51 protein-coding genes and 2 pseudogenes are annotated in these 57,392 nt (G+C 64.4%); 27 read left to right on the top strand and 26 right to left on the bottom strand.

The window, feature by feature from the left end:
* Positions 1-147 precede the first annotated feature (147 nt).
* From DN412_RS42985 to DN412_RS09465, 8 genes are all read right to left on the bottom strand, one after another.
* Positions 148-1,203, bottom strand: coding sequence for a glycosyltransferase family protein (locus DN412_RS42985; protein WP_133303037.1), 1,056 nt, complete (start codon positions 1,201-1,203; stop codon positions 148-150).
* Positions 1,204-1,212: 9 nt separating this feature from the next.
* Entirely contained in the window at positions 1,213-2,382 is a 1,170-nt protein-coding gene (locus DN412_RS09495; RefSeq protein ID WP_115014286.1) for a polysaccharide pyruvyl transferase family protein, read from the bottom strand.
* Complete coding sequence (locus DN412_RS09490) at positions 2,379-3,641, bottom strand: hypothetical protein (protein WP_133303036.1); 1,263 nt, start codon at positions 3,639-3,641, stop codon at positions 2,379-2,381. Before DN412_RS09490 ends, DN412_RS09495 begins: the two co-directional genes overlap by 4 nt.
* Positions 3,642-3,707: 66 nt before the next feature.
* Positions 3,708-4,979 (bottom strand): UDP-N-acetyl-D-mannosamine dehydrogenase, encoded by a 1,272-nt coding sequence (gene wecC / locus DN412_RS09485; RefSeq protein WP_115014282.1) that lies wholly within the window; start codon positions 4,977-4,979, stop codon positions 3,708-3,710.
* Between the two features lie 18 nt (positions 4,980-4,997).
* Positions 4,998-6,125 (bottom strand): non-hydrolyzing UDP-N-acetylglucosamine 2-epimerase, encoded by a 1,128-nt coding sequence (gene wecB / locus DN412_RS09480; protein WP_115014280.1) that lies wholly within the window; start codon positions 6,123-6,125, stop codon positions 4,998-5,000.
* Between the two features lie 322 nt (positions 6,126-6,447).
* Positions 6,448-8,733, bottom strand: a complete 2,286-nt coding sequence (locus DN412_RS09475; RefSeq protein WP_115014278.1) for a polysaccharide biosynthesis tyrosine autokinase — start codon at positions 8,731-8,733, stop codon at positions 6,448-6,450.
* Between the two features lie 14 nt (positions 8,734-8,747).
* The gene (locus DN412_RS09470) at positions 8,748-9,185 is read right to left on the bottom strand and encodes a low molecular weight protein-tyrosine-phosphatase (RefSeq protein ID WP_115014275.1); all 438 of its coding nucleotides are present in this window, start codon (positions 9,183-9,185) and stop codon (positions 8,748-8,750) included.
* The gene (locus DN412_RS09465; RefSeq protein ID WP_115014274.1) at positions 9,182-10,321 is read right to left on the bottom strand and encodes a polysaccharide biosynthesis/export family protein; all 1,140 of its coding nucleotides are present in this window, start codon (positions 10,319-10,321) and stop codon (positions 9,182-9,184) included. Before DN412_RS09465 ends, DN412_RS09470 begins: the two co-directional genes overlap by 4 nt.
* A 748-nt stretch (positions 10,322-11,069) precedes the next feature.
* Between DN412_RS09465 and DN412_RS09460 the strand changes: the two genes are divergently transcribed.
* Positions 11,070-12,359 (top strand): MFS transporter, encoded by a 1,290-nt coding sequence (locus DN412_RS09460; protein ID WP_115014272.1) that lies wholly within the window; start codon positions 11,070-11,072, stop codon positions 12,357-12,359.
* A gap of 45 nt (positions 12,360-12,404) precedes the next feature.
* Here the strand turns inward: DN412_RS09460 and DN412_RS09455 are convergent, their stop codons facing one another.
* The 6 genes from DN412_RS09455 to DN412_RS09430 form a co-directional block, all read right to left on the bottom strand.
* Positions 12,405-13,493: an MBL fold metallo-hydrolase gene (locus tag DN412_RS09455; protein WP_115014270.1), complete on the bottom strand. Its 1,089-nt coding sequence runs from the start codon at positions 13,491-13,493 to the stop codon at positions 12,405-12,407.
* 156 nt (positions 13,494-13,649) lie between these two features.
* Complete coding sequence (locus DN412_RS09450; RefSeq protein ID WP_115014268.1) at positions 13,650-15,095, bottom strand: FAD-binding oxidoreductase; 1,446 nt, start codon at positions 15,093-15,095, stop codon at positions 13,650-13,652.
* A 25-nt stretch (positions 15,096-15,120) separates the two neighbouring features.
* A complete protein-coding gene (hpaI, locus tag DN412_RS09445) occupies positions 15,121-15,927 on the bottom strand; it encodes a 4-hydroxy-2-oxoheptanedioate aldolase (protein WP_115014266.1) in 807 nt (268 codons plus the stop codon).
* Between the two features lie 37 nt (positions 15,928-15,964).
* Complete coding sequence (locus DN412_RS09440) at positions 15,965-17,437, bottom strand: NAD-dependent succinate-semialdehyde dehydrogenase (protein WP_115014264.1); 1,473 nt, start codon at positions 17,435-17,437, stop codon at positions 15,965-15,967.
* Positions 17,438-17,469: 32 nt separating this feature from the next.
* The gene (locus DN412_RS09435) at positions 17,470-18,993 is read right to left on the bottom strand and encodes a UxaA family hydrolase (RefSeq protein ID WP_115014262.1); all 1,524 of its coding nucleotides are present in this window, start codon (positions 18,991-18,993) and stop codon (positions 17,470-17,472) included.
* A 35-nt stretch (positions 18,994-19,028) separates the two neighbouring features.
* Positions 19,029-20,045 (bottom strand): tripartite tricarboxylate transporter substrate binding protein, encoded by a 1,017-nt coding sequence (locus DN412_RS09430; protein ID WP_115014260.1) that lies wholly within the window; start codon positions 20,043-20,045, stop codon positions 19,029-19,031.
* 143 nt (positions 20,046-20,188) lie between these two features.
* Here DN412_RS09430 and DN412_RS09425 point away from each other — a divergent pair, with 143 nt between their 5' ends.
* Positions 20,189-21,130, top strand: a complete 942-nt coding sequence (locus DN412_RS09425) for a LysR substrate-binding domain-containing protein (RefSeq protein WP_115014258.1) — start codon at positions 20,189-20,191, stop codon at positions 21,128-21,130.
* On the opposite strand, the gene DN412_RS09420 is transcribed toward DN412_RS09425, so the two are convergent.
* Positions 21,127-21,885 carry a sulfite exporter TauE/SafE family protein gene (locus DN412_RS09420; protein WP_115014257.1) on the bottom strand — a complete coding sequence of 253 codons (759 nt, stop codon included), beginning with the start codon at positions 21,883-21,885 and terminating at the stop codon, positions 21,127-21,129. The genes DN412_RS09425 and DN412_RS09420 overlap by 4 nt on opposite strands.
* 350 nt (positions 21,886-22,235) lie before the next feature.
* Here DN412_RS09420 and DN412_RS09415 point away from each other — a divergent pair.
* The 5 genes and pseudogenes from DN412_RS09415 to DN412_RS09395 all read left to right on the top strand — a co-directional run.
* Positions 22,236-22,427: pseudogene (locus tag DN412_RS09415) on the top strand (IS607 family transposase); the annotation flags it as partial.
* A gap of 32 nt (positions 22,428-22,459) precedes the next feature.
* Entirely contained in the window at positions 22,460-23,851 is a 1,392-nt protein-coding gene (locus DN412_RS09410; RefSeq protein ID WP_115014255.1) for a transposase, read from the top strand.
* Between the two features lie 25 nt (positions 23,852-23,876).
* Positions 23,877-25,310, top strand: a complete 1,434-nt coding sequence (locus tag DN412_RS09405) for a cytochrome ubiquinol oxidase subunit I (RefSeq protein ID WP_115014253.1) — start codon at positions 23,877-23,879, stop codon at positions 25,308-25,310.
* A gap of 4 nt (positions 25,311-25,314) precedes the next feature.
* Positions 25,315-26,322, top strand: coding sequence for a cytochrome d ubiquinol oxidase subunit II (gene cydB / locus DN412_RS09400; protein ID WP_078199970.1), 1,008 nt, complete (start codon positions 25,315-25,317; stop codon positions 26,320-26,322).
* Positions 26,322-26,489 (top strand): DUF2474 domain-containing protein, encoded by a 168-nt coding sequence (locus tag DN412_RS09395; RefSeq protein ID WP_115014252.1) that lies wholly within the window; start codon positions 26,322-26,324, stop codon positions 26,487-26,489. Before cydB ends, DN412_RS09395 begins: the two co-directional genes overlap by 1 nt.
* Before the next feature lie 25 nt (positions 26,490-26,514).
* Here the strand turns inward: DN412_RS09395 and DN412_RS09390 are convergent, their stop codons facing one another.
* The 5 genes from DN412_RS09390 to DN412_RS09370 all read right to left on the bottom strand — a co-directional run bounded on the left by DN412_RS09390 (position 26,515) and on the right by DN412_RS09370 (position 33,194).
* Positions 26,515-27,279 (bottom strand): fumarylacetoacetate hydrolase family protein, encoded by a 765-nt coding sequence (locus tag DN412_RS09390; protein ID WP_115014250.1) that lies wholly within the window; start codon positions 27,277-27,279, stop codon positions 26,515-26,517.
* 91 nt (positions 27,280-27,370) lie between these two features.
* Complete coding sequence (locus tag DN412_RS09385; protein WP_115014248.1) at positions 27,371-28,819, bottom strand: MFS transporter; 1,449 nt, start codon at positions 28,817-28,819, stop codon at positions 27,371-27,373.
* A 108-nt stretch (positions 28,820-28,927) separates the two neighbouring features.
* Entirely contained in the window at positions 28,928-30,454 is a 1,527-nt protein-coding gene (locus tag DN412_RS09380) for an amidase family protein (protein ID WP_115014246.1), read from the bottom strand.
* A 96-nt stretch (positions 30,455-30,550) separates the two neighbouring features.
* Positions 30,551-31,855, bottom strand: a complete 1,305-nt coding sequence (locus DN412_RS09375) for an MFS transporter (protein WP_115014244.1) — start codon at positions 31,853-31,855, stop codon at positions 30,551-30,553.
* Positions 31,856-31,973: 118 nt separating this feature from the next.
* Entirely contained in the window at positions 31,974-33,194 is a 1,221-nt protein-coding gene (locus DN412_RS09370; protein ID WP_115014241.1) for a pyridoxal-phosphate-dependent aminotransferase family protein, read from the bottom strand.
* 191 nt (positions 33,195-33,385) lie between these two features.
* Here DN412_RS09370 and DN412_RS09365 point away from each other — a divergent pair, with 191 nt between their 5' ends.
* The 8 genes from DN412_RS09365 (at position 33,386) to DN412_RS09330 (ending at position 42,505) form a co-directional block, all read left to right on the top strand.
* The gene (locus DN412_RS09365; RefSeq protein WP_115014239.1) at positions 33,386-34,114 is read left to right on the top strand and encodes a GntR family transcriptional regulator; all 729 of its coding nucleotides are present in this window, start codon (positions 33,386-33,388) and stop codon (positions 34,112-34,114) included.
* A 185-nt stretch (positions 34,115-34,299) separates the two neighbouring features.
* Positions 34,300-36,357: a LamG-like jellyroll fold domain-containing protein gene (locus tag DN412_RS09360; protein ID WP_115014237.1), complete on the top strand. Its 2,058-nt coding sequence runs from the start codon at positions 34,300-34,302 to the stop codon at positions 36,355-36,357.
* Between the two features lie 88 nt (positions 36,358-36,445).
* Positions 36,446-36,679, top strand: a complete 234-nt coding sequence (locus DN412_RS09355; RefSeq protein WP_115014234.1) for a hypothetical protein — start codon at positions 36,446-36,448, stop codon at positions 36,677-36,679.
* Between the two features lie 49 nt (positions 36,680-36,728).
* Positions 36,729-38,885 carry a phosphocholine-specific phospholipase C gene (locus tag DN412_RS09350; RefSeq protein WP_115014232.1) on the top strand — a complete coding sequence of 719 codons (2,157 nt, stop codon included), beginning with the start codon at positions 36,729-36,731 and terminating at the stop codon, positions 38,883-38,885.
* Between the two features lie 145 nt (positions 38,886-39,030).
* Entirely contained in the window at positions 39,031-39,918 is an 888-nt protein-coding gene (locus tag DN412_RS09345; RefSeq protein WP_115014486.1) for a LysR substrate-binding domain-containing protein, read from the top strand.
* 112 nt (positions 39,919-40,030) lie between these two features.
* Positions 40,031-40,732: an HAD family hydrolase gene (locus DN412_RS09340; RefSeq protein WP_115014230.1), complete on the top strand. Its 702-nt coding sequence runs from the start codon at positions 40,031-40,033 to the stop codon at positions 40,730-40,732.
* Positions 40,733-40,736: 4 nt separating this feature from the next.
* Entirely contained in the window at positions 40,737-41,756 is a 1,020-nt protein-coding gene (locus DN412_RS09335) for a M14 family zinc carboxypeptidase (RefSeq protein WP_115014229.1), read from the top strand.
* A complete protein-coding gene (locus DN412_RS09330; protein ID WP_115014227.1) occupies positions 41,753-42,505 on the top strand; it encodes an alpha/beta fold hydrolase in 753 nt (250 codons plus the stop codon). The genes DN412_RS09335 and DN412_RS09330 overlap by 4 nt, the downstream gene beginning before the upstream one ends.
* On the opposite strand, the gene DN412_RS09325 is transcribed toward DN412_RS09330, so the two are convergent.
* The 4 genes from DN412_RS09325 to DN412_RS09310 form a co-directional block, all read right to left on the bottom strand.
* A complete protein-coding gene (locus DN412_RS09325) occupies positions 42,491-43,078 on the bottom strand; it encodes a TetR/AcrR family transcriptional regulator (protein ID WP_115014225.1) in 588 nt (195 codons plus the stop codon). The genes DN412_RS09330 and DN412_RS09325 overlap by 15 nt on opposite strands.
* Positions 43,079-43,286: 208 nt before the next feature.
* Positions 43,287-43,721, bottom strand: coding sequence for a copper resistance protein CopQ (locus DN412_RS46225; protein WP_482764214.1), 435 nt, complete (start codon positions 43,719-43,721; stop codon positions 43,287-43,289).
* Positions 43,722-44,625: 904 nt separating this feature from the next.
* Entirely contained in the window at positions 44,626-45,192 is a 567-nt protein-coding gene (locus DN412_RS09315) for a TetR/AcrR family transcriptional regulator (RefSeq protein ID WP_078199954.1), read from the bottom strand.
* Positions 45,193-45,464: 272 nt separating this feature from the next.
* Entirely contained in the window at positions 45,465-45,860 is a 396-nt protein-coding gene (locus DN412_RS09310) for a hypothetical protein (RefSeq protein ID WP_115014223.1), read from the bottom strand.
* Positions 45,861-46,237: 377 nt separating this feature from the next.
* Here DN412_RS09310 and DN412_RS09305 point away from each other — a divergent pair, with 377 nt between their 5' ends.
* From DN412_RS09305 to DN412_RS09285, 5 genes are all read left to right on the top strand, one after another.
* Positions 46,238-47,242 carry an alpha/beta hydrolase gene (locus DN412_RS09305; protein ID WP_115014221.1) on the top strand — a complete coding sequence of 335 codons (1,005 nt, stop codon included), beginning with the start codon at positions 46,238-46,240 and terminating at the stop codon, positions 47,240-47,242.
* A 205-nt stretch (positions 47,243-47,447) separates the two neighbouring features.
* Complete coding sequence (locus DN412_RS09300) at positions 47,448-47,741, top strand: hypothetical protein (RefSeq protein WP_115014219.1); 294 nt, start codon at positions 47,448-47,450, stop codon at positions 47,739-47,741.
* A 110-nt stretch (positions 47,742-47,851) separates the two neighbouring features.
* The gene (locus tag DN412_RS09295) at positions 47,852-48,544 is read left to right on the top strand and encodes an alpha/beta hydrolase (protein ID WP_115014217.1); all 693 of its coding nucleotides are present in this window, start codon (positions 47,852-47,854) and stop codon (positions 48,542-48,544) included.
* 62 nt (positions 48,545-48,606) lie between these two features.
* Positions 48,607-48,975, top strand: coding sequence for a hypothetical protein (locus tag DN412_RS09290; protein WP_115014483.1), 369 nt, complete (start codon positions 48,607-48,609; stop codon positions 48,973-48,975).
* Positions 48,976-49,086: 111 nt separating this feature from the next.
* Entirely contained in the window at positions 49,087-49,317 is a 231-nt protein-coding gene (locus tag DN412_RS09285; protein WP_115014215.1) for a hypothetical protein, read from the top strand.
* 151 nt (positions 49,318-49,468) lie between these two features.
* Here the strand turns inward: DN412_RS09285 and DN412_RS09280 are convergent, their stop codons facing one another.
* Positions 49,469-50,596 carry an AGE family epimerase/isomerase gene (locus DN412_RS09280; RefSeq protein ID WP_115014213.1) on the bottom strand — a complete coding sequence of 376 codons (1,128 nt, stop codon included), beginning with the start codon at positions 50,594-50,596 and terminating at the stop codon, positions 49,469-49,471.
* A gap of 148 nt (positions 50,597-50,744) precedes the next feature.
* Here DN412_RS09280 and DN412_RS09275 point away from each other — a divergent pair, with 148 nt between their 5' ends.
* The 3 genes from DN412_RS09275 to DN412_RS09265 all read left to right on the top strand — a co-directional run bounded on the left by DN412_RS09275 (position 50,745) and on the right by DN412_RS09265 (position 51,809).
* A complete protein-coding gene (locus DN412_RS09275) occupies positions 50,745-50,993 on the top strand; it encodes a hypothetical protein (RefSeq protein WP_115014212.1) in 249 nt (82 codons plus the stop codon).
* 240 nt (positions 50,994-51,233) lie between these two features.
* Positions 51,234-51,512 carry a hypothetical protein gene (locus tag DN412_RS09270; RefSeq protein WP_078199946.1) on the top strand — a complete coding sequence of 93 codons (279 nt, stop codon included), beginning with the start codon at positions 51,234-51,236 and terminating at the stop codon, positions 51,510-51,512.
* A gap of 51 nt (positions 51,513-51,563) precedes the next feature.
* Positions 51,564-51,809 carry a hypothetical protein gene (locus DN412_RS09265; RefSeq protein WP_244222600.1) on the top strand — a complete coding sequence of 82 codons (246 nt, stop codon included), beginning with the start codon at positions 51,564-51,566 and terminating at the stop codon, positions 51,807-51,809.
* Between the two features lie 15 nt (positions 51,810-51,824).
* Here the strand turns inward: DN412_RS09265 and DN412_RS09260 are convergent, their stop codons facing one another.
* Positions 51,825-53,459, bottom strand: coding sequence for an acyl-CoA synthetase (locus DN412_RS09260; RefSeq protein ID WP_115014208.1), 1,635 nt, complete (start codon positions 53,457-53,459; stop codon positions 51,825-51,827).
* Between the two features lie 268 nt (positions 53,460-53,727).
* On the opposite strand from DN412_RS09260, the gene DN412_RS09255 reads away from it, so the two are divergent.
* From DN412_RS09255 to DN412_RS09240, 4 genes and pseudogenes are all read left to right on the top strand, one after another.
* Positions 53,728-54,432: a Crp/Fnr family transcriptional regulator gene (locus tag DN412_RS09255; protein WP_115014481.1), complete on the top strand. Its 705-nt coding sequence runs from the start codon at positions 53,728-53,730 to the stop codon at positions 54,430-54,432.
* A 121-nt stretch (positions 54,433-54,553) separates the two neighbouring features.
* Positions 54,554-55,192, top strand: a complete 639-nt coding sequence (locus tag DN412_RS09250; protein ID WP_115014207.1) for an AraC family transcriptional regulator — start codon at positions 54,554-54,556, stop codon at positions 55,190-55,192.
* 392 nt (positions 55,193-55,584) lie between these two features.
* Positions 55,585-56,217, top strand: a complete 633-nt coding sequence (locus DN412_RS09245; protein WP_115014206.1) for a response regulator transcription factor — start codon at positions 55,585-55,587, stop codon at positions 56,215-56,217.
* Positions 56,214-57,272, top strand: a pseudogene (locus DN412_RS09240) (sensor histidine kinase); the annotation flags it as partial. The gene DN412_RS09245 and the pseudogene DN412_RS09240, both read left to right, overlap by 4 nt.
* Positions 57,273-57,392 lie beyond the last annotated feature (120 nt).

The following is a 57,392-nucleotide window of genomic DNA, read 5'->3' as shown; positions in this document are numbered from 1 at the left end:
CGAGATCCAACCTTGCAGCCTGCCCCTCGCAAGAGCCACACGCGAAAGCATGAGAAAAGTATGCCGCCTGGCCAAAAGGTCCGAGGCGCCCGACTTCCTATCAAATAATAAATCGCTATCGAAGCATAGGTAAGGATCTTCATCCTTTCACCCCTCGATAATACTTTTGTATGTTGAACGGCACGCCTCAGCTGAAAACAGTTGTTTTGCGAGAAGGAGCGCGTCATCGGGTCTGGCCAAAAAATTTTCGCACATAATAGGCTTGCCCTCACTCATAACCGATCGAAAACCCCTATTTCGCAATATCTCAGAATAATCACCAATACCTTCAGAAATGATCGGAGTGACTCCACACGAGATGTACTCTCCAAATTTAATCGGTGAAGATACCGCATTAACCAAGTGCGGATCTCTGAGCAAAAATCCAAATTCGATCCCGGAAAGGAAGTCGCTCAGCTCATCAGCGCCATTCAAGGTAGTTATACAGATACTATGGCTATTAGCCAAACCTGCGCGCTGTAACTCTGAGCGAAACTCGTCCACGTCTCTGGTTACGACAGTCAACGTGCAATCCGGCGCGCATTCCTGGATCTTTTGGAATATCTCCAGCATTTTTCCAATGCACTGCCATGGACTAGCGCCACCGACATAGCAAAATGACATTGGACGACGAACTATTCCTGGAATGATGCCTGTGCGGGGAGCACAGGGCACCACGTACACTTCGCTCTTCCGGCTCAAGCGGCCACGCCAATAGTTGGCCATTTGGGTTGATACTGCCAACACCGCATCAGCTCGAAGTATCGCGTATGTTTCAAGCAAATGCATTGCAAGGATGCGGTGCCAGCGATCTCCAGACAACCTCATTTCCGCAGCAACCACTCCTTGACACCAGTAAATCAGTTTGAAACGTCGGCCCAGTAACAGAGCTACCGGGCCAAACGCCACCGCGTGGCTCACGAACAGCGGAACCTTCCGAAGACCCGAACTGCGCGCCAAATCCCGTAGCGCTGCAAGCTTATGGAGTAGCCCTCGAACGCGTACGAACTCAGATACCAGGCCTGCCTGCTGAACGAAGGCAATGGTTGCATCGTCTGCAACAATGAGTGCCTTTCCGCCCTCGGCGATTACTGACGAGACATGCCGTAACGCCGCGTTAAGGGCGGCAGGACTCTGATGGAATTTATACAGATCAAATATCACCCGCGTCACTTACACACCCGACAATAGAATGGAATTGCTCCCACCAGAGCTTCTGAGACGCTCTTCGACGTCCTTCCACATAGCGTCTGCTCGCTCTCGTTCCACGCAAACAAAGCGCCTAAGACTATTCACAACCTCCGTAGTCTGATCCAGTTTGGCTATGGCCTTACTACACCAATTAGAAGCCGTTTCATCGCCTACAGTACGCTCAAGTAGTGAAATTGCTCCCCCACTCTGCGTAGATAGCTCTGACAACTTTGGCTCAATATCAACAACACAAACCGGAATCCCAAGTAGCGCAGAGAATATCGCACCGTGATAGCGAGCCGAGATGACTAGCTTGGTACGGTAAGTGCTCTTCAAGAACTCAGTAATATCCCAGCCGTCATCCCCCCATTTTCGAAGCGGAAATCCCGCATTTAAGATAAATGATTCAGATACCGAATCTTCCGCGTGGCTGAATAAGCAAAACTCAACGGCAAGCCCTCTAGCCCTAAGTTGCCTACCGAGTTCGATCAATCTACGGGTAACATCGCATTGATCTAATGACCAATCCCGACAGATTATCGTAACCTCTCGCTCAGGGGAAAGGCCCTCCAAGCTTGGCAGGATACCTAACATTTCGGACGAGAAGCAGATATCCGCACCAAACTTAGCTCGCAATCCATTGTCGGCCAGGAAAGACAATGAAGCTTTATCTCTAACCCAAATGTCCTGTGCAGTCGCCAGCTTAGAGATCAGGCTCGCCGCGTAGGACTCAGTTGCGATAGGGCCAACCCCGATGCCGACAAGAATTTTCTCGGAAGGCCCTCTGCGACTAGGATTCACTCTTTCCTTTATCACGCCTGAAAGTTCTTTCCAAGTTGACTTCAGAGAAACTCTCGCCTGACCGCGCCAATATTGAACCTTTTCGCCAAAGGTGGCCTTTTTGAATTGGAAGAATTGTGTACCACCACAATACACAGTGATTCGATTACTTTCCTCGTCTGCCTTAGCGGACGGAGCGATGACACCGAGCTTTACATCTGGCACGAGAACTCGTAAGTACTCCGCAGCGCGTTCAATACATAGCGTATTTCCGGGTAAGGCGCGCCTCACGTGGGTCGCGCTCACTTTAAGGAGAGCATCGTCCCCTATGTTCGCCCGTCCAAAGTAGCCAGCAAGAATCACATTCCTCATCGGAGTATCCAGGTCAATCCACAGAGGGATGCCGCCGCTACATATGCTTTAATCTCAATTTTCGAAATATATGAGCAGTAAGCGAACGACACTACCAGTGATATGGCTGACAAAATGATCATAAGGTAAGGAACATCATTCACACTATCGGCACCGACGAGAAAAATTCCGCACACAATGCCGCAGCACCAGATCCCATTTGAAAACGCCGAGTACCAGAACCTCCTCAGAGCGATCAATTGCCTTCCAACAGCTTCTTTCAAAAGCTGAATGGCGGAAAAGATCATGAGCAAATCTAGTAATCTCAACATCAGAACTTGATTTTGCCCAGAAAGGTGAAATAGATTACCGATGACCTCACCTCCTAGTCGAATGACTACCACTAGAATGGACCACAGGATAATCGGCGCCAATATATTCAATTGACTTGCCCGCGTGGCCAAGCCTTGGCGGCTTACGACGCCAGTTTTGTGAAGGTACTTGATTAGAGGAAGCATTGCCTGCTGACATACCGCCGAAGAGAGAAGCGCAACATTTAGCGCAACGCCGAACACACCGACAGCCGCACGCCCCGAACTTCGCTCAATGCCAACAGATATCAGCCAAAAGCTAACCGGCACAAGCAAACAGGAGATAACCGACGGGAAAATGTCGGCCATAAAATTCGGTTCCTTTTCGACGTCCTGATTGATTGAGTCCCTTCCTTGAATTGACCGATAGAAGTGAGCCATTAGCATCAACTGTATGACGATTGCGGCGGCTGCGCAGGCAAGGAAACCTGGCACCCCCCAAATGGGTGCAAGGAACGCTGTAAGGCCTATTGTCACGCCACCTCGAATTGACGTCGTGAGCGCGTAAAGATGCGTACCATCCTTCTTGATAAACAGCGAAGAAAACAAGCCCTCAGCCACACTCAACGCCAAATAGATGGAAATTATGAGTGCCGACCAAATATTCCCTGTTACATAAAAAGCGGCAATGCATACGACTGGAAGCGAAGCACATGTAAGCATGGCGGACTGCCGGAACAGCATCAATACTGATGCCCTAATCGCAGTGGCCGCTTGAATGTAATTTACAAATGGAACCGTCGCCGCACCTATCGCAATATTTACAAGGTTTATAAGCAAATAGTATTCGCCTAGGGACTTCTCGCCGCCAGTATTTGACAAAATAATCTGTGCAGCGATTGTCCCCGCCCTCAGAAAGAGAAAATTTCCAGCGCCAGATGCTACAGCCAATATCAACTTGTTACTCACGGCACAATCCTGTTTCCTGAGGCTGTCGATTCATTGCATCAAGGACGATCTGACCGGGTTTTTTCTCTAGGCGCGGCCGATCGCTCTGTTTCCACGAGGTTTCGACCAAATTCCCCTGGTATCAATCACAACCCGCTCCTGCAGCCTGTCCAGATCAACAGTCAGGAACTGTTTATGATCCACAAGTAGCACGATAATATCCGCACTTTCCAAAGCCACATCAGCGGTCACCAACTCCGTCTTTCCAGATAAACTGGTCGGCAGCTTAGAGATATTTGGCTCAACGACGAGAATTTTGCCCATTTTCTGCTCTACAGCTTCCTGCACAATATCCAACGCGGGGCTTTCTCTCAGATCATCGATATTAGCCTTAAAGCTCAAGCCAAACATCGCGATAACGGGCTCTTTGAATCTGTTCGCGCTAGCAGTAAGTTTGGCAAGAACGTGCTTGGGCTTACGGTCATTTACTTCCCGTGCCGTTCGAATCAAGTTCGCGTCAGCTGGAACGGAATCAACGATAAACCATGGATCCACAGCGATACAATGCCCACCGACACCTGGCCCAGGTTGCAGGATATTTACACGCGGGTGACGGTTCGCCAAACGAATGAGTTCCCACACATTGATCTTAAGACGGTCAGATATTACCGAAAGCTCATTCGCGAACGCGATATTGACGTCGCGAAAGCTATTCTCAGTAAGCTTGCACAATTCAGCGGTTCTGACATCCGTTACGATGCAGTCGCCACGCACAAAAGTCTCGTAGAGTTCGCGCGCGGCCTCGCTACACCGGTGCGTCATGCCACCAACGATGCGGTCATTCTCGACAAGCTCGCGCAGTACATGGCCAGGCAACACGCGTTCTGGGCAATGCGCTACGCGAATGTCAGAGTGCTCCCCGACATCCTGAGGGAAGGTCAAATCTTGCCGCACGTCGGCGAGCCATCGCGCCAGTTGCTCGGTAGCGCCAACCGGGGAAGTGGACTCAAGAATCACCAAATCGCCCTTCTTGAGGACCGGGGCTATGGACTTGGCCGCCGCCTCAATGTAGGAGAGATCCGGCTTCTTTCCCTCTTTGAAGGGGGTAGGAACCGCAATGAGGAAAGCATCCGCCGGCTCGGGGGTGGTTGTAGCTTTCAGAAATCCTTGCGACACGGCGGCATGCACCAGCATATCGAGATCAGGCTCAACAATGTGAATTCGACCCTGGTTTATCGTATCTACCGCCTTTTCGTTGACATCAACACCAATTACCTGGATCTGGCGCGACGCAAGAACAGTGGCCGTGGGCAACCCAATGTAGCCCAATCCTATTACGGAAATTCTTTTTTTTGACATTGCGATATCCTTTCAACCTTAGCCGAAGTAGGCACGAATCTCTTCAACTATACGAGTAGAGGCACTACCATCGCCGTATGGATTATGCGCACGAGTCATCGCGCGATATGCCGCCTCGTCATCCAGCAGTTCATTCACATTCGCCAGGATTGTCTGGGTGGATGTCCCCACCAGCCTTACAGTACCGGCATCGACAGCTTCTGGCCGCTCGGTGGTATCACGCATGACCAGCACCGGCTTTCCGAGCGAAGGGGCCTCCTCCTGGATACCGCCAGAATCCGTCAAGATCAGATAAGCCTTATCCATGAGATGGACAAATGGGAGGTAATCTAGTGGCTCTATTAGGTGAATATTTGGGATACCCTTGAGCAGGCGGCCCACAGGTTCGCGGACATTTGGATTGAGGTGCACTGGGTAGATAATATCGACATTATCACGCTGACGAGCTATTTGAGCGAGCGCGGTACAGATGCGTTCAAATCCATCCCCAAAGCTCTCGCGCCGGTGCCCGGTAACCAGTAAAATGCGGCGATCGCTGAAATCATAAGGAATTTCGCGAGAAGCCCGTTTGCGGAACTCCCCATCTGATTGGAGTCTTTCCCGCACCGACAACAACGCGTCGATTACGGTGTTGCCAGTCACACTCACGGTTTCCGCGCAGACACCCTCGCTCAGGAGGTTCTGAAGGGATCGCTGCGTCGGAGCAAAATGGAGCGTGGCGAGCGCAGTTGTGACTTTGCGATTCGCCTCTTCGGGCCAGGGGGAGTATATGTTTCCTGTGCGTAACCCGGCTTCGACGTGACCTACAGGAATTTGCTTATAGTACGCGGCCAGGGTTGTCGCCAAGGTTGTACCAGTATCCCCATGCACGAGCACGAGGTCCGGAGAGAACGATTCCAGCACTGGCTTCATGCCACCGAGGATGTTGCTCGTCAGTTCGTACAGGTCCTGCCCTGGCTTCATCACGTTAAGGTCGTAATCGGGCCGGATGTCGAACAGCCTCAGCACTTGGTCAAGCATCTCGCGATGTTGGGCACTAACGCACACACCGCACTGCATCTCCTTGTCGTCCATTAGCTGCTTGACCAACGGCGCCATCTTGATAGCCTCCGGACGCGTTCCAAATACGATCAATATCTTCTTCATGTCGAGGATTCCAGATCTATGTAATGTCTACGCAAAATCAGACCACCCGCCGACAGCGCCCCATGTTAACGCACGCGAGTTCAATCGCCTGTCCCACTATCAAAGAGATATGCCTCGGACGTGAATCGCTTCTCATCATTCGCGCGGAACATGCCGATGCGTACCACTCTCCGGTCGCGCAGGCGAAGTAGCGGCGTGGATATCGGCACACCGGCGCTTCGGGAATTCCACTGGCTGTGGCATGGACCGGGGCATTGGAAAAAAAACCGATCCCACTGCTCACTGAGGTGCGCAGCGCAGTATTCCTCATTAGAACCCAAGTTCACCCTGGCTCGCGGCGAGAGCCAATGGGCTTGCTCAATGCGGGCTGGTCGGCGATTTCGTTCGTATACCCGTAATACGCATAGCGATAACGTCCATACTTCGATCCATATCCGTAGCGATATGCATTCGGATCCAGGCCATTGAACACCACGCCATTCACGTCGGCACTTGCCTGGCGCAGTTGCTTGGCGGATTCCGTTACTTCGCCGATGGCAGTCTTCTCGAAGCGCGTCACCAGGAGCACCGTGCCGCAGCGGGCGGCAAGGATCGCGGTATCGGCGACGGCAAGAACGGGAGGCGTATCGATCAGTACAAGGTCATACTGGTGACCCAACTCATCAAGAAGCTTCACCATGCGCTCGTTGAGCAGCAGTTCGGCCGGATTCGGAGGCAAGTTGCCGGTGCTGAGGAAGTCCAGGTTCTCTAGTACCTCACGATGCACCGCTTCGTCGAAGCTCACTTTGCCAACCAGAACGTCCGACAGACCCTTGCTTCGGGACTTGCCAAAGTACTGGTTCAAATGGCCCTTGCGCATGTCGGCATCGATCAGCAGCACGCGCTTGCCGCCCGAAGCCATCACCGCTGAGAGGTTGGCCGAGATAAATGACTTGCCGACGCCTGGCGTGGGGCCCGTGAGTAGCACACGGTTGTTGTCCGCGTCGAGCATGGCAAACTGTATGGCGGTGCGCAGGCTGCGCAGGCTTTCAATCGCTGGCTCATTGGGGCTACGTTCCGCGAGCACGAATCTGCCGTGCTTGCGCTGGCGGATTTCCTCGGTAAGGAATGACTGGGCCGTCGACAACGGCACGGTCGCATAGACGCTGAGACCCGTATGCTGTTCAATGTCCTGCGAATCGGTGATGCCGCCGTACAGTGCATTGCGCACGAAAGCCACTACCACACCAATCAGCACACCGAGAATTGCCGCCAGCGCCACAATCAGGCTCTTCATGGGCTTGATGGGCTCCTCGGGAACCGGCGCGCCGTCAAGAAGCCGTACATTGCCGACCTTACCGGCCTTGACCAGCTTGAGCTGCTGCATATTGTTCAGCAACCCGACGTAAAGGTCGTTGTTGACTTGCACGTCGCGCATCAACCGCAGTGTGTCCTGCTCCACATTTGGAAAGGTCTTCATGCGGGCAGCCATCACTGCGACCTTCGTATTTAGCGCTGCAATCTGCTGGTCGATGGCCAGCACACCTGGGTGAGAGGCAGCAAAACGAGTCGACAGCTCGGTGCGCTTTTGCTTCAGTTCGAGCAACTGCGTTTCGGCCATCACGTTTTCCTGCAGGAACGTCTTGCCTTCCTCACTCAGGTTGAAGGTATTGCGCTTGTTGCGCATGTCGTTGTACTTTCCCTCGGCCCGTTCCAACTCGCCTTTGAGTTGTGGCAGCAGATCTCCCAGGAAGACTAGCGACTTCTCCGCCTCGGCGGCCTTGCGCTTGATATTCTGCGCTACGTACTCTTCGCCAATTTCGTTCAGGATGCTGGCCGTAAGCTTTGCGTCGGTACCGTCGAGCGAAGCACCGATGATGCCGCTCTGCTTGCCCTTCTCAGCGATCTGGAGCTGATCCTGGAGTTTCTCGACTGTCTTCAGGTGTGAGTTTCGCACCAGGTCGAACGTGATACCTGGCTTTGCCTTCATCTCCGTTACCAGGAGCGTGAATTCGCCAACGCTTTGCACCGCAGTCAGCGATTGGCCTGTTCGCCCCTCAAGCGGCCTATCCAGGCTGGAATTCTCCAAACGGTAGCGACCTTCGCCCAGGGCGGTCAGCTTGAACTTTTCCCCCTCAAGGGACTCAGGGACATCGAACTGCTTGACATTGATCGATTCCTTGGCCCACGCGAAGCCACCAAATCCGAATAGTCCTGGTTCGGATAGGCCCTTGGCGCCGTTAGCGATTCCCGCACCGACAAAAGGAAAATAGCTTGGCTTCGCCGAAATGTAGAGCCGCAGATTGTCCACCGCCCTGCCGACGACCATGCGGGAGCGGAGAATCTCGATCTCTGCCGTAGCCTGGGTCTTGACATCAAACAGGCTCGAGACGTCACCCAACAGGCTATTGGCACTGTTCGGGTTGTCCTCCACCTGCACCAGGATATCGGCCTGATACACCGGCCGGGCCAGGAACGCGTAAGCTACCCCCAGCGCCAGCACGACGCCGGCAATAGCCGCAATCAGCCAACGGCTGGCGAGCAGCACATCTAGGTACCGAACGAGGTCAATCTCGTCCTCAGGAGGCGCAGCGACAATCACTGGCGGGGGAGTCTGGTTCATCTGCATTGCTATGGAATCAGTTATCTGAGCGCCCGGATACGCGGCACCCAAGCTTCTACGCCGCGTTGGAGCAGCTGCAGCACGTTCTCAAAGGCGGGACGAGCCTCCCGATAGGGATCGGGCACGTCGAACTTGGCGAGTTCACCAATGCGGAAAACCCGGCCGGTGGTTGCCGGGTGCAAGTGTTGGATGTCTTGCCGTTGGGCGTTGTCCATCACCAGAATAAGGTCCGCATGCGTCGTCATGCTTCGGGTCAGTGGCTTGGCCCGATGGCCGGTGATATCCACGCCAAGCTCTTGCATGAGGTCGATAGCGTGCGCATCGGCCGGTTTGCCCGTGAGCGCGCCAAGTCCAGCGGACATGACATTAACCTCAGGCAGTGCCTGCTTAAGCAGCCCTTCCGCCATAGGGCTCCTGCAAATATTGCCGATGCACACCACCAGCACAGTCTTGATCATTTGACCGCATTCATTGTGGACGTGAAGAAATTCCCGCTCGGCAGCAATTGGTTAATCACGCGGCTCCAGCGCACCACACCAGCGGCGTCAACATAGACGACATCCCTGGGCTTGAGTTCGAAGGATTCAGCCAGCGCCAGTGCGACAGGGGATTTGCCGTCAAGGTGGAAAACCTCGGCCTCGCCGTCGCCGCTCTTGCGGATGACATACAGTTCCTTGGCGTTGGCCGAGTTGGGATTGACGCCGCCAGCTTCACCGATGGCCTCGTTGAGCGTCAGGCGGCCATTACGCGGCAGAACGCTGACAGGACGCACGACTTCCCCGGTCACGAATACCTTGCTGTCCTCACGTTGCTCCACGCGCACGATGTCGCCATTGCGCAGCAGAATGCGCGCGGGGTCGGTGCCTTGCTGCAACAGCTCTGGCATGTTGACGAAGTAGTTCTTGCCCGCGCGGGAGATGCGGATGCGGCTGTTGTCGCCCGTCAGGACATTGATACCGCCAGCCCGGTTGAGAGCCTCAACCAGGGTCATGGGCACGTCATCGATATTCTGGGGGCCAGGTGTCTTGACTTCGCCGTCCAGGTAGACCCGCTTGCTGCGAAAGGCGAGCACGCGCACGGTGAGCTGGGGCAGGGTGACAACATCCTTGAGTTGAGTACTGAGTTGCCCGCGGATTTGGTCCGGCGTGCGGCCGAGAACCGTGACCACGCCGGCGTATGGAAACTGGATGGTGCCAGCGGGACTTACGACGTACCCCGGCACGTTGGCTGCGCCGCTGTAGTTCGGTATGTCATAAGCCGCGCCGATAGAGTACGTCTGTGTGGGGAACACAAGCTCCGGGTGATCCCACACAACGATGGAAAGGATGTCACCAACGCCAACGGTATAGGGCACCGGCTCTGCAAACAATTCCTCCACGCCAGCGTTGGCGGGCTTCGTGGATGCCTTCAGGCTGCGCACCAGCGCAGGCGTGATCCGGGTGATTTTTGGCACCGATTCCGGATCCTCGGGATCGAGCGGACGCTGCGGATCGAAGCGCATCCCTGGCGCGAGCGCGCAGGATGCCAGCAACGGTACGACCAACAGGCAAATCACTGCCCTGCCCAACGTCAGCATGCTTGAAAACTTTGACACGACTCGATTATTTCCTTGCGATCCAGAAGATCCCGTTGCCCCCCGTCTCCTGATCTGGTTTAACGGCGGTGCTTCCCGTTTGTCCAAACAATGCACACGCTCAGCCTTTCCGCTTGCTTGCTATGTCTGCGGATTCTTAACCTGGCGGTGGCGGCTTCGTGTTCGTCCTGGCAGGCGCGCACTCTTTTGCGCTGCGTCACTGCGCGGACCGGCGAAGTTTATGGCTCCATGGGGTAGATCTTCAAGGCAACAAGGGCGTGTTTAGCGTGTTTTCGATCCCCCCTTAAGAGTGGACCCGACAAAGGGAGGGATGTGCGTGAAGGGAAATTGAGCAAGAATCTGTGGCTCGTCGAACCTGGGAAATTCCGTCGACGATGCGCGGTTCATCGGCTTGGGCCAACCGGTCGTTCCTGCAGTCTGTGTTCCTCGCCGGTGCTCTCAAATCGCCAAATCCTGAACGGCGCCATAGCTGACGCCCGTCTTCCTGCAAATTCCCAAAGTGTCAAAAAAGGAAGGGTGTAGACACGGGGACGGCCTACACCCTAACGGGAAGTAGCAAGTCCTGCTCAACGGGGCTGATTATTGACGGGTGCAGGAGCGGCTCTTACCCCGCTCTAGAGGGACCTACCCTTAGGAGGGGAAAGGTTTTGCAGCAACCCGGCAACTACAGATAAATGACAAGGCACAGCTGACCGCCGACAAGATTTTTTAAGCAGGCCGCGAGCCACTAGATGTGCCCAGTCAACGCATGAATCAAGAACATCCCATCGACGGCTTTGATCGCCGTGAACTCCGAAAGCTTGTTGTCGCAACATCTCTCGTCAGTGGACTGGAAACGTTCGATTTCACCGTATTCGCCTTCTTCGCGGCGATGATCGGCGACCAGTTCTTCCCTGCGGAAGATCCGATGACGTCGTTACTGTTGGCAGTCGGCACGTTCGGTGTTGGCTTTCTCATACGGCCGCTTGGTGCAATGATGATCGGTACCTACGCGGACCGGGTCGGACGTCGCGCGGCAATGACTGCCACCATCACGTTGATGGGCGCGGGGACGGCACTCATTGCGATCTGCCCGCCGTTTGCAATGATAGGAGTGGCTGCGCCACTCATTGTCATCAGCGGTCGGGCGCTGCAAGGTTTTGCCGTCGGGGGTGAACTCGGCGTTGCCGCGACATACGTGATGGAGGCAGGACCCGTATCGCGACGGGGCCGCCTGGTCAGCTGGCAGTCTGTGAGCCAGGGCGCAGCTGCCCTGCTGGGTGCATCCCTGGGCGCACTTCTCACCAGCGTGATGTCGCCGGCCGACCTGGCTTCCTGGGGCTGGCGCGTGCCTTTCCTGGTCGGTCTTCTGATCGTGCCGGTCGGCATCTACGTTCGCCGCCACCTTCGCGAGGCGCCGGTCCTCGACACCAAAGGCAGAGATGCCGCCACGCCACTCGCTGAGCTGTGTCGCGAGCATGGCAGGACGGTCCTGCTCGCGGCCCTGATCAGGATGGGCTCAACGGTTCCGGTCTACATCGTCGTCTACTACATGCCGAGCTATCTGACGCGGGTGATGCACATGCCCGCCACCATAGCGTTTCAGTCATCGACGTTGTCCGCACTGATGCTGACAATCATCCCGCCGCTGTCGGGCCTTCTCATCGATCGACTGCCCCGCCGCCGCAAGCCGTTGGCGCTTTTCACTTCGGGGTGCACTGCGCTGCTGATCTACCCGACTTTCCTGATGATTGTGCGTGCAGACAGCGCGTTGCCAATCCTGTTTGGCGCCGGACTGATCAGCGCATTGGTGGCACTTGGTGCCGCCGTTGGCATCCTGCTTGTACTGGAAGCATTTCCCGCACGGGTGCGCGCCAGCGGCACGGCGATTTCGCACGCTCTGAACGTGGCGCTGTTTGGCGGCACCGCACAGTTCATCGTGACGGGGATCATCAAGTTGACTGGAGATCCTATGTCCGCAGCCTGGTATATGGTATTGACGTGCCTGCTGAGTTTCAGTGCGGTCGTGCTGCTCAAGGAGCAGCCCAGGGAAACCTGAACTTGCCTTCCCTGGGCAGATATCCGCGACTCATCGGATTTGCGCCTATTTCAGCCGATACCAATAGCACCCGTCATTGCCGCGCTCCCTCACAGCCTCCCCGCGCATCAGCAGATAGTTCAGATGGGCAATGCTCTCCCCCGTCGCCATCCCCAGCAGCCCGCCGCTTCCAGTGATGGGGCGAGAAAACAATTCCTCAAACACATCCACCGCCCGCCTCGGCGTCACCAGCGCCCCACGCAGCCGGTCCAGCGCCTGCAGCTGGCTCGCCCGCAAATAGTCAATGCGCGCATGCAACCCACGGAAGGGCTCGTTATGCGCCGGCAGCACCAGCACATCGTCCGGCACGGCGGCGCGGACCTTGTCGAGCGAGGCCAGCCAGTCCTGCATCGGATCGGCATCCGGCTCAGTCGGGAACACCGATACGTTGGAGGAAATGCGCGGCAGCACCTGGTCGCCGGACACCAGCAGCTTCAGCGCCGGGCAGTACAGGCAGGCATGTTCGGGCGAGTGGCCGGTGCCGACGATGACCTGCCAGTCGTGCGAGCCGATGCGCACGGTGTCGCCATCGGACAAGCGGTGGAAGCTCTCGGGCAAGGCGTGCACATATTTGCCGAAGCCGCCGAAGCGGGTGCGGTAGACCTCGATCGCTTCGTCGTCCCAGCCGGCCTTGCGGTAGAACTCGATGGCGTCATCCGGCGCGGCGCGCCCGGTGTCCGCCGCCAGCACGCGGCACATCAGGTATTCCAGCCGCGTCATCCATAGCTGGCAGTCGAACTTGCCGGTCAGCCACCCGGCCATGCCGATATGGTCGGGGTGCATATGGGTCGCGAACAAGCGTGTCAGCCCGCCGGCCAGCGCGCCCCTTTCGCCAAACAGCGCTCGCCAGGCCTGCGCGGTTTCCGGCGTCTGCAGGCCGGCGTCGACCGCTGCCCAGCCGCCACCGTCGCGGATGGCCCACAGGTTGATGTGGTTCAGGCCGAGCGGCATCGGCATGCGCAGCCACAGCACACCGGGCGCGATTTCACGGGCGTGGCCGGGTTCGGGCGCGTCGCCACAGGGGTAGTCAAGCTCGGGCTTTTCGAGGGAGATGGGAGCAGCTGCGAGGGCGATGTCGGGGGATTGGGCGCTCATCGGTGTCTGGGCCGGTGGGCCGGCCGTGCTGTGCGCGGTGGCCTGGGCGGCAATGCCCCGGCTCCGCGCGTTCTGGATAGCTGACACCTTAGCCCAGATGAGCGATTCCTGCTATGTGCGCCCTGCCCTCGTTCCGCGGCGTGGAATCTTGATGCGCTATCGGGCCGGCGCCGGCAGCACCTTGCCCGGATTGAGCAGGTTCAACGGATCCAGCGCCTGCTTCACCTGCCACATCAGTTCCAGTTCCACCTGGGACTTGTAGCGCGTCAGGTCGTCGCGCTTGGCCACGCCGATGCCGTGCTCGGCCGAAATCGAGCCGTTTTCCGCGTGGGCCATGCCGTCGACCAGCACCGAGACCCGTTCATACCATTGCGCCAGGAATGCCTTGGCGGGCTCGTCCCTGGGCCGCAGTGGGTTGAAGTGCACATTGCCGTCGCCCATATGGCCGTAGATCACCATGCGCGCGTCCGGCACCAGCTCCAGCACCCTGGCCGAGGCCTCTTCGACAAACGCGGCGATGCGCGACAGCGGCACCGAGACATCGCACTTGATGCTGCCGCCGGTGCGGGTCTGGGCGTCGGAGATCTCTTCGCGGATACGCCAGAAGGTCTGCGCATCGGACAGGCTGGCGGCCACGGCGGCGTCGAGCACTAGGCCCTGGCTGAAGCCGGATTCGAGGATTTCCATCAGCGTGGCGTTGAGGCTTTCCGCATCGGTGCCGGAGGTCAGTTCGATCAGCACCATCCAGTCGTGCTTGTCCTGCAGCGGGGATGCGACATTGCCAAGATATTCAAGTACCAGATCCAGCGCAGGCCGCGAGATCAGCTCGAACGCGGTCACGGCCTGGCCGGACAGGCGCTTGGCTTCGCCCAGCAGCGCGACTGCGGCTGCAGGGTCCTGCACCGCGACGAAGGCCACGGCGCTGCTGCGCGGCTGCGGCATCAGCTTGAGCACGGCGCCGGTGATGATGCCGAGCGTCCCTTCCGCGCCGACGAACAACTGCTTGAGGTCGTAGCCGGTATTGTCCTTGCGCAGGCCGCGCAGCGACGAGTAGATGCGGCCATCGGGCAACACCACCTCGATGCCGAGCACGAGGTCGCGCATATTGCCGTAGCGCAGCACCGCGGTGCCGCCGGCATTGGTCGACAGGTTGCCGCCGATCTGGCACGAGCCTTCCGAGCCAATGCGCAGCGGGAACAGGCGCTGCTCGGCCTCGGCGGCGCTGCGTGCGGCGCTCAGCGTGACGCCGGCCTGCACGGTCATGGTGTCGTTGATGGTGTCGATGCCCAGCACGCGGTTCATGCGGCTCAGGTTGACGACCACGGCGGTGCCGCTGTCGTCCGGCACGGCGCCGCCCATCAGCGAGGTATTGCCGCCCTGCGGCACCACCGGTACGCGCTGGGCATGGCACCACTGCAGCACCTGGCTGACCTCTTCCGTCGATGACGGCAGCACCACCACCTGGGCCTGGCCGCGGTAGATGCCGCGGTAGTCGGTCACGTAGGCCTGCGTTTCGGCGTCGCCGCTGCGGCAGGCGTTGGCGCCGACGATGGCCTGCATCGCGCGTAGGGTGGTATCTGGGGTCGGGAGGTTGGCGGCCATGTATGTAAGGTGAAGGAGATTCGGGTCAGTACGCGGCGGAGGGCTTGTCGGCGGAGGCGTCCGACGGCAGGTCACGGAACGATGCGGCAAGCCTGCGCGCGGCGTTGGCGTAGATCATAACGTCTACGCCGGTGGCCACGAAGGTGCAGCCCAGGTCGAGGTAGCGGCGTGCCAGCGCCGGGTCCGACGTCAGCGTGCCGGCGGCCTTGCCGCTGGCGACGATGGTGCGCATCGCGCCTTCGATGGCGGCCTGCACCTGCGGATGGCCGGGGCGGCCGCGGTAGCCCATTGACGCTGCCAGGTCGGCCGGGCCGATGAAGACGCCGTCGACGCCGTCCACCGCGCAGATCGCTTCCAGGTTCTGCAATGCGGTGACGGTTTCGGCCTGCACCAGCAGGCAGATCTCGTCGTCGGCCACGTCGAGGTAGTCGGTGCGGGCGCTCCACTGCGAGGCGCGCGCAATCGCGCTGCCCACGCCGCGGATGCCTTGCGGCGGGTAGCGCGTGGCGCTGACCAGCGCGCGGGCCTGTTCCGCGGTATCGACCATCGGCACCAGCAGGCTGCGGGCGCCGATATCGAGCAGCTGCTTGATCAGCGGCACTTCGCCGGCCACGGCGCGCACCACGGGCTGGACCGGGTATGGCGCCACCGCCTGCAGTGCGTGCAGCGTCGAGCGCAGGTCGTTGGGGGCGTGCTCGCCGTCGATCAGCAGCCAGTCAAAGCCTGCGGTGGCCGACACTTCGGCCAGGTACGGCGTCGCCATCGACAGCCACAGGCCGATCTGCGCCTGGCGCGCGGCCAGTGCATTCTTGAAGGGATTGTTTGCGGGCATGGAGTGTTCCGGTTCGAGGATCGATGGGCCCGGCGCTTCAGCCGAGCTGGCCCTGGCAAAGGTACTTGGTATGCATGTAGTCGTCCAACCCGTGGCGCGAACCCTCGCGCCCGTAGCCCGATTCCTTGACGCCGCCGAACGGCGCGGCCTCGGCCGCGATCGCGCCCTCGTTGATGCCGACCATGCCGGTTTCCAGCGCCTGCGCCACGCGCCAGATGCGGCGGATGTCGTTGGAGTAGTAGTAGGCGGCCAGGCCGAACGGGGTGTCGTTGGCGTCGCGGATCACCTCGGCTTCATCGCGGAAGCGAAAGACCGGCGCGACCGGGCCGAAGGTCTCTTCGCACGACAGCTCCATCGCGGGGGTCGCATCGACCAGCACCGTCGGCGCGTAGTAGTGCGGGCCGTCGGCGGTGCGCACGCGCTTGCCGCCGGTGACCACGCGCGCGCCCCTGGCGATGGCGTCTTCCACATGGCGCGCGATCTTGTCGACGGCGCGGGCATTGATCATGGGGCCGATCTGCGCGGCGTCTTCGGTGGCCGGGCCGACGTGGAGCGCGCCGACGCGCTGTGCCAGGCGCTCGACAAAGGCGTCGTGCACGGCGTCATGTACGTAGACCCGGTTCGGGCAGACGCAGGTCTGGCCGCCATTGCGGAACTTGGACGCCATCAGGCCATCGACCGCGGCATCGAGGTCGGCGTCCTCGAAGACGATAAAGGGCGCGTTGCCGCCCAGTTCCAGCGACAGCTTCTTCAGAGTGGCGGCCGATTCCCGCGCCAGGTGCTTGCCCACCGGCGTCGAGCCCGTGAACGTGATCTTGCGCACGCGGCTGTCGGCCAGCCAGGCGTCGACCACGCCCGGCGTGTGCTCGCGTGAGGCGGTGACGATGTTGATGACGCCGGCGGGCATGCCGGCCTGCTGCGCCAGCCACACCAGCGCCAGCGCGGTCAGCGGCGTGTCCTCGGCGGGCTTGGCCACCACCGTGCAGCCAGCGGCCAGCGCGGGGGCGATCTTGCGGGCAATCATCGCCAGCGGGAAGTTCCACGGCGTGATCGCCGCGACTACGCCCACCGGCTCCTTCAGCACCAGCAGTTTGCGGCCCGGCACGGCTTCGGCGACGATATCGCCGCAGATGCGGGTGGCCTCTTCGGCGAACCACTCCACATACGACGCGCCATACTGCACCTCGCCGCGCGCTTCCTTCAAGGGCTTGCCCTGCTCGGTCGAGATGATGCGCGCCAGGTCTTCCTGGTGCGTGAGGATCAGCGCATGCCAGCGCTTGAGCAACTGGGCACGCTCGCGCGCGGGCCGGCGGCTCCAGGCCGGGAACGCAGCCGCGGCGGCATCGACGGCAAGGCGGGCATCGCCGGCATCGCTGTCCGGCACGTTGGCGAAGGTCTCGCCGGTGGCAGGGTCGGTGACCGGCAGGCGGGCGCCAAGGCCGGCATCGCGCCAGCGGTCGTCAATCAGGTTCTGGCTGCGCAGCAGCGCTTGCTCGGAAAGCGTCGGCATAAGTGTAGAGGGAGAGATTTGCAGGAGGCGGCTTAACTGACGATGCCGAGGTGCCACGGCACGAACTCGTTGTCGCCCAGGCCCAGCGCCTCGCTCTTGGTCGGCTCGCCGGAGGCCGCGCGCAGGATATGCTCGAAGATCCGCTGGCCCATCTGCGGCACACTCAGTTCGCCGTCTAGCACCAGGCCGCAGTTGATGTCCATGTCTTCTTCCAAACGGTTGTACATCGCCGAGTTGGAAGCCAGCTTGATTGTCGGCGCCGGCTTGGAGCCGAACATCGAACCGCGGCCGGTGGTAAAGCAGATCAGGTTGGCGCCGCTGGCGATCTGGCCGGTGACGGCCACCGGGTCATAACCGGGCGAGTCCATGAAGACAAAGCCGGCCTGGTCGATCGGCTCGGCGTACTCGTACACCGCCTGCAGCGGCGTGGTGCCGCCCTTCATGGCCGAGCCCAGCGACTTTTCGAAGATATTGGCCAGGCCACCCTGCTGGTTGCCGTGGCCGACCACGCCGTTGAACTGCGCGTTGTGGCCGGCGGTGTAGCGCTCCCACCAGGCCAGGCGGTCCAGCAGTTTCTGGCCGACCTCGGGCGTCACCGCGCGGCGCGTCAGCATGAACTCCACGCCGTGGATCTCCGGCGTCTCGGACAGGATGGCGGTGCCGCCATGGCGCACCAGGATATCCATCGCCGCGCCCAGCGCCGGGTTGGCGCTGATGCCGGAAAAGCCATCCGAGCCCCCGCATTCCAGCCCGATCTTCAAGTGGCTGGCGGATACCGGCTGGCGCACCGCGGCATTGGCCACGGGCAGCATCGATTCGATTGCGCGGATGCCGGCCGCGATGGTGGCGCGCGTGCCGCCGCTGTCCTGCATCACCAGCATATGCACCGCGGGGCCAGGCTCCAGCCCCTGCGATTCCACCAGCGACGCCACCTGGTTGCGCTCGCAGCCCAGGCCGACGATCAGCACGCCGGCCAGGTTGGGATGGCGCGCGTAGCCGGCCAGCGTGCGGCGCAGCACGTCGAAATGCTCGCTCGGCGACGACATGCCGCAGCCGCTGGTCTGCGCGAAGGCCACCACGCCATCGACATTCGGATACGCCGCCAGCCGCTGCGGCGTGAAATGCGCCGCAATCTGGCGGATCACGGTGGACGAGCAATTGACCGACGACAGGATGCCGATGAAATTGCGTGTGCCCACGCGCCCGTCCGGGCGCACAAAGCCGTTGAAGGTGGCGCGTTGGGCCTCGGGCACGTAGTCCACCGGCCGCACGTCCTGGCAGAACGCCGGATCGCGGTAGAAGTCGACCAGCGTCAGGTTGTGCGAATGCACGTGGTCGCCCTGGGCGATATCGCGCGCGGCCACGCCGATGACGGTGTCGAACTTGCGCACCGGCGTGCCGGCCGCGATGGCGCAGGCCGCGATCTTGTGGCCGGCCGGCACCTGCGCGCGCACGCGCACGGCGGGATCGGCCAGCTGCTGGCCAAGGCTGAGGTCGCTGCGGGCGACCAGCACGTTGTCGTTGGCGTGCAGGCGGATAACGGGATTGGGATTCACTTGGATTTGGCCCTGGGCTTAGGCTTAGGCGGCGATCAGCTTTGCTGCAACAGTTCTTTCAGCTTGAGGCGCTGGATCAGCTGGGTTTCCTGGTCATAGACGCTGGCCACGTACTTCTTGTACTCAGGACCGTCCAGGTACATCACGGGCGCATCCAGGCGCGCCGCCACTTGCTTGAATTCGTTGCTTGCCACCGCGACACGGAAGGCGTCGCGCAGCTTCTTTTCCACGGCGGGCGGCAGGCCCTTGGGCGCGCCGATGCCGTTGGGCGCTTCCACCACCACGTTGTAGCCCAGCTCCTTGAGCGTGGGTGTGTCCTTGAAGCGCGTCGCGCGCTGTTCGCCCCAGGTGGCCAGCAGGCGCGCCTTGCCGGCTTCCACGTGCGGCGCCCATGAGCTGGAATCGGCCAGCAGGTCCACCTGCCCGGCCAGCACGTCCTGCAGCGCCTGGGCGCCGCCCTTGTAGGCGATCGCATTGAACTGCACGCCGGCGGCCAGTGCGAACTGCTCCATGCCGACGTGGGTCGCGCCGCCGATGCCGGCGTGCGCATAGGTGATCTTGCCGGGGCTGGCCTTGGCGGCCGCCACCACGTCCTTGAGCGTCTTGAAACGCGAATTGGCCGGCACGGCGATGCCGAAGGTCTGGCCCGAGGTGCGCGCCAGGTAGGTCAGCTCGGTGCGCGGGTCCAGCTGCAGCATGCCGAGCTGCGAAAAGCGCGTGACCGAAATCGGGATCTGGCCGATGGTGTAGCCGTCCGGATTGGCGCGCGCCAGGGCCTTGGTGCCAATCATGCCGGAGGCGCCGGCGCGGTTTTCCACTACGATCGACTGCTTGAGGATGCCGCCGGCCAACTGGCACAGCGCGCGCATCGACTGATCGGCAGTGCCGCCGACCGGCCAGGGGCAAATGAAGGTGATGGGACGCTCGGGATACTCGGCGGCCAGCGCCCGCGCAGCAGGCAACAGCACGCCGGCGGCGCCCGCGGCAGCACCCGCTGCGGCTCCGATGAGCAGGCGGCGGCGCCTGGAATCGATGGGGAATCCTTGGGTCATTTGCGGGTGTCTCCGATGCTTTGATTATCGGCGGGACCGGCGCAGCCAGCCACGTCATGCCCGCATTCTGTCGCCCCTGAACATAACAATCCAATCGATAATCGGCATTGCTTCATAACACTAAGGTTAAGTAGACTGCCGGTATGGTACAGATCGACCGCGCGCTGCGCTCCAATATCAAGCTGCGCCACCTGCAATTGCTGGTGGCGCTGGATGAATTCCGCCACCTGGGGCGCACCGCGGAGTTCCTCTCCGTGAGCCAGCCGGCGGTATCCAAGGTGCTGACCGAAGTCGAGAAGATGCTGGGGCTGGCGCTGTTCACGCGCTCCACCCGTGGCACCGAGCCCACCCCCGCCGGTGAATCGCTGGTGCGTTTTGCGCGCTCGGTGCTGGCCCAGTACGAGCAGACCCGCGACGAGATCGCCGCGGTGCAGAGTGGCGCCTCCGGCCGCATCCGCGTGGGCTCGATGGGCGCGGCGCTGCCGGTGCTGCTGGCACAGGCCGTTGGCGCGCTCAAGGAGCGCCACGCGCGCGCCACCGTGCTGGTGGAGGAAGGCGACCTGACCCACCTGCTGCCCAAGTTGCGCCTGCGCGAACTCGACCTGATCGTGGGCCGGCTGGAGCCCGGCTATGCCGCACCGGATCTGCTGACCGAGGCGCTCTACGATGAACCGATGGTAGTGGTGGTCCGGCGCGGCCACAAGCTGGCGCGCAAAGCCCGGCCCAACTGGGCCGACCTGGCCGCGATGCCGTGCGTGCTGCCGCCGCCGTGGGCATCGTTGCGGGTGAAGATCGAACAGGCGTTCTATCGCCACGGCCTGCATCCGCCGCAGGATGTGATCGAGACCTCGTCCTACCTGGCCCAGGCCACCTTTATCGGCCAGCGTGGGGCGGCCGCCTTCATGGCTGAGTCGGTGGCCCTGTCGTTGCAGGAGGAAGGCCAGTTGCACGTGCTGAAGATGGCCGTGCCGGTCGACCTGCCGCCGGTCGGCATCATCACATTGCGAGAGCGGGCGCCGTCGCTCAGCACCGACCAGCTGGTGGAATGCCTGCGCGAGGCCGCGGCGCGGATCAGGACCGTCTAACCGGCGGCACGCCCCATCAACACCGGCACCGATGTGGCCAGCAGCGCCACGCCGGAGACGGTCAGCAGCGTCAGCACGATCTTGCGGAAGGTGGCCTCGCTGATCCCCAGATAGAGCCGCGTGCCCAGCAGCGTGGGCACCAGCATCGCGGGCGCCACCACCAGGAACATCGGCAGCATCTCGCGCGTGACGATGCCCTTGCCGACATAGGCGGCCATGGTCATGGCCAGCGTAGCAAGGTTGAAGTTCTGGATCACCGCGCGCTGCTCGTCCTTGTCGAAGCCGCGCAGCGTGCACCACAGCGTGGGAATCACGCCGGTAAAGCCGCCGATCCCGCCCATCATGCCGCCGGCCGCACCGGCCACGCCATCGGCCACGCGCCCGCCCACGCCGATATGCGGCAGCCGCCGCGCCATCAGCATCACCGGGCACCACAGCGTCAGGAAGCCGCCGAGCACGGCCTTCATCCACTGCGCATCGAGCATCGGCAGGACCGCCACGCCCAGCGGAATACCGGCCACGCCGCCGGCCACGAACGGCCACAGCCGCCGCCACGACAGCCCGCGCCGGACCGACGCCGCCGCCAGCAGTTGGCCCGTCAGCGCGCCGAACACGGTCATGGCCGCGGCCAGCCGCGGCTCGATCGCCCAGGCCCAGAACGACATTGCCACCATGCCGAAGGCAAAGCCCGAAAGCCCCTGGACAAAGCCGGCCACGGCGGCGCCGGCAATCACGATCATCAAGGTGGAATCCATGGCAAGCGGGGCCGCGTCAGGCAGTGGCGGACGCGATGTTCGAGGGCTTCGGGGAAGCGCATGACTATGCACTTCTTTGCCCGGTTTGTCAGCCACTGCCTCTGCTGCGCCGCGCAAAACTGATACGGTATTTTATCAATGATGTGATGCTGTTACGTTCGTCGCGGCTCCGTTAGCATGATGACCATCGACAAAGGCATCGGGCTGCGTAAAGCGGCGTCGGCGGCACAGGGTGCGGCGATATGTCACCCGTGCGCCACCGGCAGCAACGCCACCCTTTGCTGCGTGCGCGGCGTACACTACGCTTTACCGCACGCGCCCACGGCCCGCGCCCCGGCGCGCTTTGCCTTAGGCTCGTTCGCTTCGGATTCGACCTGCTCGACCATCTTGCGCGCGGGAACGGTTGCGAGATCATCGTGGTCAATCAGGAATCGCTGTCGCCAGAGCAGGAAATGGTTGAGGACCTGCTTGCCATCGTCCAGACGTTCTCATGCCGCCTGGACGGCCTGCGCAAGTACAAAAAGCAGATCAAGGAAGACTAACCGGGTAGCAAGGAACCGAAGGAAATTCTGGAATGACAACCGTCACCCGCACTCTCTATGCGACGTCGTCGTGCGCGTCTGCGCTTCGCGCGGTGTGCAGGGCGATGGCGTTCGTCCGAGCGGACCTCTGGCGTCGCTACGGTGCGCTGGGGAACGTCGGCAAGAGTGCGGCCGACATCCGCAAGGAAGTGACTGCTGGCGGCTGGTATGCGTCGCTCGCGGTGGATGGCACGATCCGAGCCGAGACCACGAAGGACGCCGTCAACGACATCCTGACATACAAGGCGGCCGCATGCGCGAAGGTGCGACAAGCCATCGCGAAGCGGACCTCCGACGAGGCAGAGCGAAAGCGGCTCTATACCCTGCTCAAACGTGACAAATGGCTCGAAGACAAGTACCTGCACCGGATGATGCGCAAGCACTTTCGGCACGGCGTTTCGAGTTGCGGCAATCAGTTCATCGTCCGCTCGGACAAGCATGAGAGCCGCGTCAGAGACGGGCACCTGGTCATCACCATACACATCGCCAGGCAGTATGGCCCTTCGATCGAGCTCCTGACAAACAACAACGGCAAGAACGTGGACCTCACGGGTTGCAACCTGCGTGTGATCGTGAAGGGTGACGCGGTCGAAATCCACTACGCTACTGCGAAGGCCGAAGGGCGCCCCTGCGGTACAGGGGAAATTGGCGTCGACAAAGGCTATACCGAGGCCTTCGCTGACTCCGATGGCGAGCATCATGGTCAGACCTTCGGCGCCGTGCTGAGCGCTTACAGCGACCAGGTTTCGAAGACCGGGAAAGCACGGAACCGGCTGCATGCCCTCGAAAAAGCCCATCGCAAAGCCGGGCGCATCGCCAAGGCCGAGCGCATCAGGAAGTGCAACCTCGGACGCGTGAAACTGCAGGCGCGCAGGGACCGCACGCAGCAGCAGTTGCGCACGATTGCCTACCAGTGCGCCCATACCATCGTGGACAAGGCGGCAGTGGTCGGTTCGGAAGATCTCACATCGCCCATCAAGGGGAGGAGTCAGTGGCGGAACTACAACCGCCGCATGAGCGCATGGGCTAAGGGGGTACTGGCTCAAGCGCTCGATGAAGTTTGCACGCAGCGTGGAGCGACACACGTCGTCGTCAACGCCGCCTACACGTCGCAAATGGACTCGTTCACGCGCTTGCTCGAAGGCAAGCGCAGGGGCGACAAGTTTTACCGTACCAACGGGGACGTTCTTCAGGCGGATACCAATGCTGCGCGGAACGTGCGGAACAGGATCCACGACCGGGAGATCACCCGGTATATGCCTCACCTCCAGGTGAAGCAGATTCTGCTCGCGCGTTCCTCCGGCGCAACTGAGCGTCAAGCGGCTTCAGTTGGGCGGCGCAAGCCGCGTCAACGAAGTGCGGATAAATCCAATGCTCAACTTTGAGCAGATTTTATGGAACAGAACAACAATGTTTGGTTTGACCGCGCTAGACCTCGCCCGCACCCAGTTTGCCTTCACGATTTCCTTCCACATCATTTTTCCGGCGATCACCATCGGCCTGGCCGCCTACCTGGCGGTGCTGGAAGGCTGCTGGCTGCGCACGCAGCGCCCGCATTACCGCGACCTCTATCACTTCTGGTCCAAGATCTTTGCCGTCAATTTCGGCATGGGGGTGGTGTCCGGGCTGGTGATGGCCTACCAGTTCGGCACCAACTGGAGCTTTTTCTCGGAGTTCGCGGGCAGCATCACCGGGCCGCTGCTGACCTATGAAGTGCTGACCGCCTTCTTCCTGGAAGCGGGCTTCCTGGGCGTGATGCTGTTCGGCTGGAACCGCGTCGGTCCGGGGCTGCATTTCTTTGCCACGGTGATGGTGGCGCTCGGCACGCTGATCTCGGCCACGTGGATCCTGGCCTCCAACAGCTGGATGCAGACGCCGGCGGGGTTCGAGATCATCAACGGCCGCGTGGTGCCGACCAACTGGTTCGAAGTCATCTTCAACCCGTCGTTCCCCTACCGCCTGGTGCATATGAGCGTGGCCGCATTCCTGGCCACGGCGCTGTTCGTCGGCGCGTCCGCCGCCTGGCATCTGCTGCGCGGGCGCGACAACCCCGCCATCCGCAAGATGCTGTCGATGGCAATGTGGATGCTGCTGATCGTCGCGCCGATCCAGGCCGTCATCGGCGACATGCACGGCCTGAACACGCTCAAGCACCAGCCCGCCAAGATCGCCGCGCTGGAGGGCCACTGGGAAAACCAGGGCAATGAAGGCTTGCCGCTGCTGCTGTTCGGCTGGCCCGACATGAAGCGCGAAGAAACGCGCTTCGCGGTTGAGGTGCCGCGCCTGGGCAGCCTGATCCTGACCCATACCTGGGACGGGCAGATCAAGGGCCTGAAAGAGTTCGCGCCGCAGGACCGGCCCAATTCCACCATCCTGTTCTGGTCGTTCCGCGTCATGGTGGGGCTGGGTCTGCTGATGATCCTGCTGGGCCTGTGGAGCCTGCTGCTGCGCCGGGGCGAGCGCATCTACCAGTCCCGCGGCTTCCTGCGCATGGCGCTATGGATGGGACCCACGGGCCTGATCGCCATCCTGGCAGGCTGGTTCACGACCGAGATCGGGCGCCAGCCATGGGTGGTCTACGGACTGCAGCGCACCGCCGACGCGGTGTCGCCGCACGGCATGCCCGAGCTGGCGGTGACGCTGGGGATCTTCGTGGTGGCGTACGTCTTTGTGTTTGGCGTGGGCATCGCCTACATGATGCGGCTGGTGCGCAAGGGTCCGGCCATGGAAGCGCCCAGGCAGGAAGGCGGCCCCGGCCGCGAGCATACGCCGGCGCGGCCATTGTCAGCGGTGGATGACGATGAAGTACTCGCCCCCGCCACCACTGCACGCACCCGGAGCTGACACCATGGGCATCGACCTTTCGCTTCTCTGGATCGTCATCATCTTCTTTGGCGTGATGATGTACGTGGTGATGGACGGCTTCGACCTGGGCATCGGCATGCTCTATCCGTTCGTGCCGGACCGGCATGACCGCGACGTGATGATGAACACGGTGGCGCCGGTCTGGGACGGCAACGAGACCTGGCTGGTGCTGGGCGGCGCCGGACTGCTGGCGGCGTTCCCGCTGGCGTATTCGGTGGTGCTGAGCGCGCTCTACCTGCCGCTGATGCTGATGCTCCTGGGCCTGATCTTCCGCGGCGTGGCGTTCGAATTCCGCTTCAAGGCCAACGACCGCGAACGCCCGGTGTGGGACGCCTCCTTCATCCTGGGCTCGGCCACGGCCGCGTTCTTCCAGGGCGTGGCGCTGGGCGCCTATATCGACGGCATCAAGCTGGATGGCCACCGCTTTGCCGGCGGGCCGCTGGACTGGCTCACGCCGTTCCCGCTGTTCTGCGGCGTCGGGCTGATGGTGGCCTACACGGTGCTGGGCAGCACCTGGCTCATCATGAAGACCGAGGGCGACCTGCAGCAGCGCATGATCAGGCTCACCGGCACGCTGGCGTGGCTGCTGCTGGCGGTGATCGCCGTGATCAGCCTGTGGACGCCGCTGACACACCCCGAGATTGCCGAGCGCTGGTTCAGCCTGCCCAATCTGTTCTGGTTCTCACCGGTGCCGATCCTGGTGGCGCTGTGCATGTTCATGCTGATGCGCGCGCTGCGGCGCGAGCCCGATATCTCGCCGTTCATGTACGCACTGGGGCTGGTGTTCCTGGGCTACAGCGGGCTGGCGATCAGCGTCTGGCCCAACATCATCCCGCCGGGGATCTCGATCTGGGACGCCGCGGCGCCGCCGCAAAGCCAGGGCTTTGCGCTGGTGGGGGCGCTGTTCATCATCCCCTTCATCCTGATGTACACGGTGTGGGCCTACTACGTGTTCCGCGGCAAGGTTCGCCACGGCGAGGGCTACCACTGATGGATACCCAGCGCTCAGGTCCGGGGACTGGCAAGAGCGCCGGCAACGACAGCTGGCTGCGCCGCGTCGGCTGGCTGGTGCTGATCTGGGCCGCCAGCGTGGCGGCACTCGGCGTGGCCGCGTGGGTGCTGCGGCTCATCATGCAGGGCGTCGGCTTCCGTAGCTGACGCCCCGCGCTCCGCTCAGTTGTCCTCAGAGCTGGAACGAGGCCTGGCCGATGCCATCGAACTCCGCGGTCACCAGGTCGCCCGCGGATGCGTCCAGGATGCCGACCCAGGTGCCCGTGGTGACGACCGTGCCGGCCTCCACGCGCTGCCCTTCGCGCGTGGCGTGGCGCAGCCAGGCGACCAGTCCATAGGCCGGATCGCCCAGCGCATGGGTGCCGCGGCGCTCGATCGTTTCCGCGCCGATCTGCACCCGGCAATGCTGTGTTGCCCAGTCCCGCGCGGCATAGTCGCGCCACGCTCCCAGCACCAGCGCACCATGGGCCTGCAAGTCGGCCAGCTTCAGCAGTGCGGGCGCGGCCACGTACTGCTGCCAGCGCGAATCGACGACTTCAATGGACACGGCCATCGCCTCGACCAGCGCGGCCGCGCCGGCATAATCCAGGCTGGCCGCTTGCTCGGCGTCGACGCCCTGCCCTAGCCGCAACGCAATCTCGGCCTCGATGCCGCGCCATGTGAAGGGCCAGTCGCCGGCGTGCGCGGGGCTGCTCCACACGCCGGCTGACGGAAGCTGCGCATGGGTCAGCGTGGCCTCGCGTGACGCCCCGCCGGATTTCCAGTAGCCGGCGCCGGCCTCTTGCCAGCCCAGCGAACGCGCTACGATGGACTGCACGGCGTAGGCCTGGTCTGCGTTCTCAAGCGCGGTGGCGAACGGCTCCGCATCGGCGCAGCGATGTTCACGCCGCGCGCTGAGCAGGGCCTGCGCGACGCGGTCAATATTGGATGCTGTCATGCCTTGGGTATTTCCTTGAATGAGGGATGAATATCACCCGGTGAACCGCTCCCGGCAAGCGCGCGCGCACGCCGCCGGGCGCGGACCGGTCTCAGGAGCCGCTTGCGCTGGCGGTACTGCCGTTGACCGCCGGCACGGCGTCGTCGTCGGCAGCGGTCTCGCCCATGGCGCGTCCGAAGGTTTCCGGCGCGAACTGCACGCTCAGCGCAAACACGGCGTACATGGCCGCGAGCATGCTGAACATCCCGCCAACGCCGTAGGTTTCGAACACGCGCCCACTGACCAGCGGCGTCAGCGCCCCCGCCAGCGTGCCGAGCGCCAGGATCAGCGACGTGCCGAACGCACGCACGTGGGTAGGATACTGCTCCGGCGCGAAGATCCAGATCGAGGTGTTCAGCAACACCACGCAGAACGTAAAGGCCGCGCCGAACAGCAGCACCAGCGCCACGTTAAACGTCAGGAAACCGAAGCACAGCCCGGCCGCGCAGGCCAGCCCCGCGCCCACGGTCAGCACCCGCTTGCGCGGAATGTGATAGCCGCAGTACGAGGCCGCGAGCGCGCCGAACAAGCTGCCACTCTGCATCACCATGGTGAAGAGGAAGCTCTTGGAGATGGTGTAGCCCTGCGACATCAGGATGGTCGGCATCAACGTCAGCACCGAGATCTGCGCGCCATAGGTCATGGACACCGCGATGCCCAGCGCGATCGTGCGTCGTCCCAGCCGGCCCTTGAAGATATCACTCAACCGAACCTTGGCGCGCGGGGCCTCATCCTGCATTGCAGCCTTGATATACGGCGTCGGCTCGCCATCGAGCTTGCCCAGGCGGCCCGATGCAAGCACCGACAGCACCCGGTTGGCCTCGTCCACGCGACCCTTGGACAACAGGAAGCGCGGCGTCTCCGGGATGAAGCGCCGGTAGAACACGACGAAGAATGCCGGCAGCACCAGGCAGGCAAAGAGCCAGCGCCAGCTGTCCGGGCCCGGGAACATGGCGAAGACCGCCAGGCCAAAGGCCGGCGCCAGCATATTCCCGAATCCGCCGCTGCCCACGCTGACCAGGCCCACCGCGGTACCGCGGAAGCGGGTCGAGCAAAGTTCAGCCAGCATGGTGACGGCGATCGAGATCTCCCCGCCCAGGCCGATGCCGACGATAAAGCGGCCCGCCGCCAGTACCCCGTAGTTCGGCGCCAGCGCGCAAATGACGGCGCCCAGCGTGAACAGCAGCAGGTTGGCGCTGAGCATCGTGCGCCTGCCGTAGCGGTCCGCGATATAGCCGGAGCCGATGCGTCCCAGCGCGGCAGCACTGAAGGTCAGCGTATTGAGAAAGCCGATCTGCGCGACCGAAATTCCCCACTGCTCGCGCAACATGGGGCCGATCAGGCCAACGGCGTTCTGCTCGAACACATCGAACATCACGCCGAGCATGATCATGAAGATGATCTTCTTGTGCGAGGCCGTCACACCGATGCCGTCCATGGCCCGGTCGAGTTCGTGCTGCTGTGGGGAATTTGGCGATTGAACTACGGTTTCTGCGCCCATCTTTGTCTCCTCCTCGTTTCGAGGTTGTCGCGGCATGTCCGCGACCTTGTCGCCGCCGTAATCAGCTGGCGTTTGTAGAGCAGCAATAAAACTTCGTCCGGTGCGCGCTTATTCCAGCGCCGGCGTCGAGTGCGGCGGACGGCGCGCGCGCAGGACCTGCTCGGCCGCATACGCCAGCCGTATCAGCACGGGTTCCGTGAAAGGCAGGCCGAAGAACTCCAGACCGACTGGCACGCCCTGGGGCGCATTGCCGTCCGGCGCCGAAAATCCGGCCGGAATGACGATGGCCGGAAAGCCTGTTGCCGACGCAAGCACGCCGTTGCGGTCTGCCTGCGTCTCGCCGACCGGCACCACCAGGCGCCGCTGGTGCGGAAATGCCAGCGCGTCAAGCCGGTGCCGTGCCATCAGGTCCCGTAGCCGCTGGCGCAAGGCCTGCTGGCGCTGCAGGCGCTCGCGGTACTCCCCGTCCTGCCCGCTCAGGGCCACTGCGGTGGTCAGCGTTCCCGCCACGCTGGGATGCACCCCGCCTGCTGCGATGATGTCCTGCATCGATCGCACCGGCACGCCGGGGGGCAGCCCCGCCAGATAGGCATCGAGATCGCGTTCCATCTCGTAGTGGTGCACAAGCGTGGACGCCAGCAGCTCGTCCGGGCTGATGGCATCTTCGATCGCGATCAGCTCGGCGCCTTGCGCAGCGATGACGGCCAGCGCTTCCTGCATCACGGCGTTGACGGGGCGGTGCACATCCTGGTCGCCGAAGAAATGGCGCAGCACGCCGATGCGCGCGCCCTTGAGCCCGTCGCGGTCAAGGCTGGCGGCATAGCTCGCCGGGATATGGGGCGCGCCCTCGCTGGTGACCGGGTCGGCCGGGTCATAGCCGGCGATGACATCGAGCAGCAGCGCCGTATCGGCGACGGTGCGGGTGATCGGGCCGATGGTGTCCTGCGTCAGCCCGCAGGGGACCAGCCCGGCCCGGCTGATGAGGCCCATGGTCGGGCGCAGGCCGACCAGGTTGTTGGCCGAGGCCGGCGAGCGGATCGAATTGACACCGTCGGTGCCGATGCCAAGCAGGCCGAAGCTGGCGGCAATGCCGGCGCCAGTCCCGCCGCTGGAACCGCCGGGCGTGCGCGTCAGGTCATAGGGATTCAGGGTCTGGCCAGACAAGGTACTGACGGTTTCGCCACCAGAGGCAAGTTCGTGCAGGTTGGTCTTGGCCAGGACGATGGCGCCCGCTTCGCGCAGACGGCGGACAATGAAGGCATCGTCCGCGGACCGGTTGCCGCGCAGGCAGGCTGCGCCGGCGGTGGTCTCCATGCCGACGCACTCGATGTTGTCCTTGACCAGCACCGGAATGCCATGCAGCGGCGCCAATGGCTGCGCGGGATTGCGCTCGGCCATGGCGTCGAGGCGCGCGGCCTCTTCCAGCGCCTTTGGATTGCGCTGAAGGATGCTGCGCAGGGCGGGACCGTTCTGGTCATAGGCCGCGATACGGTCCAGGCATGCGCCGGCCAGCTGGCGCGCCGTCAGCATGCCGTCGCGCATCGCGGCATGCGCGCTGGCCACGGTGGCTTCCACCACGCTGAACGGCGCGTGATGGTCCGGGTCGTCCGGCACCGGTTCGTATGAGTTTGTCATGAGGATCTTCCATGCGCCGGCAAGGGCGCGCGAAGTGTTGGCTAAATTATGGGCAGGCGGGGCCGCGGCACAGTGCCGGCGCCCCGCCTTGTCTTGCTATCGGTTGACCAGCTTGGCTGGCAGCGTCCAGATCGCGAAGGCGCCAAGGACCAGCATCCCGGCGATCATGAAGTAGGCGCTGTTGCCGCTCTGGGTCACGTCCCGCAGGTAGCCGATCATGTAGCCGCTGGTAAAGCCCGCGAGGTTGCCGATCGAGTTGCTCATGGCGATGGCCGTGGCCGCCGCCGCGCCGCTCAGGAAAGCCGTCGGCAGCGACCAGAACAACGGCGTGCAGGTCAGGATGCCGGCTGCGGCAATCGACAGGAACACCAGCGACAGCACGGTGCTGTGCATGACCCAGGGCAAGGCCAGGAAACCGATCGCCCCCATCATGCACGGGATGATCAGGTGCCAGCGCCGCTCGCGATGCTTGTCCGCACTGCGGCCGAAGAAGTACATCGCGACAATGGCCGCCATATACGGAATCGCGCTCAGCAGGCCGATATGGAACGGGTCGCTGACACCGGTCGACTTGATGAACGTAGGCAGCCAGAGCGTGATGCCGTACTGGCCCGTGACGTAGCAGAAGCAGATCAGGCTGATCAGCCAGACGCGCGGATCGGTAAAGACCTTGCCGACGCGTGCCTGCGGGTCCGCCGCCTTGACGTCTTCCGTCTTGGCCAGCTCAAGGACCTGCTTCTCTTCGCTGGTCAGCCACTTGGCCTTGGCAATGGAGTTGTCCAGGTAGTAGAAGCAGAAGCACCCCAGCAACACCGCCGGCACCGCCTCGATGAAGAACATCCATTGCCAGCCGCCCAGCCCACCCACGCCGGCCATGCTGCCCATCAGGTAGCCGGACAGCGGGTTGCCGATGATGCCGGACAGCGGCGAGCCCATGCAGTAGATGGCCATGATCTTGGCGCGCCGGTGCGACGGGTACCAGCACGACAGGTAGTACACGATGCCTGGCGTGAAGCCGGCCTCAGCCAGGCCCAGCAGGAACCGCAGCGTGTAGAACTGGGTTGGCGTCTGCACGAACGCAAAGCACGCGGAGAGTAATCCCCATGTGATCATGATCCGGCCGATCCAGATCTTGGCGCCGAACTTGTGCAATGCCAGGTTGCTCGGCACTTCGAACAGGAAGTAGCCGATAAAGAAAATCCCGGCGCCCAGCCCGTAGACGGTCTCGCTGAAGCCCAGTTGCTGCGACATCTGGAGCTTGGCAAAACCTACGTTGACACGGTCGAGATAAGCGATCAGGAAGCAGACCATCAGGAATGGCACCAGCCGCCAGCTCACCTTGCGATAGGTCGCATCCTCGAACGTCCTGATCTTTGTTCCTGCCTGCAGGGTCGTATCCACAGCGTCTCCTCTGTTTTTTGTCAGGTACGGCAGTGCTGCGCTGATCCGTTGCGATCAGTCCGGCGGGGGCATTGCGCGCGCGAGGCGCCTGCCCCCGTCTCTGATGGAAGTGGCTGCGTCAGGCGGCAGCCTTGAGCGACAGCGGCGTGGCGTGCGCGGCCAGATAGTCCATGGCGGCAACGGTGCCGCTTGCGGCGACCGGCACGCCCGAGATCTTCAGGCCCATTTCACAGCCGGCCAGCGTGGCCATCAGCGTGAGGTCGTTGCAGTCGCCCAGATGGCCGATGCGGAACATGCGGCCCTTGACCTTGCCCAGGCCGGCGCCGAGCGACATGTTGAAGCGGTCATAGATGTGCCTGCGGACCACGTCTGCATCGACGCCCTCGGGCATCATCACGCCGGTCAGCACCGGACTGTAGACCGCCGGGTCTGCACACTGGATCTCCAGGCCCCAGGCACTGACCGCGCGGCGGCAGGCTTCGGCCAGGCGCTGGTGGCGGGCAAACACGTTGTCCAGCCCTTCCTCCAGGATCATGTCGAGGGCTTCAGACAGGCCATAAAGCAGGTTCGTGCTGGGGGTATAGGGCCAGTAGCCGGTCCGGTTCATCTCGATGATCTCGTTCCAGCCCCAGAAGCTGCGCGGCAGCCGGGCCGAGCGGGACGCTTCGATGGCCTTGGGCGACACCGCGTTGAAGCTGATGCCCGGCGGCAGCATCAAGCCCTTCTGCGAGCCCGACACGGTCACGTCCACGCCCCACTCGTCATGGCGGTAATCGGCGGACGCCAGTCCGGAGATGGTGTCGACCAGCAGCAGCGCCGGGTGTCCGGCCGCATCGATGGCGCGGCGCACGGCGGCGATATCCGAGGTCACGCCGGTCGAGGTCTCGTTGTGCACCACGCACACGGCCTTGATCGCATGCGCGGTATCGGCGCGCAGGCGGGCCTCGATCATGTCGGCCCGCACCCCGTGGCGCCAACCCTCCACGCCCGGCAGGCCGAGGAACTCGGGACGGATACCCAGGTTCTCGGCCATCTTCTTCCACAGCGTGGCGAAGTGGCCGGTCTCGAACATCAGCACCGTGTCGCCGGGGCTCAGCGTGTTCGACAACGCCGCTTCCCAGGCACCCGTGCCGGAAGCCGGATAGATCACTACCGGGTGTTCGGTCTTGAAGATCTTCTTGATGCCGTCCAGCACCTTCAGGCCCAGCGCGCCGAATTCCGGGCCGCGATGGTCGATGGTCGGGTAGCTGATGGCGCGCAGGATGCGGTCGGGGACGGGGCTCGGCCCGGGGATCTGCAGGAAGTGGCGGCCGGCGGGGTGGAAATTGAGATTCAGCATGGAACTCCTCCTGTTGAGTTTTGAATGCAAAATACTTTACCAAAGGCGTGCTCGAAAAGCAGGGGAAATTTCATGGAATCTCCCTAGCGTTTACCCCGCTGTTCCGCGTTCCATAAGGGTTTACTTGTGTTTTTGAGTTTCTGTTAAGCGTCTGCTAAAATTGCATTCAATCAAGCCATAGGAAGTTTTGAATGCAAACCCAAGCCAATTCCGACACGGATTCGCCGGCCCGGGTACTCCCCAAGGTCGAACGGCAACGCTTGCACGACACCGTGGTCGCCCACCTGCGCACATTGATCGTCGAGGGTGCGCTGGAGCCTGGGCGCAAGCTCAACGAACGCGAACTGTCCGAGACCCTGGGCATCTCCCGCACCCCGCTGCGCGAGGCCCTGAAGGTGCTGGCGGCAGAAGGCCTGATCGATATCTCGCCCAATCGTGGGGCGAGCGTCTCGCGCCTGTCCGCGACGGAGATCCGGGACACCTTCGAACTGTTGAGCAACCTGGAAGCTTTCTCCGGCGAACTGGCCTGCGAGCGCATCACGGCCGTCGAACTGGCCGAAATCAAGGCACTGCACTATGCGATGCTGGCCTGCCGCGCCAACGAAGACCTGCCGGGCTACTACCGCCTGAACCACCAGATCCATGACCGCATCAACCTGGCGGCCCGCAATGCGGCGCTGCGCCAGACTTACCAGTCGGTGAACCGGCGGCTGCAGGCGCTGCGCTTCCGCTCCAACTACCGGAAGCCGAAATGGGACAGCGCCATCCACGACCATGAAGAGATGCTGATCGCACTTGAAGCGCGTGATGGCAAGCGGCTTGCCGCGATCCTGCGCCAGCACCTGCTGGACAAGCGCGACGCGGTGCTGTTGATGCAGGCGGGCGAGGCGGGTGAAGCCGACGGCACGCCGCAGGCATAGGACGCAAACGTCTTAGTCACCCAGTCACCTCAAGAATCCGAATAGCCCCATCAGCATTCTTTGCCCCGCTGTCACCACGGTGACAACCCCGGTTCTTACTCTGCGAACGCATTGCGGCAAACGCAATCCGCCAGGCTGCACTTGCCGCCGGCACACAACAACGCAGATGAACAGGGGAATGAAAAATGGCAGGGAACCTTGCACCGGGCAGGCTGGCGGGGATGGCGCGCGGCCGTGTGCTGGCCGGCACCGTAATCGCCACATTGGCCGCAACGCTGGCCGGCTGCGGCGGCGGCGATGACACCGCGACGACGGTCTCGCCGAACGATACCAACACCGCCAGGCCGTCCCCCGCGCCGGACCGTCCCAGCGGCCCGCGCGTGCTGCTGGTCGGCGTGGACGGCGCCACCTATGCGCAGGTGCAAGGCGCGATCTTGCGGCGCGAACTGCCCAACCTGGCCAGCCTGAACCTGGTGCCGAGCGCCACCGGCGGCATGCCCGGCACGATCACCGCCCAGCCGCCGCTGGACGCGCCCAGCTGGGCCTCGGTGCTGACCGGCGCGTGGGCCAACCGCCATGGCATCGAGGACGATACCGGCAGCGCCACGCTGCAGGCGCCCACCCTGTTCCGCTACCTGCGCGCGGCCGGCAAGCCCGGGCTGCAGCAAGGCGCGTCCACCAGTTCGCCGACACTGCCGGGCCTGCTCAAGGCCGAGCAGCAAGCGGGCATGCTCGATACGCTGGTCGACTGCGCCGGCGTGGATAGCTGCGTCACCCAGAATGCCTTGCAACAGGTGCGCTCCGGCTATGGCGTGGTGTTCGCGCAGTACAGCGCACCGGCGCAGGCGGCACAAGACAGCGGCTTCGGCAACGGCGCCTATGCCACGGCGCTCAGCGCCATTGACAAGGCGCTGGGCGAACTGCTCGCCGCCGTGGCCGCGCGCCGCCAGGGGCAGGCAGGCGAAGACTGGCTGGTGATGGTCACCACCAGCCACGGCCTGGATGCCACCGGCGCCACCACCACGGTGCCCACCGTGGAGAACCGTACCGCCTTCCTCGCCACCAACAAGACCCTCAACAGCGCGCTGGCCAAGTCCGGCGCCGCGGCACCGGATACGCCGGCGGACCTGTCCGCGCTGCCGACCGAAGCCGATATCGTGCCCACCGTGCTGGCCCATGCCGGCGTGGCAATCGACCCGGCCACCACGCGCCTGGATGGTTCGGCACTGACCACCGCCACCGCAGGCGTGCGGGCTATCGGCGCCACCATCGGCCAGTACAACGATACGATCACGCTGACCTGGCAGAATCCGACCGCTGCTACCGGCGTCACGCGCGTGCTGCGCGACGGCGTGGAGATCGCCACGCTGGGGCCGGACGTGCGTCAGTTCACCGACAAGGCCTTCAACATGGCCACGGGCATGTACCAGTTCAACTACACACTGGTGCGCAACAACGTGCCGGTGTCGTACCTGGCGCAGATCCACTACGTCAAGCCGGTCACGCTGGCGCCCACGCTGCTCAACGGGCTGGCCACGTACTTCAGCCTCGACAGCAAGCCGTTCACCGACGCGAAGAACGCCGCCACGCTCGGCCCGTGGGTGGCCAGCCTTGACGGTGGCACGCTGGCTGCCGACAACTTCAGCGGCCAGTCGCTGCAGCTGGATTCGCGTGTCGACAGCTACAAGCTGGTGCAAAACGCCGCCGATATCGCGCAAAGCCCGCAGTTCACCATCGGCTTCTGGTTCCGCACCGACTGCACCCAGGGCAACGGCACCGGCGAGCCCATCCTCTCCAACAAGAACTACATCTCGGGCGGCAACCCCGGCATTGCCATCGCGCTGTTCGGCAGCTGCGAGATCCGCTTCAACCTGGGCAGCGGCGGCGGCAAGCGCGACGACATCAACGGCATGAAGGTATCGGCCAACCAGTGGGCCTACCTGGCACTGTCGGTCGACGCGGCGGCCAAGCGCTTCAGCGCCTATGTCATCGATCCGGTGCTGGGCGTGCAGAAGACCGAGAACAAGGCCATTGCCAACACCGACGTCACCAAGCTGGCCGGCCTCGGCACCGGCTGGGGCGTGAACGACGATGCCACGCACAACTACGTGGGCAACAACCCTGGCTCGCTCAAGGGCGTGATGGGCTTCAACGACCTGGCGATGTGGACACGCGTGCTGTCGCTGGACGAGCTGAACACCATCACCGGCGCACGCCAGCCGCTGTCCACCCTGAACCCTTAAATCCGGGCGCGAACCCGTTTCGTCATGGAACGGGTTCCTCACCGGCCATGACCCTCCCCCGCCCGATCCCCTGCAGGAGATTGACACCATGACTTTCCGACCTTCCACCCTGGCACGGCCGCACTGGCTTGCCGCCCTGCTGCTGTGCGCCACGCTCACCGCCTGCGGCGGCGACTCCGGCGAGAGCCCGAGCGCCTCGCCCACCGCGGCGCCGACCACCCCGGGCGCCCCTGGCACCGGCGGCAACCCCGGCCAGGGGAACGGCAGCGACCGGCCTGGCGAAACGCCTGCCACCAAGCCGCAGCTGCGCTGCGCGCCCTGAAGCCGGGCCCGGCCTGTCTTCCCTCCCGAAACCACCCGGCACAGAATCCATGAATCCGCAAAGCAGACGCAACTTCCTCAAGCTCGCCGGCGGCAGCGCCGCCGCCACGGCCGCGCTGGCGGCCTTCCCGCCGTCCATCCGCCGCGCGCTGGCGATCCCGGCCAACAATGCCACGGGCACCATCCGCGACGTCGAGCACGTGGTCATCCTGATGCAGGAAAACCGCTCGTTCGACAACTACTTCGGCACGCTGCGCGGCGTGCGCGGTTTTGGCGACCGCTTCCCGATCCCGCTGGCGGGCGGCCTGAACGTCTGGCAGCAGACCTATACCAACGGCAGCACCACCCGCACCGTGCTGCCCTACCACCTGGACAGCAGCGCCGGCAACGCGCAGCGCGTCAGCGGCACGCCGCACTCGTACCCGGATGCGCAGAACGCGTGGGACCTGGGCCGCATGAACAAGTGGCCGACCTACAAGCAGACCCAGTCGATGGGCTACTACACCGAGGCCGAGCTGGACTTCCAGACGGCCCTGGCCAATGCCTTTACGCTGTGCGACGCCTACCATTGCGGCTTCCACGGCGGCACCAACACCAACCGGCTGTTCCACTGGACGGGCACCAATGACCCTAGCGGGGACAACGGCGGCCCGGTGATCGACAACAGCGGCGACTCGTTCACGGGCTCGAACAAGCCCTATACCTGGACGACCTACCCGGAGCGCCTGGAAGCTGCCGGCGTGAGCTGGAAGCTCTACCAGAACATGCCGGACAACTTCACCGACAACCCGCTCGCGGGCTTCAAGCAATACCGCGCCGCCAATGCCGCGCGCGGCAACCAGGCTAACGGCAGCCCCTACCCGGCCTACACCAGCGCCGACGACGCCATCAGCCCGCTGCTCAAGGGCGTGGCCAACACCATGCCCGACGGTGGCTTCCTGCAGTCGCTGCGCGACGATATCGCCGCGGGCCAGCTGCCGCAGGTGTCGTGGATCGTGGCCCCGGCCACGTACTCGGAGCACCCCGGGCCTTCCAGCCCGGTGCAGGGTGCCTGGTATACGCAAGAGGTGCTCAACGCCCTGACGGCAAACCCCGCGGTCTGGAGCAAGACCGTGCTGCTGATCAACTTCGACGAGAACGACGGCTTCTTCGACCACGTGCCGCCGCCGTGCGCACCCGCCTACGACGGCGACACGCTGGCCGGGGCGACCACGCTCGACCCGCTGGCAATGAGGCCGGAATACCACGTCGACAAGCATCCCTATGGCCCCGGCCCGCGCGTGCCGATGTACGTGGTGTCGCCGTGGAGCCGCGGCGGCTGGGTCAACTCGCAGGTGTCCGACCACACCTCGGTGCTGCGCTTCCTGGAAGCCCGCTTTGGCGTGGCCGAGACTAATATCAGCGGCTTCCGCCGCGCGGTGGCGGGCGACCTGACCTCGGCCTTCAACTTTGTCAGCCCAAACACCAACCCGTTGCCCGCTCTGCCCAACCGCGACAAGGCCGGCGCCGACGCCATCCGCGCCGCGCAGGGCGTGCTGCCGCAAGTGCCGCTGCCCGCGGCCGGCAGCCAGCAGATGCCGCAGCAGGACACCGGCACGCGCCCGTCGCGCGCCCTGCCCTATGAGCTGCACGTCAGCGCCCGCGAAGACGCCCGCGACCAGCGCGCGGTGTGGCTGCTGTTCAGCAACACCGGCACGGCGGCGGCGGTGTTCCACGTCTACGACCGCCTGCACCTGGACCGCGTGCCGCGCCGGTATATGGTCGAGCCGGGCAAGGAGCTGCATGGCAGCTGGGATGTCTTTGCCACCGACAGCGGCAAGTACGACCTGTGGGTGCTCGGCCCCAACGGCTTTCACCGCGCCTTCCGCGGCAACGTGGCGGCCGTGACGGCGGCGGGTGCCTGCGCGCCGGAGATCCGGGTCTGCTATGACATCGCCAACGCCGCGGTGTATGTGGACATGATCAACACCGGCAGCGCCCCCTGCACCTTCACCGTGGCGGCCAATGCCTACCGCACGGACGGTCCGTGGACCTATGAGGTGCCGGCCGGCATGCAGCTGCAGCAGCACTGGCCTGTGGCCCGCCAGGGCAACTGGTACGACTTCACCGTCACCACCGCGCAAGGCGGCTTCACGCGGCGCTTTGCCGGGCGCATCGAGACCGGCAAGGACAGCGTGTCCGATCCGGCAATGAGCCTCGCCGGCTGACGCACCAGCCGCCTGACGGGCATCACTGCGCCCGCCCCGGCCGATGGCCGCGGGCGGGCGTAGCCGTTTTGTCATATTGGCCCGCTAGACTGCGCGGTCTTCCGGACCTGTCCGGTCCGTTCCCCCAATTTCCCTGCGGATGACCATGCTCGGCGACCTGCTGATGACCTTTTTCGAAGTGGCGCGCCAGGGCAGCATCACCATGGCGGCCCGGCAGTTGCGCATCAGCCAGCCCACCGTCACCGGCCGCATCCGCCAGCTGGAAGAGACCTACGGCGTGGAACTGTTCCACCGTCGCGCCAGCCGCGTCGACCTGAGCGACGTGGGCGTGGCGCTGATGCCGGTGGTCGAGCAGCTGATGCAGCAGGAAGGCAACGCCGACTACCTGCTGCGCAATGCCGGCAACCTGCGCTTTGGCAATCTGCGCATCGGCGCCACCGGCCCCTACTACATCCTGCGCGCGGTGGCAGCGTTCCGGCAGCGCTACCCGGCGATCGACGTGAGCCTGGACATCGGCAACTCGCAGCAGATGCTGGAGGCGCTGTTCGAATACCGCATCGACGCCGCGGTGTCGTCGCACCCGGTGGACGACGACCGGCTCGCCTGCGTCCGGCTGGCGTCGGACGCGATGGTGCTGGTGGTCCATCCGGACCATGCGCTGGCGCGGCTGCCGCAGGTTGCACTGCCGCAACTGCGCGACAGCCACCTGCTGGTGCGCGAGCACGGCTCGATGACGCGCAAGGCCACCGAGACGGCGCTGGCCGCGTGCGGGCTGGAGCTGCCGCCGCACACCGTGATCGGCAGCCGCGAGGCCATCTACGAGGCCATCCGCCAGGGCCTGGGCGCCAGCGTGGTGCCGCTGGGCGAGGTGCCGCGCGACCCGCTGCTGCGCGTGGTGCCGTTCGCACAGGGCGCGCCGGTGCTGCACGAATACCTATACTGCCTGAAGAGCCGTCGCGAGACGCGGCTGGTCGGCGCCTTCCTGGAATGCGTGGCGCCCGAAGCGTCGGCTGCCGCGGCCCACGCCGCCTGAAGCCCGCATCCATAAAGCGCCGATGCCGGTATCGAAAAACTTGGGTCCTTCATCACCGCGCGGTCACCACGCCGCGCCAAGCTTGCCGGTTTCGCCAACGGAGCCATCCTGCATGCCCGCCGCACCCCGCCTTGCCCTGTTTGACCTGGACCACACCCTGCTGCCGCTGGACAGCGAGTATGAATGGGCACGCTACCTCGTCGCCGTGGGCGGCGCCGATGCGGCCGAGATCGATGCGCACAACACGCGCTGGCTGGCCGCCTACCAGGCGGGGCGCCTCGATTTTTCCGCCCATGCGCGCTTTGCCCTGGGCCTGCTGGCGCGCCACCCGCGCCAGCGCCTGACGCAATGGCGCGCGGACTTCATGCGCGAGGTGATCGTGCCCGCCATCCAGCCGGCCGCGCTGGACCTGCTGGCCCGCCACGTCACCGCCGGCGACCTGTGCTGCATCGTCACCGCAACCTGCCGCTTTGTCACCGAACCGATCGCACGGCAGCTGGGCGTACCCCACCTGCTGGCGGTGGAGGCGGAACACGACGCGCACGGCGAGTTCACCGGCGCGCTGGCGGGCGTGCCGGCCTTTGGGCCGGGCAAGGTGCTGCGCGTGATGGCGTGGCTCGATACGCTGGGCATTGCGCACACGGCGCTGGCGCAGGCTACGTTCTACAGCGATTCGCGCAACGACCTGCCGCTGCTCGAAAGCGTCGGCCATCCGGTCGCCGTCAATCCTGACGCCGCCCTGCGGGACACGGCCAAGGCACGCGGCTGGCCGGTCCTGCAGCTGTTCGACACGGCTGGCGTGCCGGCCGCCTGATCCCATGCACCCGCGCGCCCGCTTCCCCGAGTATGACCAGCTGCTGACCTTGCTGGATACGGGCAGCCACGTGCTGGATACGCGGGTGGTGTGCGAGACCACCGTGCAGGGCCGCCGCTTTGCCGTGCATGTCGCCGCGCTCGGCAGCCGCGACCCGGGCGCCCCGGCGATCGGCATTTTCGGCGGCATCCATGGGCTGGAGCGCATCGGCACGCAACTGGTGCTGGACTACCTGCGCTCGGTGCTGTGCCGCCTTGCCTGGGATGAGTTGCTGCACCGCGAACTGCAGGCAGTGCGGCTGGTGTTCATGCCGATCGTCAACCCCGGCGGCATGTGGGCCGGCACGCGTGCCAACCCCAACGGCGTGGACCTGATGCGCAACGGCCCGCAGGATGCCGATGCGCACGTGCCCTTCCTGGCCGGCGGCCAGCGCATCGGCGCCTGGCTGCCCTGGTACCGTGGGCCGGCGGGCGCACCGATGGAAGTCGAAAGCCGCGCGCTGCTGCGCGTGGTGCAGGAAGAGCTGTTGCCGCGCCCGCTCAGCTTTGCGGTGGACTGCCATTCCGGCTACGGCTGGCGTGACAGCATCTGGTTCCCTTACGCGCGCACGCACCGGCCGATGGCGCACCTGCCCGAGATGTACCTGCTCAAGACGCTGTTCGAGCAGGCCCACCCGCACCACGGCTATACCTTCGAGCCGCAAAGCCACCAGTACCTGCTGCACGGCGACCTGTGGGACCACGCCTATGACCTCGCGCCGCACGGCAACCTGTTCCTGCCGATGACGCTGGAACTGGGCTCCTGGCTGTGGATCAAGAAAAACCCGCGCCAGCTGTTCTCGCGCGAGGGCATCTTCAACCCGATCAAGGCGCACCGCACCGCGCGCGTGCTGCGCCGTCACGTCAGCCTGTTCGACTTCCTGGGCCGCGTCGCCTTTGCGCCGGACCGTTGGCTGCCGCGCGGCGCGCAACGCGATGAGCTGCTGCAGCAGGCGCGCGCGCACTGGACGGAGCCCAAGCCATGAGCCGATGGGTATTCTTGCGGGGATTGACGCGGGAATCGCGCCACTGGGGAACATTGCCGGCGCAATGGGAGGCTGCCGGGCTGGGACGTCCGCTGCTGCCGGACCTGCCGGGCAACGGCGCGCTGTCCGCGCAGCCGGCGCCCTGGAGCGTGCGGGAGATGGTCACGGCGGTGCGGCGGCAGTTGTCGGCCGCCGGTGTGCCAGGACCGTACCGCGTGCTGGCCATGTCGCTTGGCGCCATGGCCGCGACCGAGTGGGCCAGCGCGTATCCGGAAGAGATCGACAGGCTGGTGCTGGTCAACACCAGCATGCGGCCCTTCTGTTCGCCGGCGCAGCGGCTGCGTCCGCGCAACTGGGGCAAGCTGCTGCGCGTGGCGCAGCGCTGGCACGATCGCGCGTACTGCGAACGGACCATCCATGCCATCACGTGTGCGCGCGCCGATACGCTGGCAAGCGATATCGCACGCTGGCAGGCGATTGCCGCCGACGCGCCGGTGTCCCGCCAGTCAGCGCTGGCACAACTGCTGGCCGCGGCCCGCTATCGGGCACCTGCCGGCGCGCCGCACTGCCCGGTACTGCTGCTTGCGTCGGCAGCCGACCGCCTGGTCAACCCGGCATGTTCGGCACACATCGCGCATGCCTGGGGTGCGCGATTGCTGACGCACCACTGGGCGGGGCATGACCTGCCCCATGACGATCCGCAATGGCTATGCGACGCTGTCGCACGCACTGTGTCAGGCCTCGACTAGCGCTTCCTCGACCGGCATGGCGCTGGTCAGCAGCGCCGCCGCGGCGTCGAGCCGGTCCGGCGTGCCGAACAGCCGTGCACTAATCAAGCCGTTCTGCAACCCGCCATACACCACCTGCGCCAGTTGCTGCGGGGGCACCGGATATGGCACCTTGCGCTGCGCGGCGGCGCGCTCGAACAAATGGGCCAGCCATTGCTCATTGAGGCGGATAAAGTCCTGCATCGCGGCACGCACGGTGTCTGGCAGCATCAGCACGTCGGCCGACAGCATGCCCACCAGGCAGGCCTGATCGGTACCGGCGCCCGTGCGCAATGGCTCGAGGTATTGCCGCGCCTGCTCGGCGGGTGGCAGGCTGGCGTCGATCGCCCGCAGGCGGGCCTGCCTGCGGGCGCTGTATTCGTGCACCGCTTCCAGCACCAGGTCGTCCTTGGACGGGAAGTAGTAATGGATGCTCGAGGTCTTGACCCCGACCAGTTCGGCCAGGTCACGGTAGCTGAAGCCGTTGAACCCACTGCGGCGGATCAGCACCAGCGCATGTTCGACCAGTTGCTCGCGTACGGATCGGGTGTTCATGGCAACAGCTCCTCGTCTTGCCGCCGTGCCGTTCAGGCCGGCAGCGTTTGTGCGATCACGGTGATGAGGGACCCGCTCACAAGGCAAAGTCCTACCCATCCACCAAGGATCACCGCAGTGTCACGCCAACGCATGATCAACTCCTGAGGCCGGGGCGCAAGCTTGCGCCCCGGCGGTTTTCAATGGCCGGCGTGAAGCCGGCCGGCTATCAGGCGATGGCGCCGTCGGTATAGGGGTCAGCCTTGCCTACGCGCGCACCGTCGGTGTACGGGTCGAAGCTGCGCGACGGCTGGGCCGACACGCCGCTGCGGTCCAGGCCGGCTACCGTACGGGCACCGTCCGTGTACGGGTCAGCCTTGCCAACGCGCGCACCGTCGGTGTACTGGTCAAAGCTGCGCGACGGTTGGGCCGACACGCCGCTGCGATCCAGGCCGGCTACGGTGCGGGCACCGTCCGTGTACGGGTCGGTCTTGCCAACGCGCAAGCCGTCGGTGTACGGGTCAAAGCTGCGCGACGGTTGGGCCGACACGCCGCTGCGATCCAGGCCGGCTACGGTGCGGGCACCGTCCGTGTACGGGTCGGTCTTGCCAACGCGCAAGCCGTCGGTGTACGGGTCAAAGCTGCGCGACGGTTGGGCCGACACGCCGCTGCGATCCAGGCCGGCTACGGTGCGGGCACCGTCCGTGTACGGGTCGGTCTTGCCAACGCGCAAGCCGTCGGTGTACGGGTCAAAGCTGCGCGACGGCTGGGCCGACACGCCGCTGCGATCCAGGCCGGCTACGGTGCGGGCACCGTCCGTGTACGGGTCGGTCTTGCCAACGCGCAAGCCGTCGGTGTACGGGTCAAAGCTGCGCGACGGCTGGGCCGACACGCCGCTGCGATCCAGGCCGGCTACGGTGCGGGCACCGTCCGTGTACGGGTCGGTCTTGCCAACGCGCGCGCCTTCCGTGAACGGATCGAACTTGCCGGTGCGGGCGCCATCCGTGAAGGTGTCGAACTTGCCGGCGCGGAAGGTGTAGCCGTACTTGTCGCCGGTGAAGGTGCTGTCCTGCACGCCGGCGGCTTGCGCCACGCCGCCAGCAAGCGCAGCGGCTAGGGTGGCGGCGGTAATCAGGGTCTTGGTGATCTTGGTCATGATGGGCTCCTGGGTGCGATATTTCGGGATCGCGTCAATTCGGTATCAGTGGCTGTTGCAGTCGTTCTTCCGATCCCGCATCTACTAGTAGATAGATAACCAGTTTCGAAAAAATGACCGCTTCCGGTCATGCAATGGGATCGCCACGTTTCCACCTTGTCTTGCCTTGTTGCTGGCGGTGCAGCGCTTCCATGGGTCTTATACTATCTACTACTAGGTAGATAGTCAAGGAAAAACATTTCTATCGGCCCGATAGCCTTTCCATTTCTGGCGCTATGCCATTGTTTTAAAATGGCTTTCTGCAATTGCCAAGTAGCCTGCGACGCATCGGCAGCCCGCCATGAGAAAAGCCGCCATGCAGCTTGCGCCACATGACGGCTTCAAACGCGCCACTGATATCGCGCGAGGAAACTCAGCCGGCGACAGCGGCCATCAGCGTGTCGGCCGCGGCCTCGACCCGGTCGGACGTCCCGAACAGGCGCGCAGCAATCAGCCCGCTCTGCAGCGAGCCGAACACCACCTGCGCCAGCCGCGCCGGCGGCACCGGGAACGGCGTACTGCGATGGGGCTGGGCGCGCTCCAGCAAGCCGGCCAGCCATTGTTCGTTCAGCAGGAAGAAGCCCTGCAGCATCTTGTGCACCGACTCAGGCAGGCACAGGGTCTCGGTCGACAGCATGCCGCACAGGCAGATCTGGTCCGAGCCGCAACTGGCGCGGAACGGCGCCAGGTAGATGGCGGCCTGCTCAGTGACCGGCAGGCTGGTGTCGATGGACCGGATGCGCTCGGCCAGGCGGGCGCTGTATTCCTTCACCGCCTCCTGGACCAGGTCCTCCTTGGCCGGAAAGTAATAGTGGATGCTGGAGGTCTTGACCCCTACCAGTTCCGCCAGGTCGCGATAGCTGAAGCCGTTAAAGCCACGGCGTCGGATCAGGACAAGGGTGTGCTCGAGCAGTTGCTCGCGTACGGATTGCGTTTTCATGAAAGCAGTGTATCTACGCGAAGATAGACGCTCAAGTTGAAATGCCCCGGGGCTGGGGTAATTCCCTAGCCACGGGGCATGTGCTTCATACAGCTTAACCAGGCAGGACCTGCGCGGCGAAGGTGATCATCGAGCCACTCGTCACGCAAAGCACAGCCCATCCGCCAAGCAACAGGATGCTGTCACGCAAACTCATGATGGACTCCATCGGACGGCAGTCGCCAGGACCGCCGCCGTAAGGTTATTGGCCGCCGGCCTGTCGCCGGCAGCAATCAGGCCAGGGCGCCGTCGGTATAGGGGTCGGCCTTGCCGACGCGCGCGCCGTCCGTGTACGTGTCGAAGCTGCGGGCCGGCTCGGACGAGACACTGCTTCGGTCCAGGCCAGCCACGGTGCGGTAGCCATCCGTGTAGGGATCGGACTTGCCCACCCGTGCGCCATCGGTGTACGGGTCGAACTTGCCGACGCGCGCGCCTTCCGTGAACGGGTCGAACTTGCCGGTACGTGCGCCTTCCGTGAAGGTGTCGAACTTGCCGGTGCGGAAGGTGTAGCCGTACTTGTCGCCGGCGGCGGTGCTGTCCTGCACGCCGGCGGCTTGCGCCACGCCACCGGCCAGTGCTGCAGCAAGGGTGGCGGCGGTAATCAGGGTCTTGGCGAACTTGGCATTCATGATGGGCTCCTTGGTGGCGATATTTCGTCAGTCGGTATCAGTGGCTTCCAGCCGGTCGCTTCACAGGCTCACATCTATCTACTAGTAGATAGATTTCCGGGCCTGAAAAAATGACCGCTCAGGTCATGCAATGGAATCGCCACGATTCCGCCCATTGTTGCTGGTCTGCGGCGGTGCAGCGGTGCCATGGACTGAATGCTATCTACTACTAGGTAGATAGTCAAGGCAAAAATTTTCTATCGCCGCTATAGTGACGCCCGGTTCGCTCCATGGGCGCACCGCACATCACAGTGATGGCTGGCAGTAAATGAACATTTCTTCACTTGAATGCCATGGCCTGCTAGCCTGAAGAGGACATCCCGACCGACACTGCGCCCATGCCTTCCGGCCCCCGCCCCGCTCATCCGCCGGCCCGCTACCGCTGGCTCGCCGCCGCCGTAGGGCTTGGGCTCGCCGCCGGTGTTGCGCGGCATCTGCTGTTTCGTGCGGTGGAGCGCAAAGCCTTTGTCACCCCGATGGATGAAACAAGCGACGCCGCGCCACCGGACAATTCAACCCCTACGGTGCGCCATGCCACGTTCGCCAGCGGCGACCGGATCCTGCACGCCGCGTCCATGCCGGCTGCCGACCCCGAAGCGCCGGCATTGATGGTGTGCCATGGCGACAACGAATGCCTGTCTGACTGGGCACCGGTGCAGGCCATGCTGGCCAGCGCGGGCATTGCCTCCTACGTGTTCGATTACAGCGGCTACGGGCACAGCACCGGCCGGCCCAGCGTGCGCCGTCTGCGCCAGGACACGCTGGCCGCATACCGTGATTTCATTGGGGTCACGCCGCAAGCGGAACGGCGCGTGGTGCTCGGGCATTCACTGGGCTCCGGCATCCTGCTGGACGTGGCGCGGCGTTTCGATCCGCAGCCCGATGGCTATGTCATTGCCGCAGGATTCAGCTCGGCGCGCCTGGCCGCGGTGCAGACCGGGCGTGTGCCCGCGTGGGCCGCGTGGGCCGCGTGGCTGCTGCCGGATCCGTGGGACAACGCCGCGCGCGCCAGCAAGCTGGAACGGCCGCTGCTGGTGGTGCACAGCCGTGACGATGCGGTCATCGTCCCGCCCCACGCCGAACGCGTGGCCAACTCTGCCAGGCATCTGCATGCATTGATCATGCACGATGCGATGCCGCACAACGCGGCCATCCTTCCCGAGCATATCGCAGCGTTCTGGCCGCCGATCATGCGCTTCGTGCGCGCGCAGGACGGCAATGCCGCGCAAGCGGTGTTGGCGGGAGACGACACCAGGCAGGATGCAAGACAGGAAGGCAATTGGCGCGAGGCCGGGAATGGTGCTGACACGCTGGCCACTGCAGGCGGCAAGCGCAGGCAATAAGGCCGCAGCGTCGTCACTGCGTAAATACAACACGGCCGGGCCCTGGCCGATTAATCTACCTCAGACTGTCGCAATCGGCAATCATCCTTGTGGGCGAGGCGCGACGACGAGGTGTCGGAGGGACTTTTTGCCGATTTCTTGTCTATATTGGTCCTCATGGCAAAAACATCGCAATTTCGCTGTTGACAGCACTGGAGGTACTGCCATGCGTTGGCTTGCAAACTTGTTCAGTCCGCCGACCCCGGAAAAAATCGCCGAAAGGGAACTGCAAGACATGAGGCTGACGCTATTCCAGGCCGAGCGGCGCTTGCTTGAGGCGCAAATGCAGGTCGCCTACTACCGCGACATGGTGGCATTCCTGGAGGATGTCTCGTCCCAGGGCGTGGAAGACGTGGTCGACAAGCGCCGCGCCACCACGTCGCCCACGCCGCCCATGCAGGACGTGCCGGCACGCACGCCCGGCCTCACCACGGTCCCGATCGTTCCGTCCGCAGCCTGACGCGGACCGGCCCGCGCCGGGGCATGCGGCAGGGCTGGCCCTGACCTGTGCGATACTCGCGCTGCCTGACGCCCATAGGGCGCAGGCGCACTGTCCACAGGAACCGGCCCATGAGCGAACTGCTGCCCGCGATCGAAATTGAAACCGCACCCAACCCGGGCTGCGCCGTCATCTGGATGCATGGGTTGGGCGCCGACGGCGGCGACTTCGCCCCGGTCGTGCCTGAGCTGCGGCTGCCGCCCGCGCCCGGCGTGCGCTTTATCTTCCCGCACGCGCCTGCCATCCCCGTGACCTGCAACGGTGGCTATGTCATGCCGGCCTGGTATGACATCTACTCCCTGGATGAAGCGGGCCGCCGCGCCGATGAAGCCGGCATCCGCACTTCGTGTGAAGCGATCCGCGCGTTGATTGCGCGCGAGAACGCACGCGGCATCCCGACCGATCGCATTGTGCTGGCCGGGTTCTCGCAAGGCGGCGCCATCGCCTACACCGCCGGGCTGGCGCACGCCGAGCCGCTGGCCGGCATCGTCGCGCTGTCCACCTATATCCCCGCGCCCGCGACGCTGGCTGCCGAAGCCAACGCCGCCAACGCCACCACGCCCGTGTTTGCCGCCCATGGCACGCAGGACGAGGTGGTGCCGCTGCAATTGGGTGTGGCCGCACGCGATTTCGTGCGGGCGCGGCAAAATCCGCTCTTGTGGCACACCTACCCGATGGGACATTCGGTCTGCCTGGAAGAGATCGCCGACATCGGCGCATGGCTGGCAGCGCGTTTTGCGCAGGCCGGCAGCGCGCAGTCCTGAGCCGCCCCCCTGACCAGATGATCGCCGGCCGCTGCGCCGCGCATCGCACCCAAGCCGTAAGCATGACCCTCGCCCCGCCGCACAGGATCGATTTCAATACCCGCAAGGCGCTGCTGTTCGCGCTGGCCGCCGAACGGCTGTCAGCCTTCTACGAGCATCGGCAATGGATGACCGACGCCCAGGGCGCCACCCTGGCTGGCGAGTGGCTGTCGCGCTCTAAGCTGCAGCTGCCGCTGTCCGAGCGGCGTCTGCTGTCTGAATTGAGCGACCAGTTTGCGCGCCAGCTGGCCGAGACGCTGTCACGCGAGGCCGGCCTGTATGCCGCGCACGAGATGATGGAAGCGCTCGATCCGAACTACCAGTCGGCATTTGCGTACGACATGCTGGAAGAATGCGAGCGGCTGCTGCGCGAGCATGGCGTGACTGAATAAGGGCGCTCCGCACGGGTCGGCACACAGCGGCAGCGTTTGCAAAGGTTGACAATCGCCTGACGCACGGGCGCGTAAACTCCGCGCACTGATGACGCCCCCTTCCCGCCTACCATGGAACGCAAGCACTGCCTGGCCTGGATTGCGCTGAGCATGATCGCAGCAGCCTTGCTGACGCTGCTGTGCCTGATCCTGAATGACCACGCCCAAACGCAGGCCGCCAGACGGGTCGAGCAAATGGCCACCCGCGTAAAACCCGCGGGTGCTGGCCTGATCCGCGCGAATGCCCCGTCCCAGCCCCAGCCATCCGAGCGGCCTTCCCCGGCCGTCAGCGCCCGGCACTGAGCAGCTCCGGGCGCGTCCCGGCCCGCAACCTCAGAACGACGACCAGGTAGTTAAGAAGGAAAGCGATGCGGGCCGGAGCGCGGGCTTGAGTGTAGACGCGCGCTCCGGCCGCAACTGCAAAGAATTGACAACGGCTTCGGGCCGCGATGCTTCAGCCGCCCTGCTTCGGCCACGCCATGCCTGCCAACGCAGCCAGTGCCTGGTAGGACGTTGCCAGGTGATAGGGCGAGGTCGATGGCATCTCGGCACGAACCACGTCGCCGGACGGCGCCAGGCATTCATGCCAGCCCTGTGCATGCAGGAAACGGCTGCGGAACTGGCCGGCCCACTCGGCAAGCGTAGCCAGTGACTGCGCCTCGCCATGCACGGCCAGCGCGCGGGCAAATTCGGTCTGCGCCCAGATGCGCTCAGTGCCGTCCAGCAGCGCGCCGTTCGCCTCCAGCGCGGCGCTGACACCCAGCGTGCCGGCAGCCACGCCATGCTGCTGCGCGAACGCGAAGGCCCGGCGCAAGGCATCGGCCAGCGGCAGGTCGCCAAACAGATCGGGCTTGCCCATCACCAGCGAAAACCACTCGAACTGGTGGCCAGGCTCGATGCGATTGTCCGCGCTGCCTTGCGGCAGCTCAGCGACACAGCCGCTGGCGGGATCGACAAAGCGTTCGTGCACGGCCATCGCGATCTCGCGCAGGCGTTCCGCGTACCACTCGTCCCCGGTCGCCTCCAGCGCCGCCAGGTAAGCCTCGGTCAGGTGCATGATGGGGTTCTGCAGCACGCCGGCGCCCTTGGGCCGGAAATGCTCGGTGAGCGCGGCGTAGTACAGGCCTTGTTCGTCAGCGAAGCGGTCCTCGACGATATCGACGGTTTCATCGAGCACGTCGAGCGCATCCGGGTTGCCGCACCGCGCGTGGTAAGTGGCGCAGGCAAAGATCACGAAGGCGTGGGTGTACAGGTCGCGCGTGGCATCGAGCGGTGAGCCGGCCGGGTCGACGCTGTAGATCCACGCGCCCTCGCCGTTGCCGAAGTAGGCCTGCAGCGAGCCGAACAGTGTGTCGGCATGCGCCTGCTTGCCGGCCAGCGAGAACACATAGAGCTGGCGCGCGCAGGCCATGGCGCGATAGCGGGACGGCGACAGCGGCGCGGCGCTGGCGCCGTCCAGCGCCTCATACGGCAGCAGCAGGTCGGCGTTCCAGCCGCTGGCGGTCCACAGCGGCAGCACGGCGGCATCGTAATGTGCCGTCAGGGCGGCGATCCGTTGGTTGAGCTCAGGCGAGATGGGCATGTTCGGGCGACGAAATCCGGGCGCGGCGAAAGCCGCAAAGGCCGTATCTTGCCATGCCGCGGCCGCAAGACAGTCATGGCATTTACGGCGTCCAGTTGCTAGCATCAATGCTCCCCACCCGCGAATGGGCGACTCCCGGGAGATTCCCATGTCGACTTTGCCCCTCACGCTGACTGACGATCACCGCACTCTGGTGCTCCACATCCTCGAAGATGCACCTGGCCAGTTCACCTGGCGCATCTTCATGGAAGAACGCTGTGGCGCCGCAGACGAGGATTGCACGGTCGCGGCACCTGCCAGCTACCACTCCTACGCAGAGGCCGAGGCCGCCTGCTGGGCTGCCGGCAACGGCATGCTGAACGGTCCGCGCGCCGCAGGCGAACTCCGCGCCACCTGATCTGTCCGCGGCATCGCGTAACCCTTGCACCAGGCGCCACGCGTGTCCTAGTCTGGAAGCGTGGCAGTGGCAACGCGGGGTATGCATTACCCGCGATTTTCCGTTCCGGCCACGCCCGGGCACCGTATGCTGCCCGGGGCGCTTCCTGCCACCTGCCTGTCATATTCCTGGCCTTAACTGACCTGGTCGCCATGCCGCCACTAGAAACGGGCACGGTGGGCAAGGCCGCAGGAGCATGCAATGGATAAGCCGGTCGTCACTCCGCAGCGCTTCGTTGAGCTGATGAACGAGCGCCTCACCAAGCATCCCCTCTTCCGCGAGGGCATGCGCGTCTATGCCATTCCGCAGCACACCGACCATCCGCGCAGCCTGGTCTGCGTGGGGCCGCGCGGCACCGAGTGCGTATGCGCCACCATTGAAAACATCGTACGGGGCGAATGTGAGGTATTCCCCGACATCGACCAGGACTGGCACCGCCCGCCCAAGGCTGGTTCCCACACCGAGATGCGCGCGCGCTGAGTTGTCCCGGCGCGCCTTACGCGTATGCCCAGCGGATGGCATGACCAGAACGTGACGTACCGCGGCCACCGCATCCATGTCGCGTCGCTGCGCTATGGCGGCCAGCATGACGGCTGGTGGACGCTGCGTGCGGAAGTCTGGCAGCACGGCACCAGGCTGGCGCTGCCCTGCCCGGCCGCGCAGATGCACTTCGGCTGCGCGGCCGACGCCACGCGCGCCGGCATCGCCTGGGGTCGCGAGGCCATCGACGCGCGCATCGCGGGCCTGCACGATGCCGAGGACGCGGCGCTGCAATAGCGCCGCTTCAGCCCGTCACACGTCAATCGCGGTATCGGACTTCACCTTGCGGCGCAGCTCGAACTTCTGGATCTTGCCGGTGGAAGTCTTTGGCAGGGGCCCGAAGTAGACCGCCTTGGGCACCTTGAAGCCCGCCAGCAGCGTGCGGCAATGCGCGATCAGCTCCTCCGCGGTGACGCTGGCACCGTCCTTCAACTCGACAAAGGCGCACGGCGTCTCGCCCCATTTGGCATCGGGCTGGGCCACCACGGCCGCGGCCAGTACTGCGGGATGCCGGTAGAGCGCGTCTTCCACCTCGACGCTGGAGATGTTCTCGCCGCCGGAGATGATGATGTCCTTGCTGCGGTCCTTGATCTTGATATAGCCGTCGGGCATGCATACGCCCAGGTCGCCGGTATGGAACCAGCCGCCGGCAAAGGCCTCGCGCGTGGCCTTCTCGTTCTTGAGGTAGCCCTTCATGCAGATATTGCCGCGGAACATGATCTCGCCGATGGTCTCGCCATCGGCCGGCACGGGCTGCATGGAATCGGGATCGAGCACCGCCACCTGCGACTGCAGGTGGTAACGCACGCCCTGGCGCGCCTTCTTGACCGCGCGGTCCTGCTCGGACAGCGTGCTCCAGTCGTCCTGCTCGGCGCAGACCGCGGCCGGACCGTAGACCTCGGTCAGGCCGTAGACATGGGTCAGCTCGAACCCCATCGCCTCCATCTGCGCCAGCACCGCCGCCGGCGGCGGCGCGCCGGCCACCATGCCGCGCACCGGGCCGCGCACGCCTTCGCGCCACGCGGCGGGCGCATTGACCAGCGCGGTATGCACGATCGGCGCGGCGCAGTAGTGGGTCACGCCCTCTTCGCGCATCAGGTCGAACACCAGCTTGGGCTCGAACTTGCGCAGGCACACATTGACGCCGGCACGCGCCGCGACAGTCCACGGGAAGCACCAGCCGTTGCAGTGGAACATCGGCAGCGTCCACAGGTAGACCGGATGCTTGGGCAGGTCCCACTCGAGGATATTCGACACCGCATTGATGGCCGCGCCGCGGTGGTGGTAGACCACGCCCTTGGGGTCGCCGGTGGTGCCGGAGGTGTAGTTCAGCGCGACGGCCTCCCACTCGTCGGCCGGCATTTGCCATGCGTATTCCGGGTCGCCTCCAGCCAGGAACGCTTCGTAGTCGGTGTCGCCGAACGGCGCCTCCTGCGGGCCCAGCGCGTCATGCACGGCGATGACCTTCAGGCCGGGGATTTCCAGTGCCATCTGGCGCGCCAGGTCGGCAAACTCGGTATCGGCAAGCAGCACGCGCGCCTCGCCATGGCGCAGCATGAAGACCAGGTTGGCGGCATCGAGACGGATGTTCAGCGCATTGAGCACGGCACCCGCCATCGGCACGCCGAAATGCGCCTCCACCATGGCCGGCGTATTGGGCAGCAGCGCGGCCACGGTGTCGCCCTTGCCGATGCCGGCACGCGCCAGCGCGCTGGCCAGGCGGCGTGCGCGCGCATAGGTGTCGCGCCAGTTCTGGCGCAGCGGGCCGTGCACGATGGCCAGGCGCTCGCCGTACACCTCGGCGGTGCGGACCAGGAAGTCAATGGGAGTAAGCGGCACGAAGTTGGCCGCGTTGCGGGCCAGGCCGCTGTCGAAATCGGTGGGCATTGCTTGTGTCTCCGCGTGTCTGGCACCGTTGGCGGCGGGGCCGCGCAACAGGCCGCGTGATGCTGTCGTTACGCTGCCAGGATGCAGCGATGGCCGGGGCGAGGTGACCATTGTCCGCGCCATCCGGCGCTGTCACTTTTTCTGGCACAAGGCTATCATCGCACACGCTGACGCACTGTCGTCCAGACGACAAACCTGCCGCAAACCCGCGCCAGGCAAGGCTTACATGATTCTTACAGGGATGCCGCCAGTCGCGTGCGCCCATGCCATGAGCGAACCCGCAGACCCGATTTCCGCCCCTGCCGCAGTGCTTCCCGGTCACGCCTGGTTCTGTGCGCTCGCGCCCGAACACCAGGCGCTGGCCGCGCGCGAAACGCTGCTACAGTCCTTTGCCGCGGGCGCCCTGATCGCCCGGCGCGGCGAGCCCTCGCGCCACTGGATCGGCGTGGACAGCGGCCTGATCAAGCTGGCGGTGTACACCCCCGACGGCCGCGGCTGCACCTTCTCGGGCGTGCCCGCCGGCGGCTGGTGCGGCGAAGGCAGCGTGATCAAGCGCGAAGACCGCCGCTATGACGTGATCGCGATCCGCGATTCGCAGGTGCTGCTGGTGCCCGAGCCGGTCTTCAACACGCTGCTGGCGCAGAGCCTGCCGTTCGCCAGCTTTGTCGTGCGCCAGCTCAACGAGCGCATGGGCCAGTTCATCGCCACCGTGCAGAACGATCGCCTGCTGGGCGCGGATGCGCGCGTGGCACAGGCGATCGCGCAACTGTTCCACCCGGACCTGTATCCGCGCACCAGCCCCGTGCTGGAACTGTCGCAGGAAGAAATCGGCCTGCTCACCGGGCTGTCGCGCCAGCGCGTCAACCAGGCGCTGCGCCGGCTGGCCGATGACGGCATGGTCCACCTGTCCTACCAGAGCATCCGCGTGACCGACCTGCCACGGCTGCGCCACTTCGGGCTGTCCGAGCTGTAACGCCGCCGTCACCAGACGCCGCCTGCGATCAGCCGGACCCACTCCGCAGCCTTGCGCGGCCCGTGGAATCCTGCGACAGTTACCGGCCGCACCCCCGCCTAGCTTCCGGGTTGTTCTTCGCATGCCGCTTGTCAGCCGTCACCACTTCCGCTTTGCCCGCCTGCGCTTCCCCTTTGCCGTGCATGTACAAGCCCTGCACGGCCTAGCCAGCCTGCGCGACGCCAATGCGCGGCGCGAGGTACGGCCCGGCGACCCGTTCGTGGTGCACGCCTTCGCCCACTTCGACTGCGACCTGCCGGGTACCTGGCAGCAACCCTGCGCCATCGTCCTGACGGCCGTCCCGGACAGCGAATGCCCCCGGCTCGCCGGCAAGCCCGCCGACAGGCCCTGGTCGCGCCAACTTGCCAGCCTGGTCTTTTCCCGCCCCGACACCGACTGGAACGCCGAGCGCCTGGCGGCGCAATGGCAGGTGCCGGCACGCGTGGTGCGCGCCCGGCTCTTTGCCGAGGGCGAGGCGCTGCATCCCTTGCTGCGCGAGCAACGAGCCGCCCATGCGCTGCACGCACTGGCCAGCGCCGCCGGCCCGGTGCCCTCGCTGGACCTGCTCGCCGCGCATGCCGGCCTGCGCTCGGCCAGCGCGCTGGCGCGCGGCTGGCAGAACTGGTTCGGCATCGATGCCGCGCGGCTGATGGAGGATTGCGGGGCTGGCAGCCGCACGCCCCCGGCAACCTGGCCCGGCTTCGTACCGGCGGCTGCCTGACAATCTGCGCTCCGACAGCTACCCCTTCGCCACACGACCTTCAGCCTGGACGCCGCATGGTGACGGGTTCACGATGGCCACCAGGCAGATCGCGCGTGCACTGCCTGCCGTGGGCACGACCAATGCGTTCTGGGACATGACCGTTTTTCCGGTGGACAGACCCGCACCAGCCGTGCGCAGGGAAGAGGCAAAAAAATACCCACAGCCGGGTGGTAGTGGGTAACGAAAGTGACGCGGGCACGTCGCGGAACAGCCCACGGCTCGAATCTTCGCACTGCGGTTCCGTGCGGCCAATAATCTTTCCGGACTAGTCGCACCCCCGCCCCGGGTGCATGGACAAGCGCCCGGGATTCTTGTCCAATGGCTTTCGCCCGCTGCCCCTCCTCTTGCCAATGCCCCACGCCCGACTGCTGCTGATCGACGACCATACCCTGTTCCGCACCGGCCTGCGCCTGGTATTGGCCGACAGCCCCAGCGTGGCGCAGATCATCGAAGCCGGCTCGGTCATGCATGCGGTGCAGGACCATGGCGGCGCGGCGGTCGATATCCTGCTGCTCGATATCCAGATGCCCGGACTGAACGGCATCGAGGGCGTCAAGGTGCTGCGCCGGCATTTCCCGGCTGCGCGCATCCTGATCGTCTCGGGCACATCGGGCCTGGAGATCATCCCGGCTCAGGTGCGGCGCGAGATTGCGGGCTTCCTGCCCAAGTCCGCCGATGCGCGCGAGATCGAGGAAGCCATTGCCTGCTGCCTGGCTGGCGGCACCCATTTTTCCGGCGAGACCGATGCCGGGGCTCCGCCCCCCGCGCCCTATGCCGCCAGCACGCTCACGCCACGACAGCTGGAGGTGCTGCACCAGCTCACGCTGGGCCGATCGAACAAGGTCATTGCCTACCATATGGGCCTGTCCGAAAACACCGTGCGCGTCCATGTCGCCGCCATCCTTGGCCATCTTGGCGTGGTCAGCCGCCTGGAGGCCATCCTCGAGGCCCAGCGCCGCGGCCTGGTGCAGGCGGCGCGATGACGGCGGACCCGGCCACACCAGTACGCAAGCGTCTGCGCTGGCTGCCCCGCTACGATGAACCGCGGCTGCTGGCCGCCCAGATGACCCTGATCGACCAGAGCTTCAGCAGCGCCATGCTGGGCTGCTCGCTGGCGGCGTTGATCCTGGCCGCGGGCCTGACCCTGACCGGCAACCGGCCCGGCGCCCTACCCTGGGCTTGCGCAATGGCCGTGGCTTGCGCCATCGCATACTTCGGACGGCTGCGGCTGCCGGGGCGGCTGACCGAGGCCGGCGCGGCGCGCTATGCGCGCGGCATGACCGCCATGCTGACGCTGATCGGCGCGCTGTGGGGCCTGGTCGCGTGGCTCTACCTGGACGTGCGCATGCCGGCGGTGGTGATCTGCATCCTGTCGCTGATCGCCGGCATGAGCGCGGCCGCGCTCGCGGTGTTCTCGGCATGCCTGCCGGTGGCGATCGGCTTCTTTGTTCCGGCGATCGTGCCGGTGTGGATGGTGTTCCTCGCCACCGGAGATCTCGAATACCTGCCGATGTTCCTTGGCACGCCGCTGTACCTGTGCGTGCTGCTTGTCTTCGCGCGCAACTATTCGCGCGTGGCGCGGCACGCAATCGCGCTGCGCTTCGAGAACGTGGAACTGATCTCGCAGCTGCGCGAGCAAACCGCGCGCGCCGAGGCCGCGCAGCACGCGGCCGAAGAAGCCAGCCGGGCCAAGTCGGTGTTCCTGGCATCGGCCAGCCATGACCTGCGCCAGCCGCTGCATGCGATGGGGCTGTTCCTGGTATCGCTCGGGCGTACCGGGCTGGATGAACGGCAGCGCCAGCTGGTGGCGCATATCGAAGCCTCTTCCGGCGCGGCACGCGAGATGCTGAACTCGCTGCTGGACTTCTCCAAGCTGGAAGCCGGCGTGATCACGCCCCGCGCGCGGCCGTTCCGCCTGCAGCCGCTGCTGCACAAGCTGGAAAACGAGTTCGCGCCACAGGCCGATGCGCGCGGGCTGGTGTACCGCACCCGCGATACCACCGCCACGCTCTACGGCGACCCCACGCTGGTCGAGCTAGGAGGCTGCGCGGCAGAAGCCAAATCGGCGAAAGATCGAGGACAATACGGGCATGGCTGCCAGTTACCTTCCTTATCAACCCGACCAATCCTATCTGCTGCCCCCTTCTCTGGAAGAGTG

The organism is Cupriavidus lacunae, from assembly GCF_003353055.1.
GTDB lineage: Bacteria > Pseudomonadota > Gammaproteobacteria > Burkholderiales > Burkholderiaceae > Cupriavidus > Cupriavidus lacunae.
This window is presented reverse-complemented; position numbering and strand designations above follow the sequence as displayed.

What these genes read in the sequence shown, in the direction of transcription:
- DN412_RS09370 (WP_115014241.1), bottom strand. Translation starts at nt 33,194, where the DNA reads ATGCTGAATCTCAATTTCCACCCCGCCGGCCGCCACTTCCTGCAGATC.
- DN412_RS09450 (WP_115014268.1), bottom strand. Translation starts at nt 15,095, where the DNA reads ATGGCCGCCAACCTCCCGACCCCAGATACCACCCTACGCGCGATGCAG.
- DN412_RS09280 (WP_115014213.1), bottom strand. Translation starts at nt 50,596, where the DNA reads ATGCCCATCTCGCCTGAGCTCAACCAACGGATCGCCGCCCTGACGGCA.
- wecB (WP_115014280.1), bottom strand. Translation starts at nt 6,125, where the DNA reads ATGAAGAAGATATTGATCGTATTTGGAACGCGTCCGGAGGCTATCAAG.
- DN412_RS09330 (WP_115014227.1), top strand. Translation starts at nt 41,753, where the DNA reads ATGAGCCGATGGGTATTCTTGCGGGGATTGACGCGGGAATCGCGCCAC.
- DN412_RS09250 (WP_115014207.1), top strand. Translation starts at nt 54,554, where the DNA reads ATGCCGCTTGTCAGCCGTCACCACTTCCGCTTTGCCCGCCTGCGCTTC.
- DN412_RS09300 (WP_115014219.1), top strand. Translation starts at nt 47,448, where the DNA reads ATGCGTTGGCTTGCAAACTTGTTCAGTCCGCCGACCCCGGAAAAAATC.
- DN412_RS09285 (WP_115014215.1), top strand. Translation starts at nt 49,087, where the DNA reads ATGGAACGCAAGCACTGCCTGGCCTGGATTGCGCTGAGCATGATCGCA.
- DN412_RS09455 (WP_115014270.1), bottom strand. Translation starts at nt 13,493, where the DNA reads ATGAGCGCCCAATCCCCCGACATCGCCCTCGCAGCTGCTCCCATCTCC.
- DN412_RS09380 (WP_115014246.1), bottom strand. Translation starts at nt 30,454, where the DNA reads ATGACAAACTCATACGAACCGGTGCCGGACGACCCGGACCATCACGCG.
- DN412_RS09290 (WP_115014483.1), top strand. Translation starts at nt 48,607, where the DNA reads ATGACCCTCGCCCCGCCGCACAGGATCGATTTCAATACCCGCAAGGCG.
- DN412_RS09255 (WP_115014481.1), top strand. Translation starts at nt 53,728, where the DNA reads ATGAGCGAACCCGCAGACCCGATTTCCGCCCCTGCCGCAGTGCTTCCC.
- DN412_RS09310 (WP_115014223.1), bottom strand. Translation starts at nt 45,860, where the DNA reads ATGAATGCCAAGTTCGCCAAGACCCTGATTACCGCCGCCACCCTTGCT.
- cydB (WP_078199970.1), top strand. Translation starts at nt 25,315, where the DNA reads ATGGGCATCGACCTTTCGCTTCTCTGGATCGTCATCATCTTCTTTGGC.
- DN412_RS09410 (WP_115014255.1), top strand. Translation starts at nt 22,460, where the DNA reads ATGACAACCGTCACCCGCACTCTCTATGCGACGTCGTCGTGCGCGTCT.
- DN412_RS09355 (WP_115014234.1), top strand. Translation starts at nt 36,446, where the DNA reads ATGACTTTCCGACCTTCCACCCTGGCACGGCCGCACTGGCTTGCCGCC.
- DN412_RS09365 (WP_115014239.1), top strand. Translation starts at nt 33,386, where the DNA reads ATGCAAACCCAAGCCAATTCCGACACGGATTCGCCGGCCCGGGTACTC.
- DN412_RS09315 (WP_078199954.1), bottom strand. Translation starts at nt 45,192, where the DNA reads ATGAAAACGCAATCCGTACGCGAGCAACTGCTCGAGCACACCCTTGTC.
- DN412_RS09345 (WP_115014486.1), top strand. Translation starts at nt 39,031, where the DNA reads ATGCTCGGCGACCTGCTGATGACCTTTTTCGAAGTGGCGCGCCAGGGC.
- DN412_RS09405 (WP_115014253.1), top strand. Translation starts at nt 23,877, where the DNA reads ATGTTTGGTTTGACCGCGCTAGACCTCGCCCGCACCCAGTTTGCCTTC.
- DN412_RS09420 (WP_115014257.1), bottom strand. Translation starts at nt 21,885, where the DNA reads ATGGATTCCACCTTGATGATCGTGATTGCCGGCGCCGCCGTGGCCGGC.
- DN412_RS09340 (WP_115014230.1), top strand. Translation starts at nt 40,031, where the DNA reads ATGCCCGCCGCACCCCGCCTTGCCCTGTTTGACCTGGACCACACCCTG.
- DN412_RS09245 (WP_115014206.1), top strand. Translation starts at nt 55,585, where the DNA reads ATGCCCCACGCCCGACTGCTGCTGATCGACGACCATACCCTGTTCCGC.
- DN412_RS09305 (WP_115014221.1), top strand. Translation starts at nt 46,238, where the DNA reads ATGCCTTCCGGCCCCCGCCCCGCTCATCCGCCGGCCCGCTACCGCTGG.
- DN412_RS09360 (WP_115014237.1), top strand. Translation starts at nt 34,300, where the DNA reads ATGGCAGGGAACCTTGCACCGGGCAGGCTGGCGGGGATGGCGCGCGGC.
- DN412_RS09350 (WP_115014232.1), top strand. Translation starts at nt 36,729, where the DNA reads ATGAATCCGCAAAGCAGACGCAACTTCCTCAAGCTCGCCGGCGGCAGC.
- DN412_RS09270 (WP_078199946.1), top strand. Translation starts at nt 51,234, where the DNA reads ATGGATAAGCCGGTCGTCACTCCGCAGCGCTTCGTTGAGCTGATGAAC.
- DN412_RS09390 (WP_115014250.1), bottom strand. Translation starts at nt 27,279, where the DNA reads ATGACAGCATCCAATATTGACCGCGTCGCGCAGGCCCTGCTCAGCGCG.
- DN412_RS09335 (WP_115014229.1), top strand. Translation starts at nt 40,737, where the DNA reads ATGCACCCGCGCGCCCGCTTCCCCGAGTATGACCAGCTGCTGACCTTG.
- DN412_RS09295 (WP_115014217.1), top strand. Translation starts at nt 47,852, where the DNA reads ATGAGCGAACTGCTGCCCGCGATCGAAATTGAAACCGCACCCAACCCG.
- wecC (WP_115014282.1), bottom strand. Translation starts at nt 4,979, where the DNA reads ATGTCAAAAAAAAGAATTTCCGTAATAGGATTGGGCTACATTGGGTTG.
- DN412_RS09425 (WP_115014258.1), top strand. Translation starts at nt 20,189, where the DNA reads ATGGTACAGATCGACCGCGCGCTGCGCTCCAATATCAAGCTGCGCCAC.
- DN412_RS09440 (WP_115014264.1), bottom strand. Translation starts at nt 17,437, where the DNA reads ATGCCGACGCTTTCCGAGCAAGCGCTGCTGCGCAGCCAGAACCTGATT.
- DN412_RS09430 (WP_115014260.1), bottom strand. Translation starts at nt 20,045, where the DNA reads ATGACCCAAGGATTCCCCATCGATTCCAGGCGCCGCCGCCTGCTCATC.
- DN412_RS09460 (WP_115014272.1), top strand. Translation starts at nt 11,070, where the DNA reads ATGAATCAAGAACATCCCATCGACGGCTTTGATCGCCGTGAACTCCGA.
- DN412_RS09470 (WP_115014275.1), bottom strand. Translation starts at nt 9,185, where the DNA reads ATGATCAAGACTGTGCTGGTGGTGTGCATCGGCAATATTTGCAGGAGC.
- DN412_RS09385 (WP_115014248.1), bottom strand. Translation starts at nt 28,819, where the DNA reads ATGGGCGCAGAAACCGTAGTTCAATCGCCAAATTCCCCACAGCAGCAC.
- DN412_RS09325 (WP_115014225.1), bottom strand. Translation starts at nt 43,078, where the DNA reads ATGAACACCCGATCCGTACGCGAGCAACTGGTCGAACATGCGCTGGTG.
- DN412_RS09275 (WP_115014212.1), top strand. Translation starts at nt 50,745, where the DNA reads ATGTCGACTTTGCCCCTCACGCTGACTGACGATCACCGCACTCTGGTG.
- DN412_RS09475 (WP_115014278.1), bottom strand. Translation starts at nt 8,733, where the DNA reads ATGCAGATGAACCAGACTCCCCCGCCAGTGATTGTCGCTGCGCCTCCT.
- hpaI (WP_115014266.1), bottom strand. Translation starts at nt 15,927, where the DNA reads ATGCCCGCAAACAATCCCTTCAAGAATGCACTGGCCGCGCGCCAGGCG.
- DN412_RS09495 (WP_115014286.1), bottom strand. Translation starts at nt 2,382, where the DNA reads ATGAGGAATGTGATTCTTGCTGGCTACTTTGGACGGGCGAACATAGGG.
- DN412_RS09260 (WP_115014208.1), bottom strand. Translation starts at nt 53,459, where the DNA reads ATGCCCACCGATTTCGACAGCGGCCTGGCCCGCAACGCGGCCAACTTC.
- DN412_RS09395 (WP_115014252.1), top strand. Translation starts at nt 26,322, where the DNA reads ATGGATACCCAGCGCTCAGGTCCGGGGACTGGCAAGAGCGCCGGCAAC.